At 68.0% G+C, this 45,632-nt stretch carries 51 protein-coding genes and 1 pseudogene (1 of these 52 only partly in view); 20 read left to right on the plus strand and 32 right to left on the minus strand.

The annotated features are described in order from the left end of the window. On the minus strand, nucleotides 1-233 hold the start of the coding sequence (locus AC3DEZ_RS11075; protein ID WP_488388245.1) for a hypothetical protein. The gene continues 376 nt to the left of window position 1, outside the view; the window shows 233 of its 609 coding nt (coding positions 1-233); the start codon lies at nucleotides 231-233; its stop codon lies off the left edge, out of view. Nucleotides 234-341: 108 nt separating this feature from the next. Between AC3DEZ_RS11075 and ubiH the strand changes: the two genes are divergently transcribed. Both ubiH and AC3DEZ_RS11085 read left to right on the plus strand, forming a co-directional pair. After that, nucleotides 342-1,550 carry a 2-octaprenyl-6-methoxyphenyl hydroxylase gene (gene ubiH, locus AC3DEZ_RS11080; RefSeq protein ID WP_488388246.1) on the plus strand — a complete coding sequence of 403 codons (1,209 nt, stop codon included), beginning with the start codon at nucleotides 342-344 and terminating at the stop codon, nucleotides 1,548-1,550. After that, the gene (locus AC3DEZ_RS11085; protein WP_488388247.1) at nucleotides 1,547-2,725 is read left to right on the plus strand and encodes a UbiH/UbiF family hydroxylase; all 1,179 of its coding nucleotides are present in this window, start codon (nucleotides 1,547-1,549) and stop codon (nucleotides 2,723-2,725) included. The genes ubiH and AC3DEZ_RS11085 overlap by 4 nt, the downstream gene beginning before the upstream one ends. A 34-nt stretch (nucleotides 2,726-2,759) precedes the next feature. On the opposite strand, the gene AC3DEZ_RS11090 is transcribed toward AC3DEZ_RS11085, so the two are convergent. The 6 genes from AC3DEZ_RS11090 to AC3DEZ_RS11115 form a co-directional block, all read right to left on the minus strand. Then, nucleotides 2,760-3,482, minus strand: coding sequence for a hypothetical protein (locus AC3DEZ_RS11090; RefSeq protein WP_488388248.1), 723 nt, complete (start codon nucleotides 3,480-3,482; stop codon nucleotides 2,760-2,762). A gap of 107 nt (nucleotides 3,483-3,589) precedes the next feature. Beyond that, nucleotides 3,590-4,489 (minus strand): SMP-30/gluconolactonase/LRE family protein, encoded by a 900-nt coding sequence (locus tag AC3DEZ_RS11095; protein WP_488388249.1) that lies wholly within the window; start codon nucleotides 4,487-4,489, stop codon nucleotides 3,590-3,592. 12 nt (nucleotides 4,490-4,501) lie between these two features. Further along, nucleotides 4,502-4,837 carry a hypothetical protein gene (locus AC3DEZ_RS11100; protein ID WP_488388250.1) on the minus strand — a complete coding sequence of 112 codons (336 nt, stop codon included), beginning with the start codon at nucleotides 4,835-4,837 and terminating at the stop codon, nucleotides 4,502-4,504. Nucleotides 4,838-4,912: 75 nt separating this feature from the next. Beyond that, nucleotides 4,913-5,959 (minus strand): 23S rRNA (cytidine(2498)-2'-O)-methyltransferase RlmM, encoded by a 1,047-nt coding sequence (gene rlmM, locus AC3DEZ_RS11105; protein WP_488388251.1) that lies wholly within the window; start codon nucleotides 5,957-5,959, stop codon nucleotides 4,913-4,915. A gap of 33 nt (nucleotides 5,960-5,992) precedes the next feature. Continuing rightward, nucleotides 5,993-6,553: a nucleoside deaminase gene (locus tag AC3DEZ_RS11110; RefSeq protein ID WP_488388302.1), complete on the minus strand. Its 561-nt coding sequence runs from the start codon at nucleotides 6,551-6,553 to the stop codon at nucleotides 5,993-5,995. A gap of 2 nt (nucleotides 6,554-6,555) precedes the next feature. Continuing rightward, entirely contained in the window at nucleotides 6,556-8,307 is a 1,752-nt protein-coding gene (locus AC3DEZ_RS11115; protein WP_488388252.1) for a glutamine--tRNA ligase/YqeY domain fusion protein, read from the minus strand. A 106-nt stretch (nucleotides 8,308-8,413) separates the two neighbouring features. On the opposite strand from AC3DEZ_RS11115, the gene AC3DEZ_RS11120 reads away from it, so the two are divergent. Both AC3DEZ_RS11120 and AC3DEZ_RS11125 read left to right on the plus strand, forming a co-directional pair. Then, nucleotides 8,414-9,082 (plus strand): glutathione S-transferase family protein, encoded by a 669-nt coding sequence (locus tag AC3DEZ_RS11120; RefSeq protein ID WP_488388253.1) that lies wholly within the window; start codon nucleotides 8,414-8,416, stop codon nucleotides 9,080-9,082. 45 nt (nucleotides 9,083-9,127) lie between these two features. Beyond that, nucleotides 9,128-9,397, plus strand: a complete 270-nt coding sequence (locus tag AC3DEZ_RS11125) for a putative signal transducing protein (protein WP_488388254.1) — start codon at nucleotides 9,128-9,130, stop codon at nucleotides 9,395-9,397. A 157-nt stretch (nucleotides 9,398-9,554) separates the two neighbouring features. Here AC3DEZ_RS11125 and AC3DEZ_RS11130 read toward each other — a convergent pair whose 3' ends face one another. Then, nucleotides 9,555-11,186, minus strand: coding sequence for a peptide-N4-asparagine amidase (locus AC3DEZ_RS11130; protein ID WP_488388255.1), 1,632 nt, complete (start codon nucleotides 11,184-11,186; stop codon nucleotides 9,555-9,557). Between the two features lie 172 nt (nucleotides 11,187-11,358). Between AC3DEZ_RS11130 and msrA the strand changes: the two genes are divergently transcribed. After that, nucleotides 11,359-12,009 (plus strand): peptide-methionine (S)-S-oxide reductase MsrA, encoded by a 651-nt coding sequence (gene msrA / locus AC3DEZ_RS11135; protein WP_488388256.1) that lies wholly within the window; start codon nucleotides 11,359-11,361, stop codon nucleotides 12,007-12,009. 166 nt (nucleotides 12,010-12,175) lie between these two features. Here the strand turns inward: msrA and AC3DEZ_RS11140 are convergent, their stop codons facing one another. The 6 genes from AC3DEZ_RS11140 to ahpC form a co-directional block, all read right to left on the minus strand. After that, nucleotides 12,176-12,817: a hypothetical protein gene (locus AC3DEZ_RS11140; protein ID WP_447103160.1), complete on the minus strand. Its 642-nt coding sequence runs from the start codon at nucleotides 12,815-12,817 to the stop codon at nucleotides 12,176-12,178. Then, complete coding sequence (locus AC3DEZ_RS11145) at nucleotides 12,814-13,794, minus strand: transaldolase (protein WP_488388257.1); 981 nt, start codon at nucleotides 13,792-13,794, stop codon at nucleotides 12,814-12,816. The genes AC3DEZ_RS11140 and AC3DEZ_RS11145 overlap by 4 nt, the downstream gene beginning before the upstream one ends. 64 nt (nucleotides 13,795-13,858) lie before the next feature. Beyond that, nucleotides 13,859-14,290, minus strand: coding sequence for a nucleoside diphosphate kinase regulator (rnk, locus tag AC3DEZ_RS11150; protein ID WP_447103158.1), 432 nt, complete (start codon nucleotides 14,288-14,290; stop codon nucleotides 13,859-13,861). A gap of 120 nt (nucleotides 14,291-14,410) precedes the next feature. After that, nucleotides 14,411-15,373, minus strand: coding sequence for a DNA-binding transcriptional regulator OxyR (oxyR, locus tag AC3DEZ_RS11155; protein ID WP_488388258.1), 963 nt, complete (start codon nucleotides 15,371-15,373; stop codon nucleotides 14,411-14,413). Nucleotides 15,374-15,488: 115 nt separating this feature from the next. Beyond that, nucleotides 15,489-17,075 (minus strand): alkyl hydroperoxide reductase subunit F, encoded by a 1,587-nt coding sequence (ahpF, locus tag AC3DEZ_RS11160; RefSeq protein ID WP_488388259.1) that lies wholly within the window; start codon nucleotides 17,073-17,075, stop codon nucleotides 15,489-15,491. A gap of 209 nt (nucleotides 17,076-17,284) precedes the next feature. After that, complete coding sequence (gene ahpC / locus AC3DEZ_RS11165; protein WP_488388260.1) at nucleotides 17,285-17,848, minus strand: alkyl hydroperoxide reductase subunit C; 564 nt, start codon at nucleotides 17,846-17,848, stop codon at nucleotides 17,285-17,287. A gap of 255 nt (nucleotides 17,849-18,103) precedes the next feature. On the opposite strand from ahpC, the gene AC3DEZ_RS11170 reads away from it, so the two are divergent. The 4 genes and pseudogenes from AC3DEZ_RS11170 to AC3DEZ_RS11185 all read left to right on the plus strand — a co-directional run. Then, complete coding sequence (locus AC3DEZ_RS11170; protein WP_488388261.1) at nucleotides 18,104-20,812, plus strand: M1 family metallopeptidase; 2,709 nt, start codon at nucleotides 18,104-18,106, stop codon at nucleotides 20,810-20,812. A gap of 37 nt (nucleotides 20,813-20,849) precedes the next feature. Beyond that, a complete protein-coding gene (gene prmC, locus AC3DEZ_RS11175) occupies nucleotides 20,850-21,701 on the plus strand; it encodes a peptide chain release factor N(5)-glutamine methyltransferase (protein WP_488388262.1) in 852 nt (283 codons plus the stop codon). Between the two features lie 70 nt (nucleotides 21,702-21,771). After that, on the plus strand, nucleotides 21,772-22,713 hold the full coding sequence (pip, locus tag AC3DEZ_RS11180) for a prolyl aminopeptidase (RefSeq protein WP_488388263.1): 942 nt from the start codon (nucleotides 21,772-21,774) through the stop codon (nucleotides 22,711-22,713). Between the two features lie 72 nt (nucleotides 22,714-22,785). Next, nucleotides 22,786-23,001 (plus strand): annotated as a pseudogene (locus tag AC3DEZ_RS11185) (alkylphosphonate utilization protein); the annotation flags it as partial. Nucleotides 23,002-23,114: 113 nt separating this feature from the next. Here AC3DEZ_RS11185 and AC3DEZ_RS11190 read toward each other — a convergent pair. After that, the gene (locus AC3DEZ_RS11190) at nucleotides 23,115-23,603 is read right to left on the minus strand and encodes a multidrug/biocide efflux PACE transporter (RefSeq protein WP_488388264.1); all 489 of its coding nucleotides are present in this window, start codon (nucleotides 23,601-23,603) and stop codon (nucleotides 23,115-23,117) included. An 83-nt stretch (nucleotides 23,604-23,686) separates the two neighbouring features. Between AC3DEZ_RS11190 and AC3DEZ_RS11195 the strand changes: the two genes are divergently transcribed. Next, a complete protein-coding gene (locus AC3DEZ_RS11195; RefSeq protein ID WP_488388265.1) occupies nucleotides 23,687-24,565 on the plus strand; it encodes a LysR family transcriptional regulator in 879 nt (292 codons plus the stop codon). 10 nt (nucleotides 24,566-24,575) lie between these two features. On the opposite strand, the gene AC3DEZ_RS11200 is transcribed toward AC3DEZ_RS11195, so the two are convergent. From AC3DEZ_RS11200 to AC3DEZ_RS11210, 3 genes are read right to left on the minus strand one after another with little or no spacing between them, the layout of a single operon-like run. Next, nucleotides 24,576-25,142 carry an NUDIX hydrolase gene (locus AC3DEZ_RS11200; RefSeq protein WP_488388266.1) on the minus strand — a complete coding sequence of 189 codons (567 nt, stop codon included), beginning with the start codon at nucleotides 25,140-25,142 and terminating at the stop codon, nucleotides 24,576-24,578. A 60-nt stretch (nucleotides 25,143-25,202) separates the two neighbouring features. After that, nucleotides 25,203-26,126 (minus strand): 5'-3' exonuclease, encoded by a 924-nt coding sequence (locus AC3DEZ_RS11205; RefSeq protein WP_488388267.1) that lies wholly within the window; start codon nucleotides 26,124-26,126, stop codon nucleotides 25,203-25,205. After that, nucleotides 26,116-26,700, minus strand: coding sequence for a nitroreductase family protein (locus AC3DEZ_RS11210; RefSeq protein ID WP_488388268.1), 585 nt, complete (start codon nucleotides 26,698-26,700; stop codon nucleotides 26,116-26,118). Before AC3DEZ_RS11210 ends, AC3DEZ_RS11205 begins: the two co-directional genes overlap by 11 nt. A gap of 152 nt (nucleotides 26,701-26,852) precedes the next feature. Between AC3DEZ_RS11210 and AC3DEZ_RS11215 the strand changes: the two genes are divergently transcribed. Together AC3DEZ_RS11215 and AC3DEZ_RS11220 are read left to right on the plus strand one after the other, a co-directional pair. After that, nucleotides 26,853-29,132 (plus strand): DUF1631 domain-containing protein, encoded by a 2,280-nt coding sequence (locus AC3DEZ_RS11215; protein WP_488388269.1) that lies wholly within the window; start codon nucleotides 26,853-26,855, stop codon nucleotides 29,130-29,132. Nucleotides 29,133-29,202: 70 nt separating this feature from the next. Then, the gene (locus tag AC3DEZ_RS11220) at nucleotides 29,203-30,291 is read left to right on the plus strand and encodes an NAD(P) transhydrogenase subunit alpha (protein WP_488388270.1); all 1,089 of its coding nucleotides are present in this window, start codon (nucleotides 29,203-29,205) and stop codon (nucleotides 30,289-30,291) included. Nucleotides 30,292-30,331: 40 nt separating this feature from the next. Here the strand turns inward: AC3DEZ_RS11220 and AC3DEZ_RS11225 are convergent, their stop codons facing one another. From AC3DEZ_RS11225 to AC3DEZ_RS11240, 4 genes are read right to left on the minus strand one after another with little or no spacing between them, the layout of a single operon-like run. Continuing rightward, nucleotides 30,332-30,784, minus strand: coding sequence for a DUF3106 domain-containing protein (locus AC3DEZ_RS11225; RefSeq protein ID WP_488388271.1), 453 nt, complete (start codon nucleotides 30,782-30,784; stop codon nucleotides 30,332-30,334). A 4-nt stretch (nucleotides 30,785-30,788) separates the two neighbouring features. Next, nucleotides 30,789-31,142 (minus strand): hypothetical protein, encoded by a 354-nt coding sequence (locus AC3DEZ_RS11230; protein WP_488388272.1) that lies wholly within the window; start codon nucleotides 31,140-31,142, stop codon nucleotides 30,789-30,791. Next, the gene (locus tag AC3DEZ_RS11235) at nucleotides 31,139-31,717 is read right to left on the minus strand and encodes an RNA polymerase sigma factor (protein ID WP_488388273.1); all 579 of its coding nucleotides are present in this window, start codon (nucleotides 31,715-31,717) and stop codon (nucleotides 31,139-31,141) included. The genes AC3DEZ_RS11230 and AC3DEZ_RS11235 overlap by 4 nt, the downstream gene beginning before the upstream one ends. A 3-nt stretch (nucleotides 31,718-31,720) precedes the next feature. Further along, nucleotides 31,721-32,056, minus strand: a complete 336-nt coding sequence (locus AC3DEZ_RS11240; RefSeq protein WP_488388274.1) for a hypothetical protein — start codon at nucleotides 32,054-32,056, stop codon at nucleotides 31,721-31,723. A gap of 177 nt (nucleotides 32,057-32,233) precedes the next feature. Between AC3DEZ_RS11240 and AC3DEZ_RS11245 the strand changes: the two genes are divergently transcribed. Then, nucleotides 32,234-32,542, plus strand: coding sequence for an NAD(P) transhydrogenase subunit alpha part 2 (locus AC3DEZ_RS11245; protein ID WP_447103140.1), 309 nt, complete (start codon nucleotides 32,234-32,236; stop codon nucleotides 32,540-32,542). After that, nucleotides 32,539-33,996 carry an NAD(P)(+) transhydrogenase (Re/Si-specific) subunit beta gene (locus AC3DEZ_RS11250; RefSeq protein ID WP_488388275.1) on the plus strand — a complete coding sequence of 486 codons (1,458 nt, stop codon included), beginning with the start codon at nucleotides 32,539-32,541 and terminating at the stop codon, nucleotides 33,994-33,996. Before AC3DEZ_RS11245 ends, AC3DEZ_RS11250 begins: the two co-directional genes overlap by 4 nt. An 18-nt stretch (nucleotides 33,997-34,014) precedes the next feature. Here AC3DEZ_RS11250 and AC3DEZ_RS11255 read toward each other — a convergent pair whose 3' ends face one another. Together AC3DEZ_RS11255 and AC3DEZ_RS11260 are read right to left on the minus strand one after the other, a co-directional pair. Then, entirely contained in the window at nucleotides 34,015-34,479 is a 465-nt protein-coding gene (locus AC3DEZ_RS11255; protein ID WP_488388276.1) for a hypothetical protein, read from the minus strand. A 36-nt stretch (nucleotides 34,480-34,515) separates the two neighbouring features. Beyond that, nucleotides 34,516-34,935, minus strand: coding sequence for a hypothetical protein (locus AC3DEZ_RS11260; protein WP_488388277.1), 420 nt, complete (start codon nucleotides 34,933-34,935; stop codon nucleotides 34,516-34,518). A 107-nt stretch (nucleotides 34,936-35,042) separates the two neighbouring features. Between AC3DEZ_RS11260 and sufT the strand changes: the two genes are divergently transcribed. Beyond that, on the plus strand, nucleotides 35,043-35,594 hold the full coding sequence (gene sufT / locus AC3DEZ_RS11265) for a putative Fe-S cluster assembly protein SufT (RefSeq protein ID WP_488388278.1): 552 nt from the start codon (nucleotides 35,043-35,045) through the stop codon (nucleotides 35,592-35,594). 50 nt (nucleotides 35,595-35,644) lie between these two features. Beyond that, the gene (locus tag AC3DEZ_RS11270; protein ID WP_488388279.1) at nucleotides 35,645-36,751 is read left to right on the plus strand and encodes a branched-chain amino acid aminotransferase; all 1,107 of its coding nucleotides are present in this window, start codon (nucleotides 35,645-35,647) and stop codon (nucleotides 36,749-36,751) included. A gap of 78 nt (nucleotides 36,752-36,829) precedes the next feature. Here AC3DEZ_RS11270 and AC3DEZ_RS11275 read toward each other — a convergent pair whose 3' ends face one another. Further along, nucleotides 36,830-37,693: a DMT family transporter gene (locus AC3DEZ_RS11275; protein ID WP_488388280.1), complete on the minus strand. Its 864-nt coding sequence runs from the start codon at nucleotides 37,691-37,693 to the stop codon at nucleotides 36,830-36,832. A gap of 160 nt (nucleotides 37,694-37,853) precedes the next feature. On the opposite strand from AC3DEZ_RS11275, the gene AC3DEZ_RS11280 reads away from it, so the two are divergent. Beyond that, on the plus strand, nucleotides 37,854-39,203 hold the full coding sequence (locus tag AC3DEZ_RS11280) for an aminotransferase-like domain-containing protein (protein WP_488388303.1): 1,350 nt from the start codon (nucleotides 37,854-37,856) through the stop codon (nucleotides 39,201-39,203). Nucleotides 39,204-39,235: 32 nt separating this feature from the next. On the opposite strand, the gene AC3DEZ_RS11285 is transcribed toward AC3DEZ_RS11280, so the two are convergent. The 4 genes from AC3DEZ_RS11285 to wrbA are packed head-to-tail and all read right to left on the minus strand — an operon-like array spanning nucleotide 39,236 to nucleotide 41,430. Beyond that, entirely contained in the window at nucleotides 39,236-39,721 is a 486-nt protein-coding gene (locus tag AC3DEZ_RS11285; protein ID WP_447103133.1) for an asparaginase domain-containing protein, read from the minus strand. Nucleotide 39,722: 1 nt separating this feature from the next. Then, entirely contained in the window at nucleotides 39,723-40,496 is a 774-nt protein-coding gene (locus tag AC3DEZ_RS11290) for a hypothetical protein (RefSeq protein WP_488388281.1), read from the minus strand. Further along, the gene (locus tag AC3DEZ_RS11295) at nucleotides 40,493-40,834 is read right to left on the minus strand and encodes a DUF2069 domain-containing protein (RefSeq protein WP_488388282.1); all 342 of its coding nucleotides are present in this window, start codon (nucleotides 40,832-40,834) and stop codon (nucleotides 40,493-40,495) included. Before AC3DEZ_RS11295 ends, AC3DEZ_RS11290 begins: the two co-directional genes overlap by 4 nt. After that, the gene (gene wrbA, locus AC3DEZ_RS11300) at nucleotides 40,831-41,430 is read right to left on the minus strand and encodes an NAD(P)H:quinone oxidoreductase (protein ID WP_488388283.1); all 600 of its coding nucleotides are present in this window, start codon (nucleotides 41,428-41,430) and stop codon (nucleotides 40,831-40,833) included. Before wrbA ends, AC3DEZ_RS11295 begins: the two co-directional genes overlap by 4 nt. 91 nt (nucleotides 41,431-41,521) lie before the next feature. On the opposite strand from wrbA, the gene AC3DEZ_RS11305 reads away from it, so the two are divergent. From AC3DEZ_RS11305 to AC3DEZ_RS11315, 3 genes are read left to right on the plus strand one after another with little or no spacing between them, the layout of a single operon-like run. After that, nucleotides 41,522-42,799: a YihY family inner membrane protein gene (locus AC3DEZ_RS11305; RefSeq protein ID WP_447105290.1), complete on the plus strand. Its 1,278-nt coding sequence runs from the start codon at nucleotides 41,522-41,524 to the stop codon at nucleotides 42,797-42,799. Continuing rightward, on the plus strand, nucleotides 42,796-43,380 hold the full coding sequence (locus AC3DEZ_RS11310) for a TlpA family protein disulfide reductase (protein WP_488388284.1): 585 nt from the start codon (nucleotides 42,796-42,798) through the stop codon (nucleotides 43,378-43,380). Before AC3DEZ_RS11305 ends, AC3DEZ_RS11310 begins: the two co-directional genes overlap by 4 nt. Further along, nucleotides 43,380-43,646 (plus strand): acylphosphatase, encoded by a 267-nt coding sequence (locus AC3DEZ_RS11315; RefSeq protein ID WP_488388285.1) that lies wholly within the window; start codon nucleotides 43,380-43,382, stop codon nucleotides 43,644-43,646. The genes AC3DEZ_RS11310 and AC3DEZ_RS11315 overlap by 1 nt, the downstream gene beginning before the upstream one ends. A 58-nt stretch (nucleotides 43,647-43,704) precedes the next feature. Here the strand turns inward: AC3DEZ_RS11315 and AC3DEZ_RS11320 are convergent, their stop codons facing one another. The 3 genes from AC3DEZ_RS11320 to AC3DEZ_RS11330 form a co-directional block, all read right to left on the minus strand. Further along, complete coding sequence (locus AC3DEZ_RS11320; protein ID WP_488388286.1) at nucleotides 43,705-44,403, minus strand: hypothetical protein; 699 nt, start codon at nucleotides 44,401-44,403, stop codon at nucleotides 43,705-43,707. 162 nt (nucleotides 44,404-44,565) lie between these two features. After that, nucleotides 44,566-45,135 carry a hypothetical protein gene (locus tag AC3DEZ_RS11325; RefSeq protein WP_488388287.1) on the minus strand — a complete coding sequence of 190 codons (570 nt, stop codon included), beginning with the start codon at nucleotides 45,133-45,135 and terminating at the stop codon, nucleotides 44,566-44,568. A 10-nt stretch (nucleotides 45,136-45,145) separates the two neighbouring features. Beyond that, on the minus strand, nucleotides 45,146-45,632 hold a 487-nt coding region (locus AC3DEZ_RS11330), incomplete at its 5' end, for a hypothetical protein (protein WP_488388288.1).

The following is a 45,632-nucleotide window of genomic DNA, read 5'->3' on the forward strand; positions in this document are numbered from 1 at the left end:
ATGCCCTGGCCGCTGATGACCACGTAGTCGACCGCGACGGCCAGCGCCATCAGCAGCGGAAACGCCCAGCGGGTCCAGCCGCGCAGGTAGAAACCGCCGAGGAAGAACACCGCCCACGACGCGTCCGGCACCGGGCCGAAGTGGGTCAGCGTGGCCGGCAGGTGGAGGCGGGTCGACGCCATCAACAGGGCAAGCAGGACGAGGATGGCGGCGCGTTGGGAGTTCGTGTTCATGCAGACGGATTCCGGAGGCTCAGCGGATCATTCTAGCGGACCGCGGCGCAGGCCGGGCCGGTGGGCGCCATCGGCGGCCGCGAACGGTCGAGCCGGTATCATGTCGGCATGACGCAACGGCATGACGTGGTAATCGTGGGGGGCGGCCTGGTCGGCGCCAGCCTGGCCATCGCCCTGGATCGCCAGGGCATCGACGTGGGCCTGGTGGAGGCCGCGCCGGCGACGGCGATGCCGCCGGTGTTCGATCAGCGCAACCTCAGTTTCGCCGCGGCCACGGTCAACGCCCTGACCGCGCTGGGCGTGATGCAGAAACTGCGCGCCGCGGCCGGCCCCATCCGGCGCATCCACATCAGCCGCCAGGGCGACTTCGGGCGGGTGCGGCTCGAGGCCGCGGACTACGGGCGTGACAGTTTCGGGCAGGTGGTGGTGGCCCGCGATTTCGGCGAAGCCCTGGAAGCGCGTCTGGGCGAACTCCCTCATGTCACCCGCTATCGGCCGGCCCGCTTCATCGCGCTCGAAGAGGGGGCCGCGGACACCCGGCGCCTGCGCTTGGCCGGCGACGATGGCGAGCGGTCCTTGGAAGCCCGCCTGCTGGTGGCCGCCGACGGCACCCGCAGCCAGCTGCGTGAAGCGCTGGGCATCGGCGCGCGGGAGCATGACTACGGGCAGACCCTGTTCGTCGCAAGGGTGCGCGCGGAGCAGGCATCGGACGGCACCGCCTACGAGCGGTTCACCGCGACCGGCCCCACCGCGCTGCTGCCGCGCGGGGATCGCCATTTCGGCGCAATCCACGGGGTACCGACCGAAGCGGTCGCCGCGGTCGCCGCGCTGGATGAAGCCGCGTGGCTGGCCCGGTTGCAGGCGGCGTTCGGTTGGCGGATCGGGCGCTTCCTCGCCAGCGGTGAACGCAGCGCGTATCCGATCAGCCGGGTGGTGGCCGAACGTCTGATCGCGCCGCGTGCGGTGCTGATGGGCAATGCCGCGCAAACCATCCATCCGATCGGCGCGCAGGGTTTCAATCTGGGGCTGCGCGACGCGCTCACTCTGGCCGAACTGCTCGGGCAGGGCGGCGATCCGGGCGCCGACGGGGTGTTGCGGGCCTATGCCGATCGGCGCGGCGAGGACCGCGGGCGCACGCTGGCGTTCTCCGACGGACTGGCTCGACTGACCGCCAATCCGGCGCCGCTGCTGCGACCGCTCCGTAGCGTGGGGCTCGCGGCGGTGGACGTGTCTTCGACGTTGCAGGCCTATCTGGTCGGTGGCGCGATGGGCTTCCGGGGCGATGTGCCGGCGCTGTGCCGGGAGGTGGCGGCATGAGCCGGCGTGGGCAGGTGGATGCGGTCATCGTGGGTGGCGGCGTGGTCGGCGCGGCCTGTGCGCTGGCGTTGGCCGGCGCCGGGCTGGACGTCACCCTGGTGGAAGGCCGCGAGCCGCCGCGGTGGTCGGCCACTGAACCGGATCTGCGCGTCTACGCCTTCGCGCCGGACAATGCCGCGCTGCTGGAGACACTGGGCGTATGGCGATTCGTTCGCGAAGCGCGCGTGCAACCCTATCGGCGCATGTGCGTCTGGGACGCGGCCGGCGGTGGCGACATGGTGTTCGACGCCGACACGCTTGGCCATGCGCAACTGGGCTGGATCCTGGAGAACGCCTTGCTGGTCGATCGCCTGTGGGCGGCGCTGCCGGCGGCCGGTGTGCGCGTGCATTGCCCGGCGCGTGTGCGGGAGGTCGAACAGGACGAGGCGGGCGTGCGCCTGAAGCTGGAGGACGGCACCCGCCTGGATGCGCGGCTGGCGATTGCCGCCGACGGCGCCGATTCCAGCCTGCGCCAGGCCGCCGGCGTGATGGTGTCGCAGCACGACTATGCGCAGCGCGGCGTGGTTGCCTACGTCCAGACCGAACGCTCGCATGAAGACACGGCCTGGCAGCGCTTCCTGACCACCGGTCCGCTGGCGCTGTTGCCGTTCACCGAAGGGCGCAGTTCGATCGTGTGGACGCTGCCCGAGGTCGAGGCCGCGCGCATGCTGGCGCTGGACGACGAGGCGTTCGCGCGCGAACTCACCCGGGCTTCGGCGGCCTGCCTGGGTGAGGCACGACCGGTATCGGCGCGGGTGGCGTTTCCGCTGCGCCGCCAATTGGCGCAGGAATACGTATCGGGGCGGATTCTGCTGGTGGGCGATGCCGCTCACGTGGTCCATCCGCTGGCGGGACAGGGTGTCAACCTCGGCCTGCGTGACGTGGCCGGCCTGCATGCACTGATCCGCGACGCGCAGGCGCGCCGGGTGGATTGGAGCGCCCCGCATCGACTTGCGCGCTGGGCACGCCAACGCCGCAGCGAGAGCACCGCCGCCGCCTATGCTTTCGACGGCATCAACCGGTTGTTCTCCAACGACGAGATGCATCTGACCTTGTTGCGCGGCCCTTTGCTTGGCCTGGCCGGACGTCTGCCGCCGCTCGCCAACCTGTTCTGGCGCCGCGCTTCCGGCCTCTGATCGTAGAGCGGAGCTTGCTCCGCTCCGTTGACTCTCAGCCCGGCAGAAACGGGAAAACCAGTTTGAGCAGTGCCTTCAGGCCGCCCTCGGCGGTGCTGGCGATGGCCTCCGCGCCCAGGCTGTTGAGGGCGTTGCGGGCATCCTGCCAGCGCAGTTTGCCGATATCCTTCTTCAGCAGCTCGGCGACTTCCTCCGACGTCGGCGCCAGCTTCTTCAACTCGCCGCGGATATGCGCCGGATCGGTCTGCAGGAAACCCCAGCGCTCGGCGATCGCCAGCAGGGTATCGAAACGCACCGCGACCACTTCCCGGTTGCGTTCGTAGACCGGCAACGCGCCGACATCCAGGATCGCCTGCTCGAACTGCTGCTGATCGTCCGGATGCTCGACCCGCACCGCCAGAAAGCCGTCCTTGCGGCTGCGCTCGCTGACGTGCTTCGCCCCGGCCCGCAGATTGGCCTCGGTCAGCACGGTGGCGACAATCCGTTGCAGCGCGGCCTCGCGCTCCTCCGGCACCAGTGCCCGCCAACGCGCATAGCCGTCGCGTCGCAGCGCCTTCACCTTGGCCGGAGTGACCCGCAGCTTGCCGGCGACGGTGAAATTGGATTCGGCGCGCTCGATGGCCCCGTCGCGTTCCAGCAGCACGAAGATCAGCAATTCCAGGTCGCGCTTGGTCAGCGACTGGAACCCCTGCAGCAGGGTCAGGCGCAGGAACTCGTTGCCGAACGCGGCGGGATCCTTCAATTCGATGGGCAGCATGGGAGGGGCTCCGGGTCAGGGAAGCATCTTGCCATGCGGCCATGTCACGGCCTGAGACCCCGTGCGGCGGCGCTCACAGAACCCGAACCCGGCCGTGCGTTGACGGGTCAGCGCCCGTGTTCGCGTCCCGGCCGACCGCTGCGGAACACCTCCACCGCGCCGCGGTCCTGCAGGGTGACGTAGACCGTGCGGCCGTCCTCGCCACCGAAGGCCACGTTGGTGGGTTTTTCGCCCTTCAACCGTACTTCGCGCAGCAGGCGGCCTTCCGGCGAGACCACGGCCACCGTGCCCGCGCCATAGCGCGCGATGTAGAGATTGCCGTCGATGTCGGTGCGCATGCCGTCCAGGCCATGATCCGGAAAGTTCATCAGCAGGCGCTTGTCGGACACCTTGCCGTCTGCGCCCAGGTCATACACCCACAGATTCCGCTGCACGCTCTCGTTGACGTACAGATGCCTGCCGTCCGGGCTCACCTCCACACCGTTGGTGGTGCCCATGCCGGTTTCCAGCAGGTGGGTGCTGCCGTCGCGATCGATGCGCCACAACTGGCCGCCGCCGTTCTTCCAGTCGGGGTCGCTGGCATACAGGCGTCCGTCCGGCGCCCGCGCGATGTCGTTGGGCTGGTGCATGCGTGGTTCGTGCGCGAACACTTCCACCTGGCCCTTGGCGTCGATGCGCAGGATGTTGTGGCCACTGTAGTCGGCCACGTACATCGCGCCGTCCGGCGCGAAGCGGATGCCGTTGCCGGTGCTGCCGGCGGGGAGTTCGACGAAGAGCTCGGCCTTGCCGCGACCATCGGCTTGCGCGCGCACGCGCCCGATGGTGCCGTCGCGTCCGAAGCTGACGAGGTACAGATGGCCGTCGGGACCCACCGCCGGGCCTTCGATGCCCTGCGAGAACACGCCGTCGCCGACGTAGTCGCGGGCGACGTATTCGGGTTCGGCGGCTCCGCTGGTCGAAGCGGTCGAGGCGAGGATGGCGGCGAACAGGCAGTGGCGCAGGTTCATCGATGGGTTCCCTCAGCGGCCGAGGGCGTACAGCGCGGTGGCGAAGGCCAGCACCGCCACCGTGGTGGCGATCGCGGCCAGGCGGTTGGCCCGATGCATCTGGCGTTCCATGCGCTCGGCGCCGACCTGCAGCACCTCGATGGTCTTCTGCATGTCGGTGGCGAGCCGGGTGATCGAATCGGCATTGCGGGTGGCGGCGCTCTGCAGTTCCGTGATCTGTTCGTCGATGATCGCGAGCCGCTGCGCCTGGGTGGTGTCGATCGGCGGCGTGCGGGTGAACAGCGGCTTCGCCAGGCGGATGATTTCCGGCAGCGAAGAGGCGGCGATGGTGATCCAGGTGGCGGCCATGGGACTCCTGCGCACCGCAGCGGGGTGCTTGATGGACAATCGGGATGTTAACCCGTGTGTGCCGGAGGCCGCCGATCAGGCATGCCGCGGCGTGGCGAACACGGTGATCTCTTCGCGATCGTGGTAGAGCTGGCGCGCGCGCACGGCCAGCGGCCGCGAAGCCTGTTCGGCGAACAGATCCAGGCACAGCCGGGTTTCGTCCCAGCGCTTCTTCATCGGCAACTTGAGATTGAAGATGGCGTGCCGGCACCAGCCTTCGCGGAACCACGTCGCCATCCGTTCGGCGACCCGGCGCGGCTGCTCGACCATGTCGCAGACCATCCAGTCCAGCGATTGCGCGGGCTTCCAGTGGAAGCCGTCGGCGCGCAGGTGTTCGACCAGGCCGGTGTCCAGCACATGCTGGCGCAACGGACCGTTGTCGACGCTGGTGACGCGCAGATGCTGGCGGGTCAGTACCCAGGTCCAGCCGCCCGGCGCGGCGCCGAGGTCGGCGGCGGTCATGCCCGGTTTCAGCAAGCGTGCGCGCTCGTCCGCGTCGAGCAGGACGAGCAGCGCTTCCTCCAGTTTCAGCGCGGAACGCGACGGCGCGTCCGGCAGCAGTTTCAGGCGCGGGATGCCGAGCGGCCAGGGCGAGGCGTCGCGTGGCTGGCTGCGGGCGAGAAAGGCGTGATCGCCCTGCACGAACACCACGTGCAGCCGCGCCAGCCGCGCGTCGTCCTGGGCAGTGAGCACGCCGGCCTTGCGCAGCGCCGGCCGCAGTGCGTTGCCGAAACTGCGCGCCAGCCCGGCCAGCGGCTTGGCGCTGTCCGAATCGGGATGTTCGACCCACAGGTCACCGAAGCGCTGGCCTTCGAGTGCGGCCAGCATCGGGGTGATGCGATCACGTGGATCCAGGCCGCGCAGCTCGGCCAGCACGCGCAGCTTCTGCCGCGCGAACACCAGATCCCGCGATGGCAACGCGCGGTCCAGCGCGTCGGCGTCGTCGCTGGCGTATAGCACATAGCCGTCGTTGCGTTGCGCGCGCGCATAACCGGCGATGCCGGCCATCGCGGCGCGCTCGGTCAGCTCCGCGGCGAGCTCGGGCTCGAAGCCCTGCCGGCAGAATCCCAGCAGGCCGCTCATCGATGCGCCCCGGTAGCAGACACGGCGACAGCCTCAGTACTTGTCGCCACCGGACTCGCCGTAATGCTTCAGCACGGCACGCGCGTCGCCGCGGCACAGGTCGCGCACCACCTCGATGCCGCGCTTGTTCAACTCGCCAATCCAGTCGGCCGGCAGCGGGCCTTCGTCGAACTCGGTCAGTTCCATCACGTCCTCGGCGCGCGCGCCGACCAGCAGGCGGTCGATGCCGGCCCAGACGGTGGCCCCATAGCACTGGCAGCAGGGCTGCGACGATGTGGCCAGGGTGACCGGACCGATGCGATCGTTCAGGCGTGGTGTCTGCAGGCGTTGCTGCGCGAGCATGTAGGCCATGTTCTCGGCATGCGCCAGCGAGCAGGTATGCGGCATCACCCGGTTCACGCCGATCGCGATCACCCGGTGATCCGGACCGAACACGACCGCACCGAACGGACCGCCGCTGTTCGCCTCGACATTGCGGCGCGACAGCGCGATCGCCAGGCCGACCTTGTCCTCGTCGCCCGGGTACACCGCGGCGCCGTCGACGGCGTCGTGTACCCAGGCCGGCAGGGTCAGGTGGACCTGGGCATACAGCATGCTCATGCCTTGGCCCAGGTGTCGCGCAGGGTCACGCTGCGGTTGAACACCGGCTTGTCGGCGGCGTGATCGTAGCGGTCGGCGACGAAGTAACCGATGCGTTCGAGCTGGAACGCCTGTTCCGGCTTCGCGGCGGCAGCGGCCGGCTCCACGTAGCCCCGCACCGTCCGGCGCGAATCCGGATTCAGGTAGTCGCGGTAGGTCTTGCCCTCGGATTCGTCGTCCGGGTCGGCCACGGTGAACAGGCGGTCGTACAGGCGGATCTCCGCCGCGATCGCATGGCGTGCGCTGACCCAGTGGATGGTGCCCTTGATCTTGCGGTCGGCGCCGGCCATGCCCGGACGCGATTCCGGATCCAGCTCGCCGCGGATTTCGACGACCTGGCCGTCGGCATCCTTGATCACGTCATCGCAGCGGAAGATGCCGGCGCCGCGCAGGCGCACTTCACCGCCGGGGATCAGCCGCTTGAAGCCCTTCGGCGGCACTTCGGCGAAGTCCTCGCGTTCGATCCACAGGTGGTTGGAGAACGGCACCTCGCGCGAGCCGAAGCCCTCGTCCTTCGGATGGTTCGGGAACACCAGCGATTCGCCGTGGCTGTCCGGCAGGTTGGTGATGACCAGCTTCAGCGGATCGATGACCGCCATCCGGCGCGGCGCGGCCGCATCCAGGTCGTCGCGCAGCGCGCCTTCCAGCACGCTGTAGTCGATCAGCGAGTTCTGCTTGCTGATGCCCACGCGATCCACCATCAGACGCAGCGCGGACGGCGTATAGCCGCGACGCCGGATGCCCTGCAGGGTCGGCATGCGCGGATCGTCCCAGCCGTCGACCAACTGTTCGGTGACCAGCGCATGCAGCTTGCGCTTGCTCATCACCAGGTAGTTGAAGTTCAGGCGCGAGAATTCGATCTGGCGCGGCTTGCCGGCTTCACGCGGCAGGCCCTTGTCCAGCAGCGGCGTCAGCAGTTCGGGATGATGGGCCAGATCGACCTTGTCCACACACCAGTCGTACAAGGGACGATGGTCCTCGAACTCCAGCGTGCACAGCGAGTGGGTGATGCCTTCCACCGCGTCGCCGAGCGAATGCGCGTAGTCGTACATGGGGTAGATCGGCCAGGCATTGCCGGTGTTCTGGTGCTCGACGTGCTTGATCCGGTACAGCGCCGGGTCGCGCAGGTTGATGTTGCCGCTGGCCATGTCGATCTTGGCGCGCAGGGTGCGCATGCCATCGGCGAACTCGCCCGCCCGCATGCGCCGGAACAGATCGAGGTTCTCTTCCACGGAGCGGTCGCGCCACGGTGAATTGCGGCCAGGCTCGGTCAGGCTGCCGCGATACTCGCGGACCTGTTCGGCGGTCAGGTCGCAGACGAAGGCGTCGCCCTGGCGGATCAGCTTCTCGGCGGCCAGGTAATACACCTCGAAGTAGTCCGAGGCGTGGCGCAGATCGTGCCAATCGAAGCCCAGCCAGCGCACGTCGTCCTGGATCGCGGCGACGTACTCGGGGTCTTCCTTGGCCGGGTTGGTGTCGTCCAGGCGCAGGTTGCAGACGCCGCCGAACTCGGCGGCGATGCCGAAGTCCAGGCAGATCGCCTTGGCGTGGCCGATGTGCAGGTAGCCGTTCGGTTCCGGCGGGAACCGGGTCTTGATGGCATGGTGGCGGCCGCTGGCCAGGTCCTCGCGCACGATCTGGCGGATGAAGTCCCGCTTCTCGGGGGCGGCGTTCTCCGGCGTGGCGGCGGGGGTGGGGGTCTCGGACATGCGGGGCAGGGCGGTTCAGGGCAAACGAGGAGTTTAGCTGGTCCGGTCCCCGCCCGCGTCGCGTCGGGCCTATCCTGTAGGCCCTTTTTCGCACCGGAACCCGTGCATGAGCCGCCCCATCCTGATCATCGGCAACAAGAACTACTCCTCCTGGTCGCTGCGGCCGTGGCTGCTGCTGCGCCACTTCGGGGTCGAGTTCGACGAGATCCGGTTGCCGTTGGATACACCCGAGTTCTTCGCCGAGGTCAAGCGCTACTCCCCGACCGGCAAGGTGCCGGCGTTGTGGGACGGGGATCTGCATCTGTGGGACTCGCTGGCCATCTGCGAATACGCCAACGAGTACTGGCTGGACGGCGCCGGCTGGCCTCGCGAGCGGATCGCGCGGGCGCTGGCGCGGGTCGCCGCGGCCGAGATGCATGCCGGTTTCGCCGCCCTGCGCACCCAGTTGCCGATGAACAGCCGGCGCCGGCCCGATGCCTACCGCTGGGACGAGGCCGCCCAACGCGACATCGACCGGGTGCTGGCGCTGTGGTCGGAACTGCGGGCCCGCTTCGGCCAGGGTGGCGACTTCCTGTGCGGCGGTTTCGGTATCGTCGACGCGATGTTCGCGCCGGTGGCGATCCGTTTCGACGGCTACGGCGTGCCGGTGGATGGCGTGGCGAACGACTACATGCAGGCGCTGTTAGCGCTGCCGGCGATGCGCGAATGGCGCGAGGCGGGTGCGCTGGAAACCGAATCAGTGCCCGGCACCGAGGCGCTCCGCAAGGCGCCGTAAAGCCCGGAAGGTGTAGCCTGCGGGACGATTGCTGGAGATGCGCCGATGCGAGTGGTCTACCTGGCCGACAACCTCTTCGATGCCCACATGGTCAAGCACGCGCTGGAGGACGCCGGGCTGCCGGCGTTCGTGTTCGGCGAATCGCTGATGGGCGGCATGGGCGAACTGCCGTTGTTCGGCGTGTTGCGGGTATGCGTGCCGGACCCGGCCTGGCCGGAAGCGCAGGACGTCGTGGCCCGGCTGCCGCTGGCGCAGCCACCGGAAGGGGACGAATCTGCGACGGATTCGCCGGAAGGAAGCCCGCTGCCGGCTTGACGGGCCGCGAGGCCGCTGCGGGGTGCGCCGTGCGATCGCCCCTTAAGCTTTCACTGACCTGCCTTGGTGTTGCGGGGTCAACGTTCGACAAACCACAGATCAGCCCCCCTTTTTCAAAAGGGGGGAAGCATGGCATCCGGATGCACCCGCCGAACCGTCAGCGCACGCAGGCGCTGTCGTCTTCGGTGAAGTAGCCGTTGACCGTCGCGATGCGGCGCGCCTGGCAGGCGCCCGCGCTGTCGGTCATGCGGAAATCCTGACGGGAATGGCCGATCGCGCGACGCTGCTCGCGCGGCACCTTCTGGGTGTAGGCGGCTTCGCCCTGGAAACGATTCTCCACCTTTGTCCAACTGGCGGCCGCATCGCCCTGCTGCCGGCGGGTCGATGCGTCGGCCTGGATGACCAGATCGGTCGTCAGGCGCGGATTGCCGGCTTCGGGAGCGGTGCGTATGCCGCCGTCGAGGCTGAAGGCGAGCGCATTTTCGTCCACGACGGCGGGCTCGCCCGCGACGCGGACCGAAACCCGCTGCGAGTCTGTCCATGCCGCCTTCAGGCGATCGTCGTTTTCGTCCTTGTCCCAGTCGTGGTGGCTCTGCATGCCGACCCGATAGGCCACCTCGATGTCGCGCCGGCCCTCGGATGTCTCGATCCAGCCCGCCAGGTTCAGTTCGCCCGCGCCGGAGGAACGCAGCACGATGCGTCCGTTCTCTTCGCTGAAGGCATCGTTCCGCGCGGGCTCGCCCAGCACGTGCGAGGTCAGTTCGCCGCGCGTCCGCACGCCCTTCGGGTCCCGCCAGATCTGCAGGTGGGGCAGCAGGGTCCAGCCGGTCGCGTCGTGGGCCAGGCCGACCACGCGCACCCGCAGTTCGTGCGGCTTGCCGTCGTTGAGCAGGCCGATGAAGGGCGTGAGTTCGAAGCGCTGCGGATGCAGGTCGAAGGTATGCGGCGCCGGAATCGCGTACCACAGGAACGGATTGGACCAGCCGCCGGTGTAGATGTGCGGGTACGGTGCCGCCAGTCCTGCGATCTTGCCGTCGATCAGTACCTGCAACTCGCGATACGGGCCGTATTCGCTGGCGCAGGAGTACTCCTTGCGCGCCACGCTGAGGTACCAGAATTCCTCGCAGCCGCCGCCGGAACCGTTGGCGTAGACCTCGGCCACCAGTCGGTTGGTGTCGGCCGGCAAAGTGAAGCCGCCGACCAGATCCGCACCGGCGCGGTGGGCCTCATCCAGCGGGATGATCCGTTCGGCGGTGGCGGCCGGCGCGTGCGCCGCGTCGGCGGGATAGAAGGTCAGCGTGGCGCGCATCTCGAACACGCCCGTGTAGGTTTCATTGACCAGATTGCCCAGTTCCATCACCACCGGTTGCTCGCGGGTGAACAACGGCGCGTAGGCGCTCACGTCCTTCTCCACCTGCCAGCGGATGCCTTCGCGGGAAGGCTCGGGCGTACTGGTGCGCAGGAGGGTTACGCCGCCGACGCTGATCTGGCCCATGCGGTCGTACTGCCGGCCCTTCACGCTGCCCTCCATGTCCAGCACCACCTTGTGCCAGGGGCCGGGGCAGTCGACCGGCGGTGTGAATGCATGCCGGTAGGGCTCGAAGTCGGCGAAACCGTGTCGGACGATCTCCACCGTGCAGTGGCGGATGTCCGGACGGACCACCTTCGGTTCGGCGGTGCGCGGATCGTCCCAGTCGGCGCCGAATTCGGCGGGCGGCCGGGTGTCGGTGGCGAATGCCGGGATCGTCGCGGTAGCGGCGCACAGGAGCAGGGCGTAGCGGGAAATCATTGGTTTATATCGATCCAATTCGTGACACGGAAAGATGCCGGAAGGGGTGTGGGCGGGGGGGGGGGGGATGCCGCAGCCTACACCGGCGCTCCCTGGTGCGACAGTCCATGGCGCTTGAAAGCGGCCCCGGCGCGCCCAGATCCAGAGGCATCCATCATCTGCGGGGTGTCCCATGCTCGGAATCGGTGCCCACAAACAGCGCATGCCGCGTCCGGAGGAAATCCTGCCCGGCCGCGCCCATCCGCTGCCGCTCAACAACACCCACTTCGTCCACGGCCGCCCCCTGCGCGCCGAAGCCACCGGCCTGTTGCAGGTCGAATTCGGCATGGGCTGTTTCTGGGGCGCGGAACGAAAGTTCTGGAGCCTGCCGGGCGTGTACAGCACGTCGGTCGGCTACGCCGGCGGTGGCACGCCCAATCCGACCTACGAGGAAGTGTGTTCCGGGCTGACCGGGCACAACGAAGTCGTGCGGGTGATCTACGACCCCAAGCGGATCGGATTCGACGAACTGCTGCGGGTGTTCTGGGAAAGCCACGATCCGACCCAGGGCATGCGCCAGGGCAATGATCTCGGCACCCAATACCGCTCGGCGATCCTGTGCCATTCGCGGGAACAACATGACGCCGCGGTCGCCAGTCGCGACGCCTACCAGCAGCGCCTGCGCGCCGCCGGCTACGGCGACATCACCACCGAGATCCTGTACCCGCCGCCGGAGTTCTACTACGCCGAGGACTACCACCAGCAGTACCTGGCGAAGAACCCGAACGGTTACTGTGGCCTCGGAGGCACCGGCGTCAGCTGCGCGATCGGGCTGGATGCCTAGTAGTACGCCTCGCCTGCGGGAGCGACGTCAGTCGCGACCATGGGCCGGGGCCGTTCGCCAGCCAGGCAAGGCGAGACAAGAATCGTTCGCGAGCGAACAGGTGTTTCCGTATCCTCGATACGATACGGTCGCGACTTACGTCGCTCCCACAAGGGAAAGGGGCGGGTTACAGCCGCGTCACCGCGCAGACGTAGACCACTTCGCAGGCACCGCCGCCGTTGTCGGTACGCGAAGTGGAACTGCGCCAGCGCCAACCGTCCGGTGCCTGTGCCTCGACCAGCCAGCCGTCGATGCGCACGCGATCGTCCTTGCGGATGTCCGCCAGCGTCCGCGCGATCGCGTCGTTGCCCGGAATCATGTGCATGTTGGCGCTGCTGCGCGCGATTTCGGAAGGAGCCAGCGGTGGCTGGTCGCTCCAGCGGTAGTGGTACCAGCGTGAACCCTGGCTGATGCTCAGGCCATCGAGCACGGCGTCTTCCGACATCCGTCGCCAGCCCAGCGCCAGATCGAGCGGCGAGAGATCCGACTCGCGCCCACTGCGGTAGTCCTCGCGCGAGAGCACGCGCGCCTCGACGCTGAAACCGGCCAGCGGCGTCAGGGTCGCGGCCTGCAGGGCGAATGGGCGCACCCCGTCAGGCACGTCGGTCTGCAAGGGTTCCTCGCCCGCTGCGACACGCGCCGGAAGCGGGCAATCGGGACGCAAATCCGCCGCCGCGGCCGGCGCGCGGGCACCGCGGCGGACATCCGAAAACCACCAGCCGGCGAGGCCGGCCAGCAGTCCCAGAATCAGCAGGGTGCGCAGACTCAAGCGGTAGCTTCGGCCAGGCGCAGGGCGATGCTCTCGCGCAGGGCGACCAGATCCTTGGCGAAGATCTCGATGCCGGTGGCGAGTTTTTCCCTGGCCATCGGATCGGCATCGATCGCGGCGGCGAAACTCTGCGCGTTGATCGGCGCGGCGGTCACCGGTCCAGCCGCGATCGGGCTGAGTTTGCGCGGCAGCGGGCCATGATCCTGATCCAGCCTCTCCAGCAGATCCGGGGAAATAGTCAGGCGATCGCAGCCGGCCAGCGCTTCGATCTGCGCGGTGGAGCGGAACGAGGCGCCCATGACCACGGTCGGCGAACCGCGCCGCTTGAACTCGGCGTACACGCCGCGCACGAACACCACGCCGGGATCCTCGTCGATGCTGGTGGGCGTCTGCCCGTTGGCGACGTACCAGTCGAGGATGCGGCCGACGAAGGGCGAGATCAGGAACGCGCCAGCCTCGGCGCAGGCGATGGCCTGGGCCTGGTTGAAGATCAGGGTCAGGTTGCAGTCGATGCCTTCGGCCTGCAGCTGGCGCGCCGCCTCGACGCCTTCCCAGGTGGAAGCCACCTTGATCAGGATGCGGTCGCGGCCGATGCCACGCTCGGCGTACATGGCGACGAACTTGCGCGCCTTGGTCACGGTCGCGGCGGTGTCGTAGGCAAGATCCGCGTCCACCTCGGTGGATACGCGGCCGGGAATCAGCGCGCTGAGCATCGCGCCGACGCCTACCGTCAGGCGATCGGCCACTTCGTTGACGATCGCCGCGCGGTCACCGCCCTGGTCACGCGCCCAGCCGAGTTCGCGCTCGATGAGCTCGGCGTAGACCGGCAGGTCGAGCGCCTTCTTCACCAGCGTCGGATTGGTGGTGCAGTCCACCGGCTTCAGGCGCTTGATCGCCTCGTAGTCGCCGGTGTCGGCGACCACGACCGAAAGTTCACGCAACTGGGCCAGCTTGGACGGAGAAACGGGGGAATTCATCGCAATACTCATGACGGCGAGAGGGGAGGCACAGTATGCCTCGCGCCGCCCGCCAGTTCAGCGATCAACGATGGAATTCGCCGTTTGCCTCGGGCTGGTAGCGGATGCCGGTGACCTGCAGGCGCAGGTGGCGGCCGCCGGGAGCCTGCCAGTCGATGGTCTGGCCCAGTGACAGGCCCAGCAGGGCACTGCCGACCGGGGCCAGCACCGAGACGTAGCCCTTGTCGACGTTGGCTTCGTTCGGATAGACCAGGGTCAGGTTGTGATGCTCGCCGGTCAGCTCATCGATGCAGTCGATGGTGGAGTGCATGGTCACGACGCCATCCGGAATCTGTTCCGGAGGCAGCACTTCGGCGCGGTTGAGTTCATTCATCAGGGCCACCGCGGCCGGCAGGCGACGCAGGGCGGGGGTGTCGAGCAGGGCTTCCAACCGGTTGAAATCGCGGCTGGAGATGATCAACGAAGGCGGCAGGCCGCTGGTGTGAGCGGTACTCATGGGTTCCTCTTTTACGGTGTGGAATAAGGAAATGGGCGCCGCGTTTCCGCGCCGCCCATTCGTGGTTGGTTTGTGCGCTTACCGTAGCCGGTTGCCAGCCGGGGTTCAAGCCACCGGCGTTCAGCCGGTACGGGCGCGCGAGGCGCCGCCCGCGCGCGTTGCGGCGGGGTTCACATCCAGGGCCGGGTCGAACAGGGAGGCGGGCAGCTCGCGGAACACTTTGGCCAGCTCCTGCAGGAATCCGGCCATCGCCGAGCTGCGTCGCCAGACCATCGCGATCCGCCGGCTGGGATGCGAATCGGTGAAGCCCAGCAGGTGGATGTTGTCCGAGCGCGCCACCGGCGGTTTTACCGCCAGGGTCGGCAGCAGGGTGATCCCGACGTTCGCCGCCACCATCTGGCGCAGGGTCTCCAGGCTGGTGGCGCGGAACTCGGACTTCTCGTTGGCGCCGGAAATCCTGCACACGTCCAGCGCCTGTTCGCGCAGGCAATGGCCGTCTTCCAGCAACAGCAATTGCTGGTTGGACAGCTCGCCCAGCGAGAGCGAATCGCGTTCCGCCAGCGGATGCGCTTCCGGCACCGCCAGCAGGAACGGTTCCTCGAACAGGAATTCGGTATGCAGCTGATCGTCCTGCAGCGGCAGCGCAAGCAGGCCGGCATCGAGCTTGCCCTCGCGCAGGCGCGACAGCAGCACGTCGCTCTTCTCTTCGATCAGCAGCAGTTCCAGTTGCGGGAAGCGCGTGCGGATCCGGGGCACCACGTGGGGCAGCAGATAGGGGCCGAGGGTGGGGAAAATGCCCAGTCGCACGGTACCGGCTTCCGGATCCTGGCTGCGCCGCGCCGCCTCCTTCATCTGTTCCACTTCCGCCACGATCCGCCGCGCGCGATCCGCGGCATCGCGGCCGGCCGGGGTCAGCATGACCTTGCGTGGCGCGCGTTCGACCAGCGGCACGCCCAGTTCTTCCTCCAGTTTCTTGATCTGGGTGGACAGGGTGGGCTGGCTGACGAAGCAGGCCGCCGCCGCATGGCCGAAATGCTTGTGATCGGCCAGGGCCACCAGGTATTTGAGGTCGCGCAGGTTCATCCGGGAGAGTCCGTTGGGAAACCGGTGGACAGCCTTGCCGAGGCGGACGCGACAGACCCGTCCGCCCCAGAGAGTACGCCCATTCCGGGGACGTCGAGACGTCCCCGGACGACGGTCAGGCGCTGACCGCTTCTTCCGGCGCCTCGGCCGGAGCCGAGGTGCGGATGAGATGGTCGAACGCGCTCAACGCCGCCTTGGAGCCTTCGCCCATGGCGATGACGATCTGCTTGTACGGCACGGTGGTCGCATCGCCGGCGGCAAACACGCCGGGCACCGAGGTGCGGCCGTGCGCGTCGACTTCGATTTCGCCGCGGGGCGACAGCGCGACGGCACCCTTCAGCCATTCGGTGTTGGGCAGCAGGCCGATCTGGACGAACACGCCTTCCAGCTCGATGCGATGGCTGTCGCCGCCCGCGCGGTCCTTGTAGACCAGGCCGGTGACCTTGCTGCCGTCGCCCTGCACCTCGGTGGTTTGAGCGCTGGTGATGATGCGCACGTTCGGCAGGCTGCGCAGCTTGCGCTGCAGGACTTCGTCGGCACGCAGTTTGTCGTCGAACTCGATCAGGGTCACGTGGCTGACGATGCCGGCCAGATCAATCGCCGCCTCGACGCCGGAGTTGCCGCCACCGATCACCGCCACCCGCTTGCCCTTGAACAGCGGGCCGTCGCAGTGCGGGCAGTACGCCACGCCCTTGTTGCGGTACTGGTCCTCGCCCGGCACGTTCATCTGCCGCCAGCGCGCCCCGGTGGAGAGAATCACGGTCTTGGCCTTCAACGAGGCGCCGTTGGCCAGCTGGATCTCGATCAGGTCCTTGCCCGGCACCAGCTTCTCCGCGCGCTGCAGGTTCATCACGTCGACGCTGTAGTCCTTGACGTGCTGTTCCAGAGCGGCCGCCAGCTTGGGGCCTTCGGTGTAGGGCACGGAAATGAAATTCTCGATCGCCATGGTGTCGAGCACCTGGCCACCGAAGCGCTCGGCCGCCACGCCGGTACGGATGCCCTTGCGGGCGGCATAGATCGCCGCCGCCGCGCCGGCCGGACCGCCGCCGATCACCAGCACGTCGTAGGGCGCCTTGGCCTTGAGTTTCTCGGCTTCGCGCGAAGCGGCGCCGGTATCCAGTTTGGCGACGATTTCTTCCACGCCCATCCGGCCGGCACCGAACACCTGGCCGTTGAGGAAGATGGTCGGGACCGACATCACTTCACGCGCCTCGACTTCCTGCTGGAACAACGCGCCGTCGATGGCGACGTGGCGGATGTTGGGATTGAGCACGCTCATCAGGTTCAGCGCCTGCACCACGTCAGGACAGTTCTGGCAGGACAGCGAGAAATAAGTCTCGAAGGCGTAGTCGCCGTCCAGGCCGCGGATCTGTTCGAGCAGGTCCTGTCCCAACTTGGACGGATGTCCGCCCACCTGCAGCAGCGCGAGTACCAGCGAGGTGAACTCGTGGCCCAGCGGCAGGCCGGCGAAGCGCAGGTGGATGTCCTGGCCCGGCGAGCCCAGTGCGAACGAGGGCTTGCGCTCGTTGTCGTCGCGGGATTCGGTCACGCTGATTCGATCCGACAGCGACACCAGATCGGCCAGCAGCGCCTGCAGTTCCTTCGACGACTCGCTGTCATCCAGCGACGCGGTGATCACGATCGGCCGGGTGACCTTTTCCAGGTAAGCCTTGAGCTGGGTCTTGAGGTTCGCGTCCAACATGCGGGGACTCCTTGGTGAAAGCGGAAGGAAGAACACGGGTGCGGTCGGAGAGACCGCAAGGGCGTTTGCAGTAGCGGCCTGGGCCGGAGGGAGGGAGCCAGGGGAGAGAGGACTGGCGCGGCGCAGGCCGCTGGTGCAAACGTCCGTCTGCGGGGGAGAGCGCCCGGGCGTGCCGCCCGGGCGCCGTTACAGCGGGTACTGCGTGGAAATCAGATCTTGCCGACCAGATCCAGCGACGGAGCGATGGTCTTGGCGCCTTCCTTCCACTTGGCCGGGCAGACCTGGCCGGGGTTGTTGGCGACGAACTGCGCGGCCTTCAGCTTGCGCAGGGTCTCGGTGACGTCGCGGGCGATCGCGTTGTCGTGGATTTCCAGGGTCTTGATCACGCCTTCCGGGTTGATGATGAAGGTGCCGCGCAGGGCCAGGCCTTCTTCCTCGATGTGCACGCCGAACGCGCGGGTCAGCTGGTGGGTCGGATCACCAACCAGCGGGAACTGGGCCTTGCCCACCGCCGGCGAGGTTTCGTGCCACACCTTGTGCGAGAAATGGGTATCCGTGGTGACGATGTACACCTCGGCGCCAGCCTTCTGGAACTCGGCGTAGTTGTCGGCGGCGTCTTCGACCTCGGTCGGGCAATTGAAGGTGAAAGCGGCCGGCATGAAGATGAGTACGGACCACTTGCCCTTCAGGCTGGCGTCGGTGATTTCGACGAATTCGCCGGCGTGGAACGCGGTGGCCTTGAACGGCTGGACTTGGGTGTTGATCAGGGACATCAGTTTTCCTCTTGGGTTGCGGAGGGGACAGGGTGAAGCGACGGAAGGAAGGTTAATAGGCGCAGCCTAATCAATCAAATGGATTGATAAGATTATATCAATAGATTTCATCTATCGATTACCGCAGTCAGCTTCGGTTTCGATATGGGGACTCGATGATTGCGGGCCAAGTCACGGGGAGTCGGTACTTTCGGCAGGGGGGCGTCCGCGCCGACCGGCCGTAAGTTCGGGGGTTTTCCACTGTGGGGATTGGACATGACCGTATTGCGTCGCAGCGCCCTCGCGTGCGCACTGTTGTTGGCGGCCTCGCTGCCCGGAGTCGCGGCCGAGTCCGCTTCCCCCGTTCCGAAGGGACCGCTGCCGCGCACCGTGGTGCCTTCGCTGGTGAATCTCGAGTTGAGGCTGGACCCGCGCCAGGAGCGCTTCAGCGGCACCACCCGCATCGATGCGGAGGTCGCCGAAGCCACCTCCGTCCTGTGGATGCATGGTCGCGATCTCGATATCCGTCAGGCCACCGCGATCCTGGCCGACGGCCGCCGGGTCAGGCTGGCGGCCGAATCGGCCGACGTATCGGGCGTGCTCAAGCTGGCCGCCGCCGAATCGATCCCGGCCGGCAAGGCGGTGCTGGAAATCGTCTTCGAAGCGCCGTACGGGCAATTGCAGGGCGCCTACCGGGTCAAGCCGGACGGCCGCGACTACGTGGTCACCCAGATGGAGCCGCTGGGCGCGCGCAATACCTTCCCGGGTTTCGACGAACCCAGTTTCAAACAGCCCTGGGACATCACCCTGATCGTGCCGGAGCAGGACGTGGCGGTCGCCAACAGCCGCGAGCTGAAGACCGAGTCGCTGGGCAATGGCTGGAAGAAGGTCACCTTCGCGCGCACCGAGGCGCTGCCCAGCTATCTGATCGCTTTCGCCGTCGGCCCCTGGGATGTGACGAAGGGACCCGACATCCCGGCCACCGTAATTCGCGACACGCCGATCGCGCTGCGCGGCGTCGCCGCGCACGGGCAGGGCGAGCGCATGCGCTACACGCTGGACAACACGCCGGCAATCGTCACCAAGCTGGAGGAGTACTTCGGCACGCCGTATCCGTTCGACAAGCTCGACAACGTCGCGGCGCCGGATTTCTGGGCCGGCGCGATGGAGAACGCCGGACTGATCGTCTACCGCGACACCCTGATGTTCCCGGACGAGAAGTCCACGCCGCGCGAACGCCAGGCGTATTGGGGCGTCAGCGCGCATGAACTGGCGCACCAGTGGTTCGGCGATCTGGTGACGATGAAGTGGTGGGATGATCTCTGGCTCAACGAGGCCTTCGCGACCTGGATGGGCACCAAGATCACCGGCCAGCTGCAGCCCGGCTTCCATGCCGACCGCGGCCTGCTGGAAGGTGCGCTGGAGGCGATGGGCGAGGACAGCCTGGTCAGCACCCGCCGGGTGCACGAGCCGATCAACGATTTCACCGAAATCCAGTCGGCCTTCGACGGCATCACCTACCAGAAGGGCGGCGCGGTGCTGTCGATGTTCGAAACCTACATCGGCGAGACCGCGTTCCGCGACGGCATCCGCAGCTATCTGAAGGCGCACGCGCGCGGCAACGCCACCAGCGGCGACCTGATCGCCGCGGTGGCGGCGCAGAGCAAGGATCCGGCCGGCGTCGATCGCGCATTCAAGAGCTTCATCGACCAACCGGGTGTGCCTTACGTGAAGGTGGACGTGGACTGCACGGGCAAGACCCCGTCGCTCAAGCTGCAGCAGCGTCGCTACCTGCCGCTGGGATCCGCCGCCAGCGCCAACCAGACCTGGGGCATGCCGTTCTGCGTGCGTTACCAGGACGGCGATCAGGTGCGTTCCGAATGCAGCCTGGTCGAGCAGGCAACCACGACCCTGCCGTTGACCCAGGCCAAGCGTTGCCCTGCCTGGGTGATGCCGAACGCGCACGGCAACGGGTATTACCGCTTCGCGCTCGACGACAAGGCGGCCGGGCAGTTGGCGGGCGCATTCGCGCAACTGGACGAACGTGAGCAGCGCGTCTATGCGGATTCGCTGGAAGCCGCGTTCAAGGCGGGCACCATCGATGCGGCCGGCTACCTCGCCGGCGTGCCGCAGCTGGCGGCGGCCGAAGTGCGCCAGACCTCGACCGCGCCGATGGGCCAGCTGACCTGGATGAAGGAATACCTGGCCACCGACGACACGCAGAAAGCCGCCGTGGCCGCGTACGCGCGCAGGATCTACGGGCCGCGCCTGCAGGCACTCGGCCTGGAGCCCGAACCGGGTGAAAGCGACGACACCCGCATCCTGCGCCGCACGTTGATCGGCTTCCTGTACCGCACGGGCGACAGCCCGGAACTGCGCGATGAACTGGTGCGTCGCGGCCGGACGATCATCGGCCAGAAGGTCGACGGCAGCGCCGGCACCGGCAAGCTGGATCCGGAAGCGGTCCCGCGCGATCTGCGCGCGGTCTCGCTGGCCGCCGCCGCCCGCGCCGGAGATGCGACGACCTTCGATCTGCTGGAGAAGCATTTGCGGGCGAACCAGGACGCGGCGATCCGCACGGAGTTGCTGGAGGCGCTGGGCAACATGAGCGCGCCCCCGTTGGCCGAACGCGCCCGCGCCTTCATCCTGGAAAAGGGGTTGCTGCGCCGGAACGAACTGGCGCCGTTGCTGATGCCGCAGATGGAAGCGGAAGCGGCGCGTCCCGCCCTGCGCCAATGGGTCGATACCCATTTCAAGACCCTGGAAGCCTCGCTGGCGCCTGCCGGCGCGCGGCTGGTTTCGGTCTACGGCGCGGGCATGTGCAGCCAGCAGGAGGCCTCGGATCTGCTGTCCCGTTTTGGTGAGCGCATGAAGACCGTCGAAGGCGGTCCGCGCGCGCTGAAGCAGGAAGCGGAGAACATCGGGCTGTGCGCCGATCTGCGCGATGCCCAGCAGGCCAAGGGCTTCGGCAGCGCTTTGCAGTAAGCTGCGCGCCCGCGCTGGGCGGGCCGCAGGTCTCGAGATGGGCAATTCCGGACAACTTGATGTCAGCCAATGCCTGTCCCGGGCGGCCGGCCGTCTTTCCGCCGAAGACGGCCGCCACGTCGCCGAACATCTGCTGTCGCACGTGCTCGGAAAAGACCGCGCGTGGCTGTTCGCGCATGCGCGGGATCCCCTGGGCGCGGAAGAGATTGCGCGATTCGACGCGCTGCTGGAACGTCGCATCGCCGGTGAGCCGGTCGCCTACCTGACCGGTCACCGCGGTTTCTGGACGCTGGATCTCGCGGTTGGCCCCGATACCCTGATTCCACGCCCGGAAACCGAGTTGTTGGTGGAACTGGCGCTCGCGCGCCTGCCCACGGAACGCGTGCTGGAGGTGGCCGACCTCGGTACCGGCAGCGGCGCGATCGCGCTGGCGCTGGCCAGCGAGCGGCCGCAGGCAAGGGTGGTCGCCACCGATGCCAGCGCGGGCGCGCTGGCGATGGCCGAGCGCAACGCGCGCATGCACGACATTGGCAATGTCCGGTTCCTGTCGGGCGATTGGTGGCAGCCGCTGGCGGGGCAGCGCTTCGATCTGATCGCCAGCAATCCGCCGTACATCGCCGCCGCCGATCCCCACCTGCGGCAAGGCGATTTGCGCCACGAACCGATGTCGGCGCTGGCCTCCGGCGCCGACGGGCTCGACGCCATCCGCGTCATCGCCGGAGGCGCGCCCGGGCATTTGCGCGCGGATGGCTGGCTGTTGCTCGAACACGGCTGGGAACAGGGGAAGGCGATCCGCGAGCTGCTGGCGCTCGCGGGGTTCATGGACATCGCCACCGAGCGGGATCTGGAGGCACGCGACCGCGTCACATTGGGCCGCTGGCCGGGCTGAACCGACGCGCGCGGAAGCGGCCAATGGCCGCGCCGGCTAGAATGGACGCCTGTTTTCCGCGGGAACCGCCATGCGCACGCTCTATCCGGACATCGAACCGTATGACACCGGCACGTTGAAGGTCGACGATCGCCATACGCTGTACTACGAACAGTGCGGCAATCCGGACGGCAAGCCGGTGGTCCTGCTGCATGGCGGTCCCGGCGGCGGCTGCAGTCCGAAGATGCGTCGTTTCCATGATCCGGCCAAGTACCGGATCATCCTGTTCGATCAGCGCGGTTCCGGCCGTTCGACGCCGCACGCGGATCTGGTCGACAACACCACCTGGGCCCTGGTCGCCGACATCGAGAAGCTGCGCGTGCGGCTGGGCGTGGAGCGCTGGCAGGTGTTCGGCGGCAGCTGGGGTTCGACCCTGGCGCTGGCCTATGCCGAAACCCATCCGCGACACGTCACCGAACTGGTGCTGCGCGGCATTTTCATGCTGCGTCGCTGGGAACTGGAATGGTTCTACCAGGAAGGCGCTTCCCGCCTGTTCCCGGATGCCTGGGAGCACTACCTGGCGGCGATTCCGCCGGTGGAGCGCCATGACCTGATTTCCGCCTACCACCGCCGCCTGACCTCCGATGATCACGCCGTGCGCCTGGCGGCCGCCCGCGCATGGAGCGTCTGGGAAGGCGCGACCAGCTTCCTGCGGGTGGACGCGGATTTCGTCAGCGGCCATGAGGACGCCGAGTTCGCGCTGGCCTTCGCCCGCATCGAGAACCACTATTTCGTCAATGGCGGTTTCTTCGAAGTCGAGGATCAACTGCTGCGGGACGCGCCGCGGATCACCGACATTCCCGGTGTCATCGTGCACGGCCGTTACGACGTGGTCTGTCCGGTGGCCAATGCGTGGGAACTGCACAAGGCATGGCCGAAAAGCCGGCTGGAAATCACGCCGACCTCGGGCCATTCCGCGTTCGAGGAAGAAAACATCGACGCGCTGGTGCGGGCCACCGACGCGTTCGCCTGATTTGCCCCGCACGGGGAATTTTGCCGGCGGGCCGATGGCCCGCCTTTGGAGAAGAAGATGTCGGAAGAAGAACAGATCGTGGTCAAGGACAGCAATGGCGCCGTGCTCGCCGATGGCGACTCGGTGACCTTGATCAAGGACCTGAAAGTGAAGGGCACCTCGGTGACGCTCAAGCGCGGCACCCTGGTCAAGAACATCCGCCTGACCGACGACGAGGAACTCATCGAGTGCAACGTCGACAAGGTCAAGGGATTGGTACTGCGCACCGAGTTCCTCAAGAAAGCCTGATCGGAGCGAGGGTCCCACCGACCTTGCGGGCATCCGTCGATTCCGGCGGATTGCGGGGAACCCATGAAAGAAAACCCGCGCCGGATGGCGCGGGTTTTCCGTTTTCGGGCCGCTTACATCCGACCGCCCGCTTCGGCGGCCTCCAGCGGCGGAGCGGTGTCCCGCGCCAGCCAGCGATCACGCAGCACGTCATAGGCCCAGTTGAAGCCCAGCGTATAGGGCAGGAAGAACAAGAGCAGGCCGATGTCGAGCACGAAGGCCTGCACCAGCCCGATCGACAGCCACCACGCGGCCAGCGGAACGGTCGCGACGATCAATCCCAGCTCGAACAGCAGGGCGTGCACGATGCGGACCCGGGCGCCACGGGTGAAACCGAAGCGTCGCTGGGCGCGGTCGAACGCCGCGTTGAACGCCATGTTCCACAACATCGCCAGGGTCGAGACCGCCAGCGTCAGCGCACCGGTGTGCAGCAGCGACTTGCCCAGCAGCCAGGCCAGCGCCGGTGCCGACAGTGCGATGGCCAGGCCTTCGAACGCGAGCGCGTGGAAGACGCGTTCCTTCAGGCTTTTGGGGGTGGCGGGGGCGGTGTGGGCCGGGTTCATGGGGCATCTCCTGGACAACGTGCGACCATTTTCATCGGCTGATAGGATGGATTGAAGTTGGTATCCATCGGGAAAACCGATATATGAATCCCTCACCCGAATCCCTGCAGGCCTTCGCTCAGGCGGTGGCCCTGGGCTCCTTCAGCGCCGCGGCCCGCCGGCTGGGCAAAAGCCAGTCCACCGTCAGCGAAGCCATCGCCCGGCTGGAAATCGATCTGGGCGTCACCCTGTTCGATCGGTCCGGCCGGCAACCCCGCCTGACCGAGGCCGGGCAGGTGCTGGCGGGCCGGGTGGAACAGGTTCTGGCGGCCTCCGATCGCCTGCAGCGGGTGGCGGCGGAACTGGCGGGCGGGCGCGAAGCGCGGGTGACCCTGGGACTGTCGGACGCCTACCAGTCGGCCGGCTACGAGGCGCTGCTGGCCGAAATGGCCGAACGCTACCCGGACCTGGAATTCGAATGCCTGCTGGCCGAGCGCGAGGATCTGATCGAACTGGTCGACGAGGGGCGCGCCACCCTCGCGCTGCTGGCCGCGCGCGAACACTACGCGCCGGAGTTGGGCTGGGCGACGGTGGCCGAGCGGGCCGAGTTCGCCCTGTTCGTCGGCCAGGATCATCCCCTGGCGCGATTGCCGCGCGTGGGGGTAGAGGATCTGGCCGACTGGCGCCTGCTCGCATTGAGCACGGTGGGCCAACCGGAAGCGCGGGACGATGCGTTGCCCGCAAGCGACGGCCGCTGGACCGCGCCGAATTATCTGCTGTTGCTGGAAATGGCGGTGCACGGTTTCGGCTGGGCCGAGCTGCCGCGCTGGCTGGTTGATGGCTATGCCGGTGGCCGGCTGCGGGAACTGAAAGTGACCGGTTGGCCGCGCACCCAGGCGGTGGACATCATCTGGTCGCGCCGGCGACCCTTGGGACCGGCGGCCAACTGGATGCTGGAGCGGCTGCTGGCGGAATCGCCGTGATCGGCGGCGGCTAGCCGCGCGAGGTGCCGTCCAGGTTGTGTTCGATCATCCACAGGCCGGCCCAGAGCTTGGCGTCCAGTTCGTAGCCTTCGCGCAGTTTCGCGGTCAGCCACGCTGCCGCTTCCATGCGCGGGATTTCGTGGACGGTGATGTCCTCGTCGCCATCGCCGCCACCCGGGCCGACCTTGCTCAGGCCGGTGGCGCGCACGAACGCCACCTTCTCACTGCTGCTGCCGGAAGACGTGGGGCCGATCAGCAGGACTTCGGCGCGCGCGGCGGTCCAGCCGGTTTCCTCTTCCAGTTCGCGGATCGCCGAGACCTCGATGGATTCGCCGGCATCGATGTCGCCGACCAGTCCGGCCGGCATCTCGATGGTGTTGGCCTGCAGCGGCACACGAAACTGTTCGACGAACAGCACTCGATCGTCGGGCGTCACCGCGATGATGATCGCCGCCAGCCCACCGCTGTGCGTGCGTTCCGAGTACTCCCAGGTGCCACGCTCGACCATCCGCAGATAGCGGCCTTCGTAGACGGTGCGGGGCGTGGCGGTCTTGCGGTGTCGGGAAGCGTCATCCATGCCGCGATGCTAACGGCTGGCGATGACGTTTTGTAGGCGGCGGGCGGCGCCGTGCACCGATCACGCGACCGAAAGGCCGGCGGCCTCCAGCAGGCGGCGCCGCGTCATGGGGCCGAATCGCAGCGCTTCGGACAGGGCATGCAGCACGTCGCCGTCGGCGACCGCCCGCCCGAATTCCGCTTCCTGCGTGCCCAGCGGCGCGTCCAGCGAGATGGTGGTGAGCTGCCGCCACAGCAGCGCATGTTCCCGCTGCTCGCGCAGGCGGGTGGCGATGCCGGCGGCGCCGCGCAAGCGCAGGAACGGAACTTCGTCGATGCGGGCGAGCAGGGTGTCGAGGCTGCCGAAGTGCGCCAGCAGTACCGCCGCGCTCTTGGCACCGATGCCGCTCACGCCGGGAATGTTGTCGACCGCGTCCCCGGCCAGGGCCAGATAGTCGGCGATCTGCCGCGCCTCCACGCCATGGCGCGCCTTCACCCCGGTCATGCCCCAGCGTTGGCCCCGGGCGAAATCCCATTGCTCGTCGTGGTCCCACAGCAACTGCGAGAGATCCTTGTCGGCCGAAACGATCACGCCGCGGAACCCGGCCGCGCGCGCGCCATGCAAGGCACTGCCGATCAGGTCGTCGGCTTCGTACTCGTGGTGGGCCAGTACGCTCAGGCCCAGCGCGGCGCACAGGGCCTTGCAGTGGCCGAACTGCCGACGCAATTCTTCCGGCGCCGGATCGCGGTTGGCCTTGTAGGCCGGGTAGATCCGGTTGCGGAAACAGCTGTCCAGCGCCTCGTCGAAGGCGATCGCGATGTGCCGCGGGCGTTCCTTTTCCAGCAGGTCCAGCAGGAAGCGGGCGAAACCATGGACCGCGTTGGTGGGCCAGCCGTCGGCATCGTGGAATTCATCCGGCATGGAATGCCAGGCGCGGAACACGTAGAGGCTGGCGTCCACCAGGTACAGCGGACGTCCCGGCGCCGGGACGGCTTCAACGTCCATCGGGGCGCCATTCGCTGAGCAGATCGGCCACGTCGGGCCGCTCGCGTTCCGGCGCTTCCATCCGCGGGGTACCGATGTGGATGAAACCGACGACGCGTTCGTTGGCGGTCAGGCCCAGCAACCTGGCCACGACCCCGTCGTAGGCCATCCAGCCGGTCAGCCATTGCGCGCCGAAGCCCAGGGCCTGGGCGGCCTGCAGCAGGGCGAAGCAGGCGCTGCCCGCGCTCAGCAACTGCTCCTGTTCCGGCACTTTGTGGCCGGGCGTCAGGCGCGCGATCACGGTGACGATGTCGGGTGCGTGGGAGAACCGGGCGCGGTCCTTCTCCACCGCCGCGGCCGGCGCTTCCGGATCGCGGGCCAGGGTGCGTTCGGCCAACGCCTCGCCCAGGGCCAGGCGCGCGGGACCGCTGATGTGCAGGAACCGGAACGGCACGAGCTTGCCATGGTCGGGAACGCGGGCCGCCGACTGCAGCATGCGTCGCAGGGTGGCCGGATCCGGCCCGGGTTCGCCGAGCTGGCGCGAAGGCACCGAGCGGCGATCGTCGAGGAACTGGAGGGGGGAGGCGGCGGACATGCCGGCAAGTTTAACTTGTCAATCCCGCTGCACCGCGCCAAAGTGCCGATCTGGTCACGCCAGGTTCGCACTGGATTTCCTACGATGTGTGAGTCGCCTGACCTTAATAGGTCTTTTGCAACTTTCGCCTGCCAAGGCGGGGATCCTTGCGCATGACGAACAGCCCTCACGCCACCGTTCGCAGTGGACCGGACCCGCGCCTGCTCGGACAGGCGCGCGATGCCGTGCTGCCGCCGCTGGCCGAGGCGTTCACCCAGGCGCTGGGGCGTTTCGATGACGCGCTGTTCGACCGCGCCGAGCGTGCCGGTCCGTCGCAGATGGCGTTCCTCGACGCGATGCGCGAACTCCGCCGCCGCCGGGATGAAATCATCGGCCGGTTCCGCGATGCCCTGCTGGAGGCCTGGCGCTCGCTGGAAGCCGGACAGCCGCTGTCGGCGGAGGAAGTCCTGGTGCGCGGCGATGCGTCCGGGCTGAGCCTGGTCACCGAGCAGGAGCTGGAATCGCGGCTGGCGGCACGCAACCTGGCGGCGGTGCTGGCCCGCGACTGCAAGCAGGTGCTGGTGCGCCTGGAGCGCCGCCTGTCCGTGCTGGCGGGCCTTCCCCTCGACGGCGAGCACAATCCGATCGGCGCCGAGCATGTCGGGGCCGCGGTGCATTCCGCCTTCGGCACCAGTGATCTGACGCTGGAAGTCCGGCTGGTCGTGGTGAAGTTGTGCGAGCGCGAGCTGGTCCCGCTGGTCGCCCGCATCTACGAGGCGCTCGATCAGCGCCTGGTGCGGGCCGGCGTCGCGCCGGAACTGGCCGCCAGTCCCAAACCTGCACCCGCGCCGGCGCCGCGATCGGAGAGTTTCGACAGCGAACCGCTGATCCAGGACGAGGAAATGCATGCGCCCGCCTGGGCAGCGCGTTTCGTCAACCGGATGGCCGGTTTCCGCGAGGTGCATGGCGGCAGCCGGAGCGATCCCGAAGAAGCGGGTTACGGACAGGCGCCCGGCACCCAGACGGTGCTGCTGGAGGCACTGCACCACCTGTTGCAGGAATCCCGCGGCCAACGCGGCCAGGAGGCGGCGCGGGGCGCGCTCGGTACCCGCGATCTGTCGCAGAGGGAAATGCTGTCGGTGCTGTCGCTGCTGCAGTCCACCCCGAGCGCGACCCTGCGGGCCGCGATTGGCGATACCGGCGAGTCGCTGGCGCAGCGCCTGAAGAACGAAGTGCTCAGCAGCGCCACGCAACTGGGTGTGGATCCATCCACCGCCCGGTTGGCGCCGGTCGACGAGGACGCCATCGACCTGGTCGGCATGCTGTTCGACGTGATGCTGGACGAGCGGGATCTGGAAGGGCGGCCGCGCGAACTGATTGGCCGTCTGGTGGTGCCCTTCGTCAAGGTGGCGCTGCTGGACCGGCGCATGTTCGTGCAGAAGACCCACCCGGCCCGCCGGCTGCTCAATGCGCTGGCGGAAGCCTGCGAGGGCAACAACGGCGAGAGCGCGGCCGAACGCACGCTGCTGACCAAGGTCGAGGAAGTGGTGGACCGGCTGGTGGCCGAGTTCAACGAGAACCTGGCGATCTTCCTGACCCTGGAAGAAGAGTTCCGCGCCTTCCTGGACCAGCACCGCCGCCGCATCGAAATCGCCGAGCGCCGGGCCGCCGAGATCCAGCGTGGCCAGGAGCGCCTGGAAACCGCGCGCACCCGCATGAACGCCGAGCTGTCCGCGCGCGTCGAGGGCCGGGACCTGCCGGGCGCCATCGAGGAATTCCTGCGCCAGCCATGGGCGCACCACGTCACCATGACGCTGCTGCGCGAGGGCGAGGACAGCAACGCGCTGCGCGATGCGCTGGTGTTGGCCGACGGGGTGCTGGAGGAACTGGTCGAAGCCCAGCGCCAGATCATCGGCAAGCCGTGGCTGCAGGCCTGGCGCCCCGGCCTGGTACAGGTATTCGCCAGCGTCGGCATGAACAGCGATGCCGCGCATGGGGCGGTCGACGCGCTGCATGACACCTTGCAGGCGATCGCGGCCTCGCGTCCGGATCTGCAGAAATCGCTTCCCGAGTTGCCGCAGGTCATCCTGCCCAAGCCGGCGGAAGACGAGAACACCCCGATCCAGATCATCGGCGGAACCGACACCCTCGAGTTCGATCACACCGACGCCGATCATTTCCGCCTGCTGGCCATCGGCACATGGCTGGACTTCATCGACAAGGACAACAAGGTGCAGCCGGGCAAGCTGTCCTGGGTCAGTCCCATCTCCTCGCGCCTGCTGTTCGTCAATCGCCGGGGTGTGCGCTTCTGCGTCGCCTCGCCGGAGGAACTGGCGGCGATGGTGCGTCTGGGCCGGCTGCGCCGGCACATCGAGGAAGATGCGTTCGACAGCGCCATGCAGGGCGTGATCGATCGTCTGGAACCCGTCGCGCGGCCCGGCACCGCGCCTTGATCCGCGGCGCCCGGCGGCGCCCCGCATTTGCTAGCATCGGGTCCGACAACACAACGGCACCGGAGTAGGCATGGCGGTCGAGGTTCTGGTCCTGAAGGAAACCGCGGCGGGCGAGCGGCGCGTCGCCGCCACCCCGGAGACGGTGAAGAAGATGGCGGCGGCAGGCGCTTCGGTCCGGTTCGAGACCGACGCCGGGCGCGCGGCCGGTTTCCTCGATGGCGCCTACGTCGATGCCGGTGCGCGACCGGCCGATGCCGGCACCCGCGCAAGCGCCGACGTGGTGTTGTGCGTGCAGCCGCCCTCCGCCGACGCGCTGGCGGGCCTGAAGGCCGGCGCGGCACTCATCGGCATGCTGCATCCGCAGGCCGATCCGGCGCGCGCCGAAGCCATCCAGGCACGTGGACTGCTGGCGTTTCCGCTGGAGCGCCTGCCGCGCACGACGCGCGCACAGGCGATGGACGTGCTGAGTTCGCAGGCGGGCATGGCCGGCTACAAGGCCGTGCTGATCGCGGCCCAGCTGGCGCCGCGGTTCTTCCCGATGCTGACCACGGCGGCCGGTACCATCCGGCCTTCCAAGGTATTGATCGTCGGCGCCGGCGTGGCCGGCCTGCAGGCGGTCGCCACCGCCAAGCGCCTGGGTGCGCAGGTCGAGGGTTTCGACGTGCGTCCGGAAACCCGCGAGCAGATCGAGTCGCTGGGGGGCCGCTTCCTGGATCTGGGCGTGAGCGCGGCGGGCGAGGGCGGCTACGCGCGCCAGTTGACCGATGAAGAGCGCGCCGAACAGCAGCGCCGGTTGGCCGAACATCTCAAGGGCGTGGACGTCATCGTCTGCACCGCCGCCGTGCCCGGAAGGCCGGCGCCGAAAATCATCACCACCGCGATGGTGGAAGGCATGAAGCCGGGCAGCGTGATTGTCGATCTCGCCGCCGAGACGGGCGGCAACTGCGAAGCCACGCGCCCCGGCGAAACCATCGAACACCAAGGCGTCACCGTCGCCGGCCCGCTCAATCTCGCCAGCATGGGCGCAGTGCACGCCAGCGAGATGTACGCGCGCAACGTGCTGAACTTCGTGTCGCTGTTCCTCAAGGACGGCGCGGTCAACTTCGACTGGCAGGACGAACTGCTGGCGAAGACCCGCTGGCCCGAACCGGTGGCCTGACGCCGCCGGACGCCGTCACCGGGACTGACCCGGGAGCCGGTCAGGGATGGGGCGCGTCGTCCTTCGGACGATGCTGCTCCAGCCAGGCGCGGCGCTGCTCCGGGCTCATCTTCTTCCAGTCGTCGCGCAGCTTCTCGCGCTGCTCGGGCGGCATCTCGCGCATGCGCAGGAACAGCGCGCGCGCGCGGTCGCGCTGCTCGGGATTCATGTGTTCGAAACGGTGCATGCCGCGACGCGCCTGCGCCCGCTGTTCCGGTGTCATCTGCTGCCAGCGGTGTCCGTGCTCCAGCATCCGCGGCCGGCCCTGGGGATCGCTGTTCCAGCGATCGCGCAGCGGCGCGATCAGGGTTTCGCGCTGCTGCGGCGTCAGTTTGTCCCACTCGGGCAGCGGCGCAGGCGCCGGGGCCGCCTGCTGCGCCAGCGACTGGCCGGCCCAGAACAGGCCCAGAAAGAGCAGGGACAGCACGGAAACACGCGGGTAACGGGTCTTCATCGGTTTACTCCATCGCCAGCGGCGGTGCCTCGGACGAGGCCAGCCACAGGTACAAATCGGGATTTTCATCGAGCAGGGTATTGGCTGGAAGTGCCGCATCCGACGCGTTCGCGGCGACAGCGGGCTCGTCGGCCGCGGGCGTCGGCGACGATGGCAGCCACTGCAGGCCAACCATCACCGCCAGCACGCCACTGAACGCGGTGGCCGCCAGCCATGGCCACGCGCGCCGCGACGCCGACGGATCCTGCCGGCGCGCAGCGCGCAGGCGGGTCAGGGTCTGCGGCGACAGCTGCGTGAGCGCGGCGGCGTGGGCCTGGCGCGCGCGGCTGTCGAAATCATGTTGCTGGGCCGGATTCATCGGTACTCCTCCAATTGCTTCTGCAGCGCCTCGCGCGCGCGCGACAGGTGGGTCTTCACCGAACCTTCCGAACAACCCATCGCGCGGGCGGTATCGGCAACGTCCAGTTCTTCCAGCACGCGCAGGGTGAAGGCTTCACGCTGGCGCGCGGGCAGGCCGCGCAGGGCCTGCACCAGCCGCGCATAGGCTTCGCGCTGCTCGTGCGATTGCGACGGACCGGGCTGCGCGGCATCGGCCCAGTCCAGCGACGCCTCGGCCTCGCCTTCGGCCTCCGGCCGCAGCCAACGCAGGCGGAAACGCTGGCGGCGCTGCACGTCGACGATCTTCCGCCGCAGGATGCTCCAGAACAACGGCGTCCACTCGGCGGCGGGGCGCTCGCGGTAGCCGAGCATTTTCATCATGGCGTCCTGCACCGCGTCCAGCGCGTCGTCGCGACTGCGCAGGCCCGCCTCGGCGAAACGGAACGCGCGGGTGCCGATGCCGGCCAGGAACTGATCCAGTGATACCGCAATCGACGCCGCCGGGGGCGTCGTCGCGACATCGGGTTCGGTTCCGGGTCCGGGGCTCACCAGCACAGCTTAGCTCCGGCGGTCCCAGCGACGCGCGATCCGGTCGCCCCGGTGGTCCAGCCGCGCCTCGATGCGGTCGCCACGGCGATCCAGATGGCGGTCGATTCGATTGCCCCGGGCGTCCAGGCGGGCGGCGGTGCGTGGATGGCCATGCGCGGCGGCGCGCTCGGCGCGGCGATCGAACCGCCATTCGATGCGGTCTCCGCGAGCGTCCAGGCGATGTTCGATGCGATCCCCGCGCGCTTCCAGGCGGCGGTCGATCCGTTCGCCGGGATCGGCGGCGAAGGCGGAGGTGGCGGCGGCGGACATCAGTAGGGCCAGGCACAGCGGAATGCGGCGGTTCATGTCGATGGCCTCGAGGCGGGTCGTGGGCGGGCGCTGCGGTGTTGCGATGGAGGGAACGCGCCAAGAGTGCCGGCGTTGACAGGCGCGCATCGGGCTTCCGCCGGGTTCAGGTGCGGTTATGATGCGGAAACGCCGCGGCGCGACCCGCTGGCGCAACGACAATCTGGGAGTGCGTGGATGAACGACGGTTTCGTGGCCTTGTACATCTTCATGCTGGCGGCGATCGCCGGGCATGTGATCATTTCCCGGGTGCCGGTCATCCTGCACACCCCGCTGATGTCCGGCTCCAACTTCATCCATGGCATCGTGCTGATCGGTGCGATGGTGGTGCTGGGCCATGCGGATTCCACCCTGGAAAAGGCCATCGGCTTCCTCGCCGTGCTGCTGGGCGCCGGCAACGCCGCCGGCGGCTACGTGGTGACCGAACGCATGCTGGAGATGTTCAAGTCCAGCAAGCCGCAGGCGGGCAAGGAGGGCAAGCGATGAGCTGGACCCTGCCCGAACTGCTGTCCTTCCTGGTCAAGGCCAGCTATCTGGTCGCCGCGACCCTGTTCCTGCTCGGCCTGCAGCGCATGGCGTCCCCGCTGACCGCGCGCAGCGGCATCCGCTGGGCCGGCCTGGGCATGCTGATCGCCACGGTCGCGACCTTCTTCCTGCCCGATCTGCACAATGTCCCGCTGATCATCGCGGCGGTCGCGATCGGCACCGCGGTGGCCTGGGTCTCCGGCAAGCAGGTGCCGATCACCGACATGCCGCAGATGGTCGCGCTCTACAACGGCATGGGCGGCGGTTCGGCGGCGGCGATCGGCGCGGTGGAACTGCTGCGTTTCTCCTTCCTGGTCCATCGCGACACCAGCCACTGGAGCGAGTCGGCGATCGCCGCGCTGGCCGCGCGCCAGCCGGATGCGACCACCCTGGCGCTGGCGGTGATCGGTTCGGCGATCGGCGCGGTCTCGCTGTCGGGTTCGGTCATCGCATGGGCCAAGCTCGACGGACGACTGGACAAGCGGGTGGTGTTCCCCGGCCAGCAGATCTTCAACCTGCTGGTATTCATCGCCATGCTGGCGCTTGGCGGTTGGGCGGCGTACACGCTGTCGGCGCCGTACATCATCGCGTTCTTCGTGGTGGCGCTCGCGCTGGGCGTGCTGATGACGCTGCCGATCGGCGGCGCCGACATGCCGGTGGTGATTTCGCTGTACAACGCCTTCACCGGACTGGCGGTGGCGTTCGAGGGTTATGTGCTGGGCAACGAGGCGTTGATCATCGCCGGCATGATGGTCGGCGCGGCCGGCATCCTGCTGACCCGGCTGATGGCCAAGGCGATGAACCGGCCCATCCGCAACGTGCTGTTCTCCAATTTCGGCGGCGGCGGGCAGGCGCAGGAGATTTCCGGTTCGCAGAAGCCCATCGAGGCCGGTGATGTCGCCGCGATGATGGCGTTCGCCGAGCGCGTGGTGATCGTGCCCGGCTACGGCATGGCGGTGGCGCAGGCCCAGCACAAGATCTGGGAACTGGCGCAGAAGCTGATCGATCGCGGAGTGAAGGTGAAGTTCGCCATCCATCCGGTCGCCGGTCGCATGCCCGGGCACATGAACGTGCTGTTGGCCGAGGCGGGCGTGCCCTACGATCTGATCGCGGACATGGACGACATCAATCCGGAGTTCGCCAACACCGACGTCTCGCTGGTGATCGGTGCCAACGACGTGGTCAACCCGGTGGCGAAGACCGATCCGGCCAGTCCCATCTACGGCATGCCGATCCTCGATGTGGTCAACAGCCGCAACACCATCGTGATCAAGCGCGGCAAGGGTACCGGTTTCGCCGGCATCGAGAACGCGCTGTTCTACGCCGACAACACCCGCATGCTGTACGGCGATGGCGCGGAGGTGGCGAGCGCGCTGGTCAGCGAGTTGAAGGCGCTGGACGGCGGCGGCCACTGAGCCGTCCGTCCGCGGTCGTCAGCGCAGGGCGCGTCGCGCGAACGCGGCGCACAGCAGGCCGATGAGCAGGTGCATGGCGATGCTGGCCGCGACCCACGCCGGGACTCCCGGCGATAGCGAAGCCGCCGACAGCGGCACCACCACATAGGTCATCACCCCGTACAGCAGAGCGCCATAGACGAGTCCCGAGGACCACGGATTCGCGATCAGCCGAGGCAGCCGGCGCGCCACCAGCGCGTAGACCGCCACCATCACGATGGCGATGCCATAGTGCAGCGCCGCACCGAGCCAGGCGGTGGCCGCGCCACCTTCGAAGCTGGCCTCGCCGAGCAGTCCGGCGGCGATCGACTGGAAAATCCGCTGGGCGGGAATGTCGTTGCGCAGTTGCCAGAAACCGGTCGCGAACAGCGCGTCCAGGGTGGCGACGAACACACCGCCCGCCAACACCCAACGCCAACGCAGGGAAGATCCAGCCAGGCTCATTCGCACCGCTCCCGCAGGCAAGGAATGCGCTGGATGCTACTTCGCCAGCCAGGCGGCCAACAGGGGGGAGGCCAGCAGGCAGGCGCGATCCAGCGTTCCGTTGGCGAGCTGGGCCAGCGTCCAGGCGTGGGAGGGCCCCAGCCGCAGCGCCGATTCCCAGGGCAGCAGGCCGAGCGCGAAGCCCAGTTGGCTGGCCATGATGAACCAGTTGGCCAACAGGACCATGGCCAGGGTCGCGAGCGCGGCCACGGTGGCCCGCCGCGCGCCCGGCCGGACCCCGGCGAAGCGCAGCAGCAACGCGGCGTCCACGGCGGCGAGCAGCGCCATCCATCCCGACTGGCGGCCCAGGTAGAGCGCCAGCAGCACCCAGATCAGGCTGAAGCACAGTCCGCCGAGCAGCAGAATGAATGGTGCCAGCCAGCGGGCGGAGGATGCGGAAGGGGAGGCGGGTGGCATGAAGGCTCCGGCAAGGGCCGCCAAGGATACGGCCTGCCGGCTTCGCCGGGGCTGCCGCGATACAATATCGGCCTTGCGCGCCCCCCACGCGCCCCCATGTGAACGGCATGTATTCCCGCAGCAGTGAACCCGTCCAATTCGAGCGTGATTGCCCCGCGGTGCTGGTGCCGCAGGGCGAGAGCGTGACCCTGCCCGCCGGCACGTATGGCTACATCACCCAGGCGCTGGGTGGCAGCTACACGGTGTTCGTGGAAGGCAATCTGTTCCGCATCGCCGGCCAGGACGCCGACGCCATCGGCAAGGAACCGACCGAACCGCTGAGCCTGCCGGTCAACGCCAGCGACGACGAGGTCGAGCAGATGGTATGGCAGCAGCTGCGCACCTGTTTCGATCCGGAAATCCCGTTCAACATCGTCGATCTGGGACTGGTCTACGAGGCCAGGCTGAACCATCGCGACGACGGCCAGCGCGAGGTCGAGGTGAAGATGACCCTGACCGCGCCCGGTTGCGGCATGGGCGAGATCCTGGTCGACGACGTGCGCAGCAAACTGGAGATGATTCCCACCGTCGTCGAGGCGGACGTGGAACTCGTGTTCGACCCGCCATGGGGCCGGCACATGATGTCGGAAGCCGCCAAGCTGGAAACCGGCATGCTCTGAGCGCCCGCGCGCGCTTTTTCTTTTTCGCAGTGGAATACAGGAAGCAAGTGATGAACGTCGCCAACGCCGCCCCCCTGGTCTATCGGGTCGAACGCTCCGCCCAGGCCCGCAGCGCCGCCGAGCGCGAGAAGATTCTCGCCGCGCCGGGTTTCGGTCTGCATTTCACCGACCACATGGTCGCCATCGAATGGGACAAGGCGCAGGGCTGGCACGACGCGCAGGTGCGTCCCTACGGTCCGCTGCCGCTGGATCCGGCTGCTTCCGTGCTGCATTACGGCCAGGAAATCTTCGAAGGCATCAAGGCGTATCGTCATGCGGATGGTTCGATCTGGACCTTCCGCCCCGACGCCAACGGTGCGCGCCTGCAGCGCTCCGCGCGCCGCCTGGCGATGCCGGAACTGCCGGTGGCCGAGTTCACCGAATCGCTGCGCCAGCTGATCGCCGTGGACGCCGATTGGGTGCCGGGCGCAGCGGAAACCAGCCTGTATTTCCGACCCTTCATGATCGGCACCGAGGCTTTCCTCGGCGTACGCGCCGCGCAGAAGGCGGGCTACTACGTCATCGCCAGCCCGGCCGGCGCGTATTTCGCAAAGGGCGTGGCACCGGTTTCGATCTGGCTGTCCACCGACTACGCGCGCGCCGCCAAGGGCGGCACCGGCGCGGCCAAATGCGGCGGCAACTACGCCGCCTCGCTGCTGCCGCAGCAGGAAGCACAGGCGCAGGGCTGCTCGCAGGTCCTGTTCCTGGATCCGGTCGAGGGCAAGTACCTGGAAGAACTGGGCGGCATGAACGTGTTCCTGGTCTACAAGGACGGCACCATCGTCACTCCGGAACTGTCCGGCAGCATCCTGGAAGGCGTGACCCGCTCCAGCATCCTGCAGCTGGCCCGCGATCGCGGCCACAAGGTCGAGGAGCGCAAGGTCTCCATCGACGAGTGGAAGCAGGGTGTGGCCTCGGGCGAGATCGCCGAAGTGTTCGCCTGCGGTACCGCGGCGGTGATCACCCCGATCGGCGAGCTGAAGGGGCGTGATTTCTCGGTGGGCGACGCGAGCGCGCCGGCCGGCGAGGTGACCATGGCGATCCGCAAGGAACTGACCGACATCCAGTACGGCAAGATTCCCGATCGCCACGGCTGGCTGGTCAAGCTGAGCGGTTGAAACGCGGCGCCAGCGGAATGACGAAAAGGCTGGGCATTGCCCGGCCTTTTCATTTTTTGGAGCATCGGTGCGGCGGTGTCAGGCCGCGAACTTCTTCGCACCCGCCACGCAGGCCACCACGCCCAGGGTCACCGCGAGCATCGCCCAGCTCACCGTTTCGCCGAGCAGCAGCGCGGCCAGCGCGAGCCCGAAGAACGGCTGCAGCAGTTGCAGCTGTCCGACCGCGGCGATTCCGCCCTGCACCAATCCGCGATACCAGAACACGAAGCCGATCAGCATGCTGAAGAGCGAGACATAGGCCAGCCCGATCCACGCCGGCATGCCCACCGGTGCGAACGATGCCGGCCGCGACGCCAGCGTGATCGGCAACACGACCGGCAGCGAGAGCACCAGCGCCCAGCAGATCACTTGCCAGCCGCCCAGCCGGCGTGACAGCCGCGCGCCTTCGGCGTAGCCCAGGCCGCAGACGAGGATCGCGGCCACCATCAGCAGATCGCCGGCCCAGGAGGCCGCCGCGTCGTGCAGGAGCGCATAGCCCGCCACGCAGAGACTGCCCAGCACCGAGAACAGCCAGAACACCGGCTTGGGTCGTTCGCCACCGCGCAGTACCCCGAAGAGCGCGGTGCTCAACGGCAGCAACCCGACGAACACGATCGTGTGCGCCGAGGAGACGTGTTGCAGGGCCAGCGCGCTCAGCAACGGATAGCCGACCACCACGCCCAGCACCACCACCGCCAGCGAGGGCAGATCGGTCCGGTCAGGGCGCGGCTGGCGGAATGCCCACAGCAGCAGCAATGCGAGCAGGCCGGCGATCGCGGCGCGGGCGCCGGTCAGGAACACCGGATCCAGAGCCAGCACCGCCACCCGGGTGGCCGGCAGCGAGCCGGCGAAGATCACCACCCCGATGAAACCGTTGATCCAGCCGCTGCCCGTCTTGTCCATTGCCCGCCTCTCGGAGAATGGCGCCAGTGGACCACGCCGCCGCCACGCGCCCCAGATACAGTCCAGTACAATCCGAAGTAACTGTTATCCCTTCAAAGGCCATACGGTTGGAGCGTACAGCGTGACGAACCGGCAGCGGGGCACCCGCATCGATCAGGTGATGGCGGCCATCCGGTCGCGGATCGCCGCGCGTTCCTACGTACCGGGCGCGCGGCTGCCTTCGGTTCGCGCGCAGGCGAAGGCCATGCAGGTCTCGGTCTCCACGGTGGTCGAAGCCTACGAGCGGCTGGGGGCCGAAGGCATCATCGCCTCGCGTCCCGGCTCCGGCTTCTACGTCGCCGGGCCGACCGCGCCGCTGGCGCTGGCGGAAATGGGGCCCCGGCTCGATCGGGAAGTCGATCCGCTCTGGATTTCGCGGCAGTCGCTGGAGACCGATGCGGCGATGCTCAAGCCCGGCTGCGGCTGGCTGCCGGCCGCGTGGATGTACGAAGCGGGCATGCGCCGCGCGCTGCGCGCGGTGGCGCGAGCGGATGCCGTCTCGCTCGCCGACTACGCCACGCCGCTCGGCCTGCCGCCCCTGCGCCAACTGCTCGCCCGGCGCCTGGCCGGACATGGCGTGGATGCCTCGCCGGATCAGATCCTGCTGAGCGATTCCGGTACGCACGCCATCGATCTGATCGGCAGGTTCCTGCTGGAACCCGGCGACACCGTGCTGGTGGATGATCCCTGCTACTTCAACTTCCATGCGCTGCTGAAGGCGCATCGGGTGAAGGTCGTCAGCGTGCCGTACACGCCGACCGGACCGGATCTGGATGCATTCGCGGCCGCGTTGCAGGCCCACGCGCCCCGGCTCTACCTCACCAATTCGGGACCGCACAATCCCACCGGCGCAACACTGTCGCCGGTGACCGCGCACCGCCTGCTGAAGCTCGCGGAGAACTCGGATCTGGTCATCGTCGAGGACGACATTTTCGCCGACTTCGAAACCAGTCCCGCGCCCCGGCTGGCCGCTTTCGACGGCCTTTCACGGGTGATCCAGATCGGCAGTTTCTCCAAGACCCTGTCGGCATCGCTGCGCTGCGGTTACATCGCCGCGCGCGCCGACTGGATCGACGCGCTGGCCGACCTCAAGCTCGCCACCGGTTTCGGTGGCAGTCGGCTTGCCGCCGATCTTCTGCTCGTGGCGTTGACCGACAGCGGTTACCGTCGGCACATGGAGGCGGTGCGGACGCGATTGGCGGAGGCCAGGGAAAAGACCCTGCCGCGACTGGCGGCGCTCGGCATCACGCCCTGGCTGACGCCGCAGGCGGGCATGTTCCTGTGGTGCCGGCTTCCCGACGGCGTGGACGCCGCACGCCTGGCACGCGCCTGCCTGGAGGAGGGCATGGTGCTCGCGCCCGGCAACGCCTTCAGCCTGTCGCCGCAGGCGGGAGGTTTCATGCGCTTCAACGTCGCCCAGTCGCTTGACCCGCGTGTTCACGCGGGTCTGAAGCGGGCACTGGCGGGCTGAACAGCCACCAGCGCCCGATCGTCACGTCGCGATCAGATCGCCTCGAAGCGATTGGCGGCGACGTTCTTGCGAACCTTGGCCGGATCCCAGATGCGACCGTTCATCGCGATGTAGACGCCCGACGGCAGCGACTGCACGGCCCCGACCGCGCAACCGATGTTGAACTCCGCGTCCGAGCCGCGGAAGCGGGCCGGATTGAGCGCGCCGGTCATCACGATGGTCTTGTCCGGAATGGATGTGAGCACATGGCCGGTCTGCACCATCGAATCGGTGCCATGGGTGATCAGCACGTGGCGCGCGGGCTGCGCGGCGACGGTGGCGCGGATCAGTTCGCGATCCTCGTCGTTGATGTGCAGCGAGTCCTTGCGGATGATCGGGATGACGGTGAAGCGGAACGTCACGCCCAGTTCCTTCAGGATCTGGCCGATCTGCGGATCGCCGATCTGATAGTCGGACTTGTCGTCGAAGTAGATCTTGTCGATCGTGCCGCCGGTGGTGACGATCAGCAGTTCTTCCATCTCAGGGCTCCTGCGCGGTCGCGGCATCCGCGAGCGCTTCTTCGGGGGTGACCAGGTGATAGCCGTCACCGTACACGTCGCACAGCGTCAGCCACGCCGCGCCCGGGGGCGCGACAACCTGCCAATTATCGCCGTTCCTGCGGCTGAACGTGCAGCGGGCGGGTGCATCCTCGTCCTCGCTCGCGATATCCGCGCCGATGGTGATCATCAGCGCCATGTTGTCGTAGTCGCGCAGGCGCGGCGGACCGCCCAGCGGCCAGGCGTGGTGCTCCCAGGCGCAGCAGCTGGCGCGTCCGGATTCGATCAGGTGGTCGTCGATCACCCGCAGTTCCGCGTAGCCGCCGCTGAAGAAATGGAAGAGTTTCCCGGTCGCCGGATCCTGGCGATAGAGATCGCCCAGGCAGTTCGGGCCTGCCCCGCACATGCCGCGCGCTTCCACTTCGAAGAAGCCGTCCTGGTCGATGTCGACCAGATCGACGTCACGCAGGGGTTCTTCCATGGCGTCGGTCCCCAGCACCAGTGCCGTCTCGAACCGCGAGCCGCCCGGCGCGGCGACCGCCACCTCGAACCGGGCCGGCGACGCGCCGGCTTCACTGGCCGCATCGCATCGAACCGCGAGGCGCAGGCGCGAGCCATCCGATTGGGTGACCACCTGTTCGCGCGGCTGGCATTCGTCCCCCTCTTCATCGGCGAACGCGGGCGACGCCGCGCACAGCGACAGCAGAAGCAGCACCGGCCAGCGCGGGAAGTGCCGCTGCCCGCCGCGCGGGCTCACGGCGCGGCCTTGCGGCCGAAGCGGGCGCGCAGCGCCGGCCAGCTGGTGGCCAGCACGATGCCCACCGACAGTGTGATCCCGCCCCACGCATAGCCGGCCTCGGCCGGCCGCGACCACGCGACCATCACCGCATGGGCGAACCAGAACAGCGCGAACACGCCCGCCCAGTAAGGTGCCCGCGGCCGATGCAGAAAATGTCCCAGCGCCAGCAGCAACGGTGGCAGGCAGAACACCAGAAGCACCGCCAGGTAGTGGCGATCGCCGCGGAACCACAGCGCGTACAGCGCCGCCAGCGCCAGCAGCATCAGTGCGGACGGGATGCGCGGACGCGCCGTCATCGCGCACCCCCCAGCCGTCGCGTGACATCGGCCACGCGCCGGCCGAGCGAGCGCGCCAGCGCGGCTTCGTCGTCACTGAGCACGGGATCGTCGCTGCCGCCGGCCACATGGCTGGCGCCGTAGGGCGAACCACCGGTGCGGGTGGTGCTCAGCAGCGTTTCGGTGAACGGAATCCCGACCAGCACACAACCGTGATGCAGCAGCGGCAGCTGCATCGACAACAGGGTCGATTCCTGGCCGCCGTGCTGGGTGGCGGTGGAGGTGAACACCGCGGCGGGCTTGTCGACCAGGGTGCCGCTGGCCCATTCCGCGCCCAGCCCGTCGATGAAATGCTTGAGTGGTGCCGCCATGTTGCCGAAGCGGGTGGGGCTGCCGAGGATCAGGCCGGCGCATTCGGCCAGATCGCGCGCTTCCACGTAGGGCGCGCCGTCTTCCGGTACCGGCGGGGCGGTCTGCTGGGTGATCGGGGCGACCGGCGGCACGGTCCGGAGGCGGGCGGCCATGCCCTCGACCTCGCCGATGCCGCGCGCGATCTGCCGGGCCAGGCGGGCCACGGAGCCGCCGCGGCTGTAGTAGAGCACCAGGATCTCGGCCATGCGTCGGTCCGTTCGCGTCAGGGCCGCCTAGTATCCCCCGAGCGACGCGGCGATGTCGCGTCGCGGACGCATCGGTTACCCTTCCCGCGTCATGGAGCCACTGGATTCCGTCAATCGCTGGACCGACCGCCTGCGCGACCGCGCACGCGCCGGTACCTTCTTCCGCTTCCTGGCCAAGCGCTTCCTCGACGATCGGCTGTTCCAGGCCGCGGCGTCGCTGGCCTACACCACGCTGTTCGCGCTGGTGCCCCTGGCGATGGTTGTGTTCGGGGTGCTGTCGGCCTTCCCGGTGTTCGATCGCTGGAGCGACCAGCTCAGTGACTACATCTTCTCCAACTTCGTGCCCAACGCGGCGCGCTCGGCCGAGATCTACATCCGCCAGTTCTCCGCCAGCGCGGGCCAGCTCACGGCGGTGGGCGTGATCGTGTTGGTGATTTCCCTGCTGATCACGCTCAACAGCGTCGAGGCGACCTTCAACCGGATCTGGCGGGTAGCCTCGTCGCGGCCGAAGTTCGGCCGTTTCCTGGTGTACTGGACCGTGCTGACGCTGGGCGCGCTGGTGGCGGCGGCATCGCTGGCGATGTCGGCCCGCTTCTTCGCCCTGCCGTTGTTCGCGACCAGCGAAGGGCAGGTGCTGCGTACCTTCGTGCTGACCCTGGCGCCGCTGCTGATCGAATTCGCCGCCATCACCATGATCTATCGGGTGGTGCCGCACCGGACCATCAAGCTGCGCTACGCGATGGCGGGCGCGTTGCTGGCCACGGCACTGCTGGAACTGGTCAAGTGGGGACTGGGCCTGTACCTGGGCAGCTTCAACACCTACCAGAAGATCTACAGCACCTTCGCCGCGGTGCCGATCCTGCTGATGTGGATCTACCTGTGCTGGGTGGCGATCCTGATGGGAGCGTCGCTGGCCTCGGCGATGGCGGCGTTCCGCTACCAGCCGGTGTCGATGCGGCTGCCGCTGGGATACGAAATCTATGGCCTGCTGCGCATGCTCGGCCGCTTCAACGAAGCGCGCGCGCGGGGACAGGGGCTGCACAGCGATCAGATCCTGGCGCTGGAGCCGATGCTGACCGACTCGCTGATCCAGCAGATGCTCGGCCAGTTGGCCGACATCAATCTGCTGCGACGGGCGGAGGAGGGCGAGTGGCTGCTGTCGCGAGACCTGGACGACATGAGCCTGGCCGAACTGTACGAAGCCTGCCAGCTGCGCATCCCGATCGCCGAAGCGCACCTGCCGTGCCGCGACGATTCGCTGGGCGTCGCCGCGCGCCGTGCGCTGGATGACCTGCGGGTGCCGCTGCGCGAACTGCTGAAGCGCCGGGTCAGCGAGATCTATCTGGATTCCAACGAGGACAATCGATGAGAGCGGTGCCGACAATCCTGCTGATGGCCATGCTGGCGCTGGCTGGCTGCAAACCTTCGACGCCGGCCGCACCCGCGACCGCACCCGCAACCGGTGAACCGAAGCCGGCCGCGGAAGCGCCCGCGGCGGATGCCGGCAACGGCATGCAAATCCGCGAGACGACCGCGGAGATTCCGACACTGGCGGTCGACACCGTCGACGGCGGCCGGTTCGACCTGTCCGCCCGGCGCGGCAAATGGGTGGTGGTCAATTTCTGGGCGACATGGTGCGCCCCCTGCCTGAAGGAAATGCCGGAACTGTCGGCGCTGGACGCGATGCGCGAGGACGTGCAGGTCATTGGCCTGGCCTACGAGGACATCACACCGGCCGACATGCAGGCCTTCCTCAAGGAACATCCGGTGGTCTATCCCATCGCGATCATCGATGTGATGGCGCCGCCGGCCGACTTCGCGACCCCGCGCGGATTGCCCACCACCTATCTGATCTCGCCGGACGGCAAGGTCGCCAAGGCATTCGCCGGACCCGTCACCGCGCACGACCTGGAAACGCTGATGGCGCAGTCTCCCGGCAAGGCAGGTTGATGCTCGCGGCGCGCTTCCTGATCGAAGGCCGGGTGCAGGGCGTGTTTTTCCGCGCCTCCACCCGTGAGCAGGCACGCCGGTTGGGGCTGGCCGGCATCGCGCGGAATCTGGAGGACGGTCGGGTGGAAGTGATCGCGGCCGGTGAGCCGGACGCCATCGAGACACTGGCCGGATGGCTGCACCATGGGCCGCCGCAGGCGCGGGTGGATCGGGTCGAACGGTCGCAATGGACTGCGCAGGTGCCACCGGGTTTCGAGGTCGGTTGATGCGCGAACAGAAAAAAGGCGGCCGATGGCCGCCTTTTTTCATGGAGGATCGCTCGGCCTACTTCTTGCCGTTGCCTTTTTCCTTGCCCTGTCCCTGTCCGCCCTGCCCGTGGCCCTTGCCCTTGCCACTTCCCTGCGCCGGTCCATGGTCGCCGCCGCGGCTCTTGCCCTTGTCGGACGCGCCTTGGCCCTGAGCCGGACGCGCGGCGCCCTTGCTGCCGCCGTTCCCATTGCCCGTGCGCGCCGGCTTGCCCTTGCCCGGACCGTGCTTGGACCAGTCGACGTGGACGTTGCGATCCACCGCGACCGGATATCCCCAACGATCATAGGTGTGGGAGAAGCCGTTCTTCAGTGCATGGAATTCCGACGAACCCGGCTTGATGCCCATGCGCTTGGCGATCGCACCCCAGCCCTGGCCGGGATTGCGCTCGTACTCGTGAACCACGTCGATGCATGGCAGGCGCAGGATGTGCGCGATGGCGCAGGCGTAATAGATGTCGCCGGCCGACCAGCGACGGCCGAACAGATCCGTCACCAGCGAGCGCGGCGCGCCGTAGTAGCCGTTCATCTCGTCGATGAAGGGCTCGCGGTAACGCGAACCATAGTCGTTGATCTCGATCAGGCGCGTGTCCACCCAGGCGTCGCCGGTGCGGAAGTTGTAGCCGACCACCTGCGCATGCGCGGCGGAAGCGGTGGCGAGCAGCAGGCCGGCGCACAACGCCAGCAGCGGCTTGGAACGATGGAGGGTGACGTTCATGGAGGCACTCCTTTTCCGGGTGCGGCGAGTCTTGGAGGAGTGGACTGAATCGGTAGTGAAAACCGTCATGTAACGCACATTCCGCATGGGCAGTGTTCAGTCCTGCGTGACAGGTCTTGTGGCGTGTTTGCAAGGAGGGATGCAATTTCCGCGAGTTCGCGCCTATCTGTCCTTCACCACACGATATTGCTTCCGTTCGCCGGTACGTGCTGCTTTGTCGTCCACGTTGGCGCACAGCCGCTCGCCGCACAGGGTCACGTCCGCCTGGTTGTAAGCCCGCAGGAGTTCGGTTTTGATTTGGTTCTGCCGTACTTCCTTGCGGCTTTGCATGACGGCATAACCGGAAGCGGACACCGCAAGGACACTACCCACCAGCAAGGCGCCGCAGCCGAGCCAGAGCCAGGTGCGCCGTTCCTGTTGTAGTGCCCTGCGCTGCTCTTCCAGCGCGCTGGCCGCCGAGGTCGCCGCACTCGCGGCGGTACCCAGTTGCTGTCGGAGTTGCTCCACGCTGTTGCCGATGCCCTGCCAGAACATCTCACCGGCCTGCTGCCGCAGAGCCTGAGCCATTTCCTGCGTCAGACCACCGGTCTGGGCGATCAACAGGCGCGCGCTTTCGTCCAGAACCCTTGCCACCTGCTGCACCTGTTGCACGGCGGATTCGCTGCGCTGTTCCAGCAGTCGGGTGACGGTCGCGAGTTCAACGACAAGACGTTCGGTATCTTCCAAAGCCATGTTCCTGTTCCTATCGACGCATGACATGCGGCGCATGGACCGGTGGCGCGGGTTCGGCCTGCGGCGGGTCCGGGCGCGTCGGTGCCGCCTGCGCGTCCAGGCGCGCCTGCCCCAGCGCGACGGCGTCACGGAACGACTGGCTGGTCGGATGACGCAGGTAGTCGTCGATGGCCGCCGACAGCCCCCGGTCATCGCCGGTCAACAGGCTGCGGTACAACCGCCCCACCACCCCGTCCAGGAACACCGCCTCCGGCCCGCGCCCGGGCGGGGCCGCCGAGGTGGGGCGCGGCTGGCGCTCCACCGCGTTCTCCAACTGCTCGTCGACGGGTCCCTTCTGCCGGCAGTGACTCACCGCCTCGGTCCGGCACGGGGCCGCCGGTCCCAGCAGGTCCACCTGCCCACGTTCGCCTTGCCGGTCGTAGCGGCCGGTGCCATACAGCCCGCGCATGTGCTGCTCGGAGCGGTGCACGACGAACTGGGCCGGGTCCTCGGGCACC

Source organism: Pseudoxanthomonas sp. 134C1, assembly GCF_057773065.1.

Excerpts from the sequence above, each read along its gene's own strand:
- ubiH (WP_488388246.1), top strand. The coding sequence starts at position 342 with ATGACGCAACGGCATGACGTGGTAATCGTGGGGGGCGGCCTGGTCGGC.
- AC3DEZ_RS11085 (WP_488388247.1), top strand. The coding sequence starts at position 1,547 with ATGAGCCGGCGTGGGCAGGTGGATGCGGTCATCGTGGGTGGCGGCGTG.
- AC3DEZ_RS11090 (WP_488388248.1), bottom strand. The coding sequence starts at position 3,482 with ATGCTGCCCATCGAATTGAAGGATCCCGCCGCGTTCGGCAACGAGTTC.
- AC3DEZ_RS11095 (WP_488388249.1), bottom strand. The coding sequence starts at position 4,489 with ATGAACCTGCGCCACTGCCTGTTCGCCGCCATCCTCGCCTCGACCGCT.
- AC3DEZ_RS11100 (WP_488388250.1), bottom strand. The coding sequence starts at position 4,837 with ATGGCCGCCACCTGGATCACCATCGCCGCCTCTTCGCTGCCGGAAATC.
- rlmM (WP_488388251.1), bottom strand. The coding sequence starts at position 5,959 with ATGAGCGGCCTGCTGGGATTCTGCCGGCAGGGCTTCGAGCCCGAGCTC.
- AC3DEZ_RS11110 (WP_488388302.1), bottom strand. The coding sequence starts at position 6,553 with ATGCTGTATGCCCAGGTCCACCTGACCCTGCCGGCCTGGGTACACGAC.
- AC3DEZ_RS11115 (WP_488388252.1), bottom strand. The coding sequence starts at position 8,307 with ATGTCCGAGACCCCCACCCCCGCCGCCACGCCGGAGAACGCCGCCCCC.
- AC3DEZ_RS11120 (WP_488388253.1), top strand. The coding sequence starts at position 8,414 with ATGAGCCGCCCCATCCTGATCATCGGCAACAAGAACTACTCCTCCTGG.
- AC3DEZ_RS11125 (WP_488388254.1), top strand. The coding sequence starts at position 9,128 with ATGCGAGTGGTCTACCTGGCCGACAACCTCTTCGATGCCCACATGGTC.
- AC3DEZ_RS11130 (WP_488388255.1), bottom strand. The coding sequence starts at position 11,186 with ATGATTTCCCGCTACGCCCTGCTCCTGTGCGCCGCTACCGCGACGATC.
- msrA (WP_488388256.1), top strand. The coding sequence starts at position 11,359 with ATGCTCGGAATCGGTGCCCACAAACAGCGCATGCCGCGTCCGGAGGAA.
- AC3DEZ_RS11145 (WP_488388257.1), bottom strand. The coding sequence starts at position 13,794 with ATGAATTCCCCCGTTTCTCCGTCCAAGCTGGCCCAGTTGCGTGAACTT.
- rnk (WP_447103158.1), bottom strand. The coding sequence starts at position 14,290 with ATGAGTACCGCTCACACCAGCGGCCTGCCGCCTTCGTTGATCATCTCC.
- oxyR (WP_488388258.1), bottom strand. The coding sequence starts at position 15,373 with ATGAACCTGCGCGACCTCAAATACCTGGTGGCCCTGGCCGATCACAAG.
- ahpF (WP_488388259.1), bottom strand. The coding sequence starts at position 17,075 with ATGTTGGACGCGAACCTCAAGACCCAGCTCAAGGCTTACCTGGAAAAG.
- ahpC (WP_488388260.1), bottom strand. The coding sequence starts at position 17,848 with ATGTCCCTGATCAACACCCAAGTCCAGCCGTTCAAGGCCACCGCGTTC.
- AC3DEZ_RS11170 (WP_488388261.1), top strand. The coding sequence starts at position 18,104 with ATGACCGTATTGCGTCGCAGCGCCCTCGCGTGCGCACTGTTGTTGGCG.
- prmC (WP_488388262.1), top strand. The coding sequence starts at position 20,850 with ATGGGCAATTCCGGACAACTTGATGTCAGCCAATGCCTGTCCCGGGCG.
- pip (WP_488388263.1), top strand. The coding sequence starts at position 21,772 with ATGCGCACGCTCTATCCGGACATCGAACCGTATGACACCGGCACGTTG.
- AC3DEZ_RS11190 (WP_488388264.1), bottom strand. The coding sequence starts at position 23,603 with ATGAACCCGGCCCACACCGCCCCCGCCACCCCCAAAAGCCTGAAGGAA.
- AC3DEZ_RS11195 (WP_488388265.1), top strand. The coding sequence starts at position 23,687 with ATGAATCCCTCACCCGAATCCCTGCAGGCCTTCGCTCAGGCGGTGGCC.
- AC3DEZ_RS11200 (WP_488388266.1), bottom strand. The coding sequence starts at position 25,142 with ATGGATGACGCTTCCCGACACCGCAAGACCGCCACGCCCCGCACCGTC.
- AC3DEZ_RS11205 (WP_488388267.1), bottom strand. The coding sequence starts at position 26,126 with ATGGACGTTGAAGCCGTCCCGGCGCCGGGACGTCCGCTGTACCTGGTG.
- AC3DEZ_RS11210 (WP_488388268.1), bottom strand. The coding sequence starts at position 26,700 with ATGTCCGCCGCCTCCCCCCTCCAGTTCCTCGACGATCGCCGCTCGGTG.
- AC3DEZ_RS11215 (WP_488388269.1), top strand. The coding sequence starts at position 26,853 with ATGACGAACAGCCCTCACGCCACCGTTCGCAGTGGACCGGACCCGCGC.
- AC3DEZ_RS11220 (WP_488388270.1), top strand. The coding sequence starts at position 29,203 with ATGGCGGTCGAGGTTCTGGTCCTGAAGGAAACCGCGGCGGGCGAGCGG.
- AC3DEZ_RS11225 (WP_488388271.1), bottom strand. The coding sequence starts at position 30,784 with ATGAAGACCCGTTACCCGCGTGTTTCCGTGCTGTCCCTGCTCTTTCTG.
- AC3DEZ_RS11230 (WP_488388272.1), bottom strand. The coding sequence starts at position 31,142 with ATGAATCCGGCCCAGCAACATGATTTCGACAGCCGCGCGCGCCAGGCC.
- AC3DEZ_RS11240 (WP_488388274.1), bottom strand. The coding sequence starts at position 32,056 with ATGAACCGCCGCATTCCGCTGTGCCTGGCCCTACTGATGTCCGCCGCC.
- AC3DEZ_RS11245 (WP_447103140.1), top strand. The coding sequence starts at position 32,234 with ATGAACGACGGTTTCGTGGCCTTGTACATCTTCATGCTGGCGGCGATC.
- AC3DEZ_RS11250 (WP_488388275.1), top strand. The coding sequence starts at position 32,539 with ATGAGCTGGACCCTGCCCGAACTGCTGTCCTTCCTGGTCAAGGCCAGC.
- AC3DEZ_RS11255 (WP_488388276.1), bottom strand. The coding sequence starts at position 34,479 with ATGAGCCTGGCTGGATCTTCCCTGCGTTGGCGTTGGGTGTTGGCGGGC.
- AC3DEZ_RS11260 (WP_488388277.1), bottom strand. The coding sequence starts at position 34,935 with ATGCCACCCGCCTCCCCTTCCGCATCCTCCGCCCGCTGGCTGGCACCA.
- sufT (WP_488388278.1), top strand. The coding sequence starts at position 35,043 with ATGTATTCCCGCAGCAGTGAACCCGTCCAATTCGAGCGTGATTGCCCC.
- AC3DEZ_RS11270 (WP_488388279.1), top strand. The coding sequence starts at position 35,645 with ATGAACGTCGCCAACGCCGCCCCCCTGGTCTATCGGGTCGAACGCTCC.
- AC3DEZ_RS11275 (WP_488388280.1), bottom strand. The coding sequence starts at position 37,693 with ATGGACAAGACGGGCAGCGGCTGGATCAACGGTTTCATCGGGGTGGTG.
- AC3DEZ_RS11280 (WP_488388303.1), top strand. The coding sequence starts at position 37,854 with ATGGCGGCCATCCGGTCGCGGATCGCCGCGCGTTCCTACGTACCGGGC.
- AC3DEZ_RS11285 (WP_447103133.1), bottom strand. The coding sequence starts at position 39,721 with ATGGAAGAACTGCTGATCGTCACCACCGGCGGCACGATCGACAAGATC.
- AC3DEZ_RS11295 (WP_488388282.1), bottom strand. The coding sequence starts at position 40,834 with ATGACGGCGCGTCCGCGCATCCCGTCCGCACTGATGCTGCTGGCGCTG.
- wrbA (WP_488388283.1), bottom strand. The coding sequence starts at position 41,430 with ATGGCCGAGATCCTGGTGCTCTACTACAGCCGCGGCGGCTCCGTGGCC.
- AC3DEZ_RS11305 (WP_447105290.1), top strand. The coding sequence starts at position 41,522 with ATGGAGCCACTGGATTCCGTCAATCGCTGGACCGACCGCCTGCGCGAC.
- AC3DEZ_RS11310 (WP_488388284.1), top strand. The coding sequence starts at position 42,796 with ATGAGAGCGGTGCCGACAATCCTGCTGATGGCCATGCTGGCGCTGGCT.
- AC3DEZ_RS11315 (WP_488388285.1), top strand. The coding sequence starts at position 43,380 with ATGCTCGCGGCGCGCTTCCTGATCGAAGGCCGGGTGCAGGGCGTGTTT.
- AC3DEZ_RS11320 (WP_488388286.1), bottom strand. The coding sequence starts at position 44,403 with ATGAACGTCACCCTCCATCGTTCCAAGCCGCTGCTGGCGTTGTGCGCC.
- AC3DEZ_RS11325 (WP_488388287.1), bottom strand. The coding sequence starts at position 45,135 with ATGGCTTTGGAAGATACCGAACGTCTTGTCGTTGAACTCGCGACCGTC.